General features: G+C 71.9%; 46 protein-coding genes (1 of these 46 running past the window's edge). 24 read left to right on the top strand and 22 right to left on the bottom strand.

Features of this window, described 5'->3' with window-relative positions; all coding sequences use genetic code 11:
* A protein-coding gene (locus ACFFR3_RS10180; RefSeq protein ID WP_379483004.1) for an endo-1,4-beta-xylanase crosses the window boundary here: on the top strand, nt 1-698 show its 3' end. The gene continues 922 nt to the left of window position 1, outside the view; only the last 698 of its 1,620 coding nucleotides appear in the window; its start codon lies beyond the left edge, outside the window; its stop codon occupies nt 696-698.
* Between the two features lie 181 nt (nt 699-879).
* A complete protein-coding gene (locus ACFFR3_RS10175; RefSeq protein ID WP_364373752.1) occupies nt 880-3,873 on the top strand; it encodes an alpha-mannosidase in 2,994 nt (997 codons plus the stop codon).
* A gap of 75 nt (nt 3,874-3,948) precedes the next feature.
* On the opposite strand, the gene ACFFR3_RS10170 is transcribed toward ACFFR3_RS10175, so the two are convergent.
* On the bottom strand, nt 3,949-5,127 hold the full coding sequence (locus tag ACFFR3_RS10170) for an ROK family transcriptional regulator (protein ID WP_364373755.1): 1,179 nt from the start codon (nt 5,125-5,127) through the stop codon (nt 3,949-3,951).
* A gap of 78 nt (nt 5,128-5,205) precedes the next feature.
* On the opposite strand from ACFFR3_RS10170, the gene ACFFR3_RS10165 reads away from it, so the two are divergent.
* The 4 genes from ACFFR3_RS10165 to ACFFR3_RS10150 all read left to right on the top strand — a co-directional run bounded on the left by ACFFR3_RS10165 (nt 5,206) and on the right by ACFFR3_RS10150 (nt 12,137).
* Complete coding sequence (locus tag ACFFR3_RS10165) at nt 5,206-6,567, top strand: extracellular solute-binding protein (protein WP_345386275.1); 1,362 nt, start codon at nt 5,206-5,208, stop codon at nt 6,565-6,567.
* Nucleotides 6,564-7,478 (top strand): carbohydrate ABC transporter permease, encoded by a 915-nt coding sequence (locus ACFFR3_RS10160; RefSeq protein WP_345386273.1) that lies wholly within the window; start codon nt 6,564-6,566, stop codon nt 7,476-7,478. Before ACFFR3_RS10165 ends, ACFFR3_RS10160 begins: the two co-directional genes overlap by 4 nt.
* Nucleotides 7,475-8,296, top strand: a complete 822-nt coding sequence (locus ACFFR3_RS10155) for a carbohydrate ABC transporter permease (protein WP_345386271.1) — start codon at nt 7,475-7,477, stop codon at nt 8,294-8,296. The genes ACFFR3_RS10160 and ACFFR3_RS10155 overlap by 4 nt, the downstream gene beginning before the upstream one ends.
* Before the next feature lie 112 nt (nt 8,297-8,408).
* Nucleotides 8,409-12,137 (top strand): S8 family peptidase, encoded by a 3,729-nt coding sequence (locus ACFFR3_RS10150; protein ID WP_379483003.1) that lies wholly within the window; start codon nt 8,409-8,411, stop codon nt 12,135-12,137.
* A gap of 73 nt (nt 12,138-12,210) precedes the next feature.
* On the opposite strand, the gene ACFFR3_RS10145 is transcribed toward ACFFR3_RS10150, so the two are convergent.
* The 12 genes from ACFFR3_RS10145 to ACFFR3_RS10090 all read right to left on the bottom strand — a co-directional run bounded on the left by ACFFR3_RS10145 (nt 12,211) and on the right by ACFFR3_RS10090 (nt 26,397).
* Complete coding sequence (locus ACFFR3_RS10145) at nt 12,211-15,408, bottom strand: helicase HerA domain-containing protein (protein ID WP_345386267.1); 3,198 nt, start codon at nt 15,406-15,408, stop codon at nt 12,211-12,213.
* Nucleotides 15,405-16,034, bottom strand: coding sequence for a hypothetical protein (locus tag ACFFR3_RS10140; protein ID WP_345386264.1), 630 nt, complete (start codon nt 16,032-16,034; stop codon nt 15,405-15,407). The genes ACFFR3_RS10145 and ACFFR3_RS10140 overlap by 4 nt, the downstream gene beginning before the upstream one ends.
* 3 nt (nt 16,035-16,037) lie before the next feature.
* On the bottom strand, nt 16,038-17,030 hold the full coding sequence (locus tag ACFFR3_RS10135; protein WP_379483002.1) for an endonuclease domain-containing protein: 993 nt from the start codon (nt 17,028-17,030) through the stop codon (nt 16,038-16,040).
* 78 nt (nt 17,031-17,108) lie between these two features.
* Nucleotides 17,109-17,855 (bottom strand): carbon-nitrogen hydrolase family protein, encoded by a 747-nt coding sequence (locus tag ACFFR3_RS10130; RefSeq protein WP_364373769.1) that lies wholly within the window; start codon nt 17,853-17,855, stop codon nt 17,109-17,111.
* Nucleotides 17,856-17,859: 4 nt separating this feature from the next.
* Nucleotides 17,860-18,315, bottom strand: coding sequence for a winged helix-turn-helix transcriptional regulator (locus tag ACFFR3_RS10125; protein ID WP_364373772.1), 456 nt, complete (start codon nt 18,313-18,315; stop codon nt 17,860-17,862).
* Between the two features lie 36 nt (nt 18,316-18,351).
* A complete protein-coding gene (locus tag ACFFR3_RS10120) occupies nt 18,352-19,944 on the bottom strand; it encodes an ABC transporter ATP-binding protein (RefSeq protein WP_364373775.1) in 1,593 nt (530 codons plus the stop codon).
* Nucleotides 19,941-20,987, bottom strand: a complete 1,047-nt coding sequence (locus ACFFR3_RS10115; protein WP_364373778.1) for a serine hydrolase domain-containing protein — start codon at nt 20,985-20,987, stop codon at nt 19,941-19,943. The genes ACFFR3_RS10120 and ACFFR3_RS10115 overlap by 4 nt, the downstream gene beginning before the upstream one ends.
* On the bottom strand, nt 20,984-22,147 hold the full coding sequence (locus ACFFR3_RS10110; RefSeq protein WP_379483001.1) for an anhydro-N-acetylmuramic acid kinase: 1,164 nt from the start codon (nt 22,145-22,147) through the stop codon (nt 20,984-20,986). Before ACFFR3_RS10110 ends, ACFFR3_RS10115 begins: the two co-directional genes overlap by 4 nt.
* Nucleotides 22,144-23,043, bottom strand: a complete 900-nt coding sequence (murQ, locus tag ACFFR3_RS10105; protein ID WP_345386252.1) for an N-acetylmuramic acid 6-phosphate etherase — start codon at nt 23,041-23,043, stop codon at nt 22,144-22,146. The genes ACFFR3_RS10110 and murQ overlap by 4 nt, the downstream gene beginning before the upstream one ends.
* 8 nt (nt 23,044-23,051) lie before the next feature.
* Nucleotides 23,052-23,876 carry an ABC transporter permease gene (locus ACFFR3_RS10100; RefSeq protein WP_364373785.1) on the bottom strand — a complete coding sequence of 275 codons (825 nt, stop codon included), beginning with the start codon at nt 23,874-23,876 and terminating at the stop codon, nt 23,052-23,054.
* On the bottom strand, nt 23,873-24,838 hold the full coding sequence (locus tag ACFFR3_RS10095; protein WP_364373788.1) for an ABC transporter permease: 966 nt from the start codon (nt 24,836-24,838) through the stop codon (nt 23,873-23,875). Before ACFFR3_RS10095 ends, ACFFR3_RS10100 begins: the two co-directional genes overlap by 4 nt.
* Nucleotides 24,839-24,846: 8 nt before the next feature.
* Nucleotides 24,847-26,397: an ABC transporter substrate-binding protein gene (locus ACFFR3_RS10090; RefSeq protein ID WP_379483000.1), complete on the bottom strand. Its 1,551-nt coding sequence runs from the start codon at nt 26,395-26,397 to the stop codon at nt 24,847-24,849.
* 82 nt (nt 26,398-26,479) lie between these two features.
* Here ACFFR3_RS10090 and ACFFR3_RS10085 point away from each other — a divergent pair, with 82 nt between their 5' ends.
* The 4 genes from ACFFR3_RS10085 (at nt 26,480) to ACFFR3_RS10070 (ending at nt 30,704) form a co-directional block, all read left to right on the top strand.
* On the top strand, nt 26,480-27,364 hold the full coding sequence (locus ACFFR3_RS10085) for a MurR/RpiR family transcriptional regulator (protein ID WP_345386244.1): 885 nt from the start codon (nt 26,480-26,482) through the stop codon (nt 27,362-27,364).
* A 127-nt stretch (nt 27,365-27,491) separates the two neighbouring features.
* Entirely contained in the window at nt 27,492-28,382 is an 891-nt protein-coding gene (locus ACFFR3_RS10080) for a sulfotransferase family protein (protein WP_345386241.1), read from the top strand.
* 65 nt (nt 28,383-28,447) lie between these two features.
* On the top strand, nt 28,448-30,079 hold the full coding sequence (locus ACFFR3_RS10075) for an arylsulfatase (protein WP_379482999.1): 1,632 nt from the start codon (nt 28,448-28,450) through the stop codon (nt 30,077-30,079).
* 106 nt (nt 30,080-30,185) lie between these two features.
* Nucleotides 30,186-30,704 carry a peptidoglycan recognition protein family protein gene (locus ACFFR3_RS10070; RefSeq protein WP_364555805.1) on the top strand — a complete coding sequence of 173 codons (519 nt, stop codon included), beginning with the start codon at nt 30,186-30,188 and terminating at the stop codon, nt 30,702-30,704.
* A 2-nt stretch (nt 30,705-30,706) separates the two neighbouring features.
* Here ACFFR3_RS10070 and ACFFR3_RS10065 read toward each other — a convergent pair whose 3' ends face one another.
* From ACFFR3_RS10065 to ACFFR3_RS10035, 7 genes are all read right to left on the bottom strand, one after another.
* A complete protein-coding gene (locus ACFFR3_RS10065; RefSeq protein ID WP_345386232.1) occupies nt 30,707-31,243 on the bottom strand; it encodes an NUDIX hydrolase family protein in 537 nt (178 codons plus the stop codon).
* Between the two features lie 24 nt (nt 31,244-31,267).
* On the bottom strand, nt 31,268-31,408 hold the full coding sequence (locus ACFFR3_RS10060; protein ID WP_345386230.1) for a hypothetical protein: 141 nt from the start codon (nt 31,406-31,408) through the stop codon (nt 31,268-31,270).
* Nucleotides 31,405-32,406, bottom strand: coding sequence for an NrfD/PsrC family molybdoenzyme membrane anchor subunit (nrfD, locus tag ACFFR3_RS10055; protein ID WP_379483007.1), 1,002 nt, complete (start codon nt 32,404-32,406; stop codon nt 31,405-31,407). Before nrfD ends, ACFFR3_RS10060 begins: the two co-directional genes overlap by 4 nt.
* On the bottom strand, nt 32,403-33,272 hold the full coding sequence (locus ACFFR3_RS10050) for a 4Fe-4S dicluster domain-containing protein (RefSeq protein ID WP_345386228.1): 870 nt from the start codon (nt 33,270-33,272) through the stop codon (nt 32,403-32,405). The genes nrfD and ACFFR3_RS10050 overlap by 4 nt, the downstream gene beginning before the upstream one ends.
* 3 nt (nt 33,273-33,275) lie before the next feature.
* Nucleotides 33,276-36,503 (bottom strand): formate dehydrogenase, encoded by a 3,228-nt coding sequence (gene fdh, locus ACFFR3_RS10045; RefSeq protein ID WP_345386226.1) that lies wholly within the window; start codon nt 36,501-36,503, stop codon nt 33,276-33,278.
* A 63-nt stretch (nt 36,504-36,566) separates the two neighbouring features.
* Nucleotides 36,567-37,988 (bottom strand): rhamnulokinase, encoded by a 1,422-nt coding sequence (locus ACFFR3_RS10040; protein ID WP_379482998.1) that lies wholly within the window; start codon nt 37,986-37,988, stop codon nt 36,567-36,569.
* Nucleotides 37,985-38,986 carry a LacI family DNA-binding transcriptional regulator gene (locus ACFFR3_RS10035; RefSeq protein ID WP_364373819.1) on the bottom strand — a complete coding sequence of 334 codons (1,002 nt, stop codon included), beginning with the start codon at nt 38,984-38,986 and terminating at the stop codon, nt 37,985-37,987. Before ACFFR3_RS10035 ends, ACFFR3_RS10040 begins: the two co-directional genes overlap by 4 nt.
* A 290-nt stretch (nt 38,987-39,276) precedes the next feature.
* Here ACFFR3_RS10035 and ACFFR3_RS10030 point away from each other — a divergent pair, with 290 nt between their 5' ends.
* From ACFFR3_RS10030 to ACFFR3_RS09975, 12 genes are all read left to right on the top strand, one after another.
* Nucleotides 39,277-41,208: a beta-galactosidase gene (locus tag ACFFR3_RS10030; RefSeq protein ID WP_379482997.1), complete on the top strand. Its 1,932-nt coding sequence runs from the start codon at nt 39,277-39,279 to the stop codon at nt 41,206-41,208.
* A gap of 145 nt (nt 41,209-41,353) precedes the next feature.
* Nucleotides 41,354-41,671, top strand: coding sequence for an L-rhamnose mutarotase (locus ACFFR3_RS10025; RefSeq protein WP_345386222.1), 318 nt, complete (start codon nt 41,354-41,356; stop codon nt 41,669-41,671).
* 10 nt (nt 41,672-41,681) lie between these two features.
* Entirely contained in the window at nt 41,682-42,839 is a 1,158-nt protein-coding gene (rhaI, locus tag ACFFR3_RS10020; RefSeq protein WP_379482996.1) for an L-rhamnose isomerase, read from the top strand.
* A 6-nt stretch (nt 42,840-42,845) separates the two neighbouring features.
* Nucleotides 42,846-44,888: a bifunctional aldolase/short-chain dehydrogenase gene (locus ACFFR3_RS10015; protein WP_379482995.1), complete on the top strand. Its 2,043-nt coding sequence runs from the start codon at nt 42,846-42,848 to the stop codon at nt 44,886-44,888.
* Between the two features lie 264 nt (nt 44,889-45,152).
* Nucleotides 45,153-46,175, top strand: a complete 1,023-nt coding sequence (argC, locus tag ACFFR3_RS10010; protein ID WP_364373832.1) for an N-acetyl-gamma-glutamyl-phosphate reductase — start codon at nt 45,153-45,155, stop codon at nt 46,173-46,175.
* Nucleotides 46,176-46,242: 67 nt separating this feature from the next.
* The gene (gene argJ, locus ACFFR3_RS10005) at nt 46,243-47,394 is read left to right on the top strand and encodes a bifunctional glutamate N-acetyltransferase/amino-acid acetyltransferase ArgJ (RefSeq protein ID WP_345386220.1); all 1,152 of its coding nucleotides are present in this window, start codon (nt 46,243-46,245) and stop codon (nt 47,392-47,394) included.
* Nucleotides 47,391-48,266, top strand: a complete 876-nt coding sequence (gene argB / locus ACFFR3_RS10000) for an acetylglutamate kinase (RefSeq protein ID WP_345386217.1) — start codon at nt 47,391-47,393, stop codon at nt 48,264-48,266. Before argJ ends, argB begins: the two co-directional genes overlap by 4 nt.
* The gene (locus ACFFR3_RS09995) at nt 48,263-49,429 is read left to right on the top strand and encodes an acetylornithine transaminase (RefSeq protein WP_345386214.1); all 1,167 of its coding nucleotides are present in this window, start codon (nt 48,263-48,265) and stop codon (nt 49,427-49,429) included. Before argB ends, ACFFR3_RS09995 begins: the two co-directional genes overlap by 4 nt.
* Nucleotides 49,426-50,349, top strand: coding sequence for an ornithine carbamoyltransferase (gene argF / locus ACFFR3_RS09990; protein WP_345386211.1), 924 nt, complete (start codon nt 49,426-49,428; stop codon nt 50,347-50,349). The genes ACFFR3_RS09995 and argF overlap by 4 nt, the downstream gene beginning before the upstream one ends.
* Nucleotides 50,346-50,849, top strand: a complete 504-nt coding sequence (locus ACFFR3_RS09985) for an arginine repressor (protein WP_345386209.1) — start codon at nt 50,346-50,348, stop codon at nt 50,847-50,849. Before argF ends, ACFFR3_RS09985 begins: the two co-directional genes overlap by 4 nt.
* 160 nt (nt 50,850-51,009) lie before the next feature.
* Nucleotides 51,010-52,440, top strand: a complete 1,431-nt coding sequence (gene argH / locus ACFFR3_RS09980) for an argininosuccinate lyase (protein ID WP_379482994.1) — start codon at nt 51,010-51,012, stop codon at nt 52,438-52,440.
* Nucleotides 52,422-53,111 (top strand): DNA-3-methyladenine glycosylase, encoded by a 690-nt coding sequence (locus tag ACFFR3_RS09975; protein ID WP_379482993.1) that lies wholly within the window; start codon nt 52,422-52,424, stop codon nt 53,109-53,111. Before argH ends, ACFFR3_RS09975 begins: the two co-directional genes overlap by 19 nt.
* Here ACFFR3_RS09975 and ACFFR3_RS09970 read toward each other — a convergent pair.
* Nucleotides 53,051-53,452, bottom strand: a complete 402-nt coding sequence (locus ACFFR3_RS09970; protein WP_364373848.1) for a PH domain-containing protein — start codon at nt 53,450-53,452, stop codon at nt 53,051-53,053. The two genes, ACFFR3_RS09975 and ACFFR3_RS09970, sit on opposite strands and share 61 nt — an antisense overlap.
* Before the next feature lie 86 nt (nt 53,453-53,538).
* Here ACFFR3_RS09970 and tyrS point away from each other — a divergent pair, with 86 nt between their 5' ends.
* On the top strand, nt 53,539-54,804 hold the full coding sequence (gene tyrS / locus ACFFR3_RS09965; RefSeq protein ID WP_345386205.1) for a tyrosine--tRNA ligase: 1,266 nt from the start codon (nt 53,539-53,541) through the stop codon (nt 54,802-54,804).
* Between the two features lie 91 nt (nt 54,805-54,895).
* Here the strand turns inward: tyrS and ACFFR3_RS09960 are convergent, their stop codons facing one another.
* The gene (locus ACFFR3_RS09960; RefSeq protein ID WP_379482992.1) at nt 54,896-56,368 is read right to left on the bottom strand and encodes a glycosyltransferase family 39 protein; all 1,473 of its coding nucleotides are present in this window, start codon (nt 56,366-56,368) and stop codon (nt 54,896-54,898) included.
* Between the two features lie 106 nt (nt 56,369-56,474).
* On the opposite strand from ACFFR3_RS09960, the gene ACFFR3_RS09955 reads away from it, so the two are divergent.
* The gene (locus tag ACFFR3_RS09955) at nt 56,475-57,074 is read left to right on the top strand and encodes an HAD family hydrolase (protein WP_379482991.1); all 600 of its coding nucleotides are present in this window, start codon (nt 56,475-56,477) and stop codon (nt 57,072-57,074) included.
* Nucleotides 57,075-57,671: the final 597 nt, after the last annotated feature.

Here is a 57,671-nt window from a genome sequence, read left to right as displayed (position 1 = left end):
CCGCGCTCATCTACGACGAGAACTACCAGCAGAAGGCCTCCTACACCGCCGTGCACGACGCGCTGGCGGGCGGCACGGGCGGCGACGACACCACGCCGCCGACCACGCCGGGCACGCCGACGTCGAGCAACGTCACCTCCAACTCGGCGACGCTGTCCTGGAGCGCCTCGACCGACAGCGGCGGCAGCGGCCTGGCCGGTTACAACGTCTACCGCGAGCAGGGCGCCACGGACACGCTGCTCGGGCAGAGCACGACCGCCTCGATCAACCTGACGGGGCTGACGCCGGAGACGCAGTACCAGGTCTACGTGCGCGCCCGTGACGGCGCGGGCAACCTGTCCGGCAACTCGCCGGCCGCCACGTTCACGACCTCCGAGGGTCCCGTCGGCGGTGGTGGCTGCACCGCCACCGGCACCGTGCAGACCCAGTGGCAGAACGGCTACGTCGTCCAGCCGGTGACCGTCACCAACACCGGCACCTCGGCCATCAACGGCTGGACCGTCACCTTCACGCTGCCCTCCGGGCACACGCTGGCCGGCTCGTGGAACGCGTCCCTGACCGTCAGCGGGCAGACCGTCACGGCCAGGAACGCCAACTACAACGGCAACCTGGCGCCGAACGCCAGTACCACGTTCGGTTTCCAGGTGAACCGTCCGAACGGGAACACGCAGACGCCTTCCGGCTACACCTGCGCCTGATCGGGGATCCCCTGGGGCCTGCCCGACTGCCCGCCCGGCACCGGTAACCGCCCCAGGGGATTCTCTCCCCTTTTGAGAAGAGGGGGTGGCTTTGCCGGAAATGATGGGGATGCATAACGTGCTGTTGGTGCCCGCCCTTGCCAGCGGCCCGCCGTTCTCCATCTGCTGAGGAGCCTGCCTGATGCATGACGACCGCACTCTGGTCGAAGCCCGTCTGAAGCGCGTACTGACCGAGCGGATCCGCCCCGCGGTCTATCCCGAGTCGGTGCCGCTGGAGGTGGGCGTGTGGCACGCGCCGGGCGAGCCGGTACCGGTGGCCGAGGGCCTGGCCGCGCCGCGCGAGCCGATCGCGGTCGGCACGCCGTGGGGGCCGCCGTGGGGCACGAGCTGGTTCACCGTGAGCGGCACCGTCCCCATGGAGTGGACGGGCAAGATCGTCGAAGCGGTGCTCGACCTCGGGTTCAACCCGGACAAGACGGGCTTCCAGTGCGAAGGGCTGGTCTACCGGCCCGACGGCACCCCCGTGAAGAGCCTCAACCCCCGCCAGCAGTGGGTCCGCGTCGCCGGGCCCGCCGAGGGCGGCGAGGAGGTGCGCCTGCACATCGAGGCCGCCTCCAACCCGGTCATCCTCGACTACCACCCCTTCCTGCCCACTCAGCTGGGCGACAAGGAGACGGCCGGCACCGAGCCGCTCTACCGGCTGGCCCGCATGGACCTCGCCGTCTTCGACAAGACGGTGTGGGACCTGGTGATGGACCTGGAGGTGCTCGGCGAGCTGATGCAGGAGCTGCCCGTCGAGGGCGCCCGCCGCTGGGAGATCCTCCGGGCGATCGAGCGCGCGCTGGACGCCGTCGATCTGCAGGACGTGAACGGCACCGCCGCCGCGGCCAGGGCCGAGCTGACCGGTGTCCTGGCCGCGCCGGCCGTGCCGTCGGCGCACCGGATCAGCGCCGTCGGGCACGCCCACATCGACTCGGCCTGGCTGTGGCCGCTGCGCGAGACCGTGCGCAAGGTGGCCCGCACCGCCTCCAACATGACCACGCTGCTGGAGGAGGACCCCGACTTCGTCTTCGCGATGTCGCAGGCCCAGCAGTGGGCCTGGCTGAAGGAGCACAGGCCCGAGGTGTGGGCCAAGGTCGTCAAGGCGGTGGCGACCGGCCGGTTCGTGCCCGCGGGCGGCATGTGGGTCGAGTCCGACACGAACATGCCGGGCTCCGAGGCGATGGCCCGGCAGTTCGTGCACGGCAAGCGCTTCTTCATCGACGAGTTCGGGGTGGACAACGAGGAGGTGTGGCTGCCCGACACGTTCGGGTTCGCGGCCGGGCTGCCGCAGATAATCAAGGCGGCCGGGTCGAAGCGGCTGCTCACCCAGAAGATCTCGTGGAGCCAGACCAACACGTTCCCGCACCACACGTTCCTGTGGGAGGGCATCGACGGGACCAGGATCTTCACCCACTTCCCGCCCATCGACACCTACAACGCCTCCCTGCGCGGCGGCGAGCTGGCGCACGCGGCCCGCAACTTCAAGGACAAGGGCGTGGCCAGGCACTCGCTGGCCCCGACCGGGCACGGCGACGGCGGCGGCGGCACCACCCGCGAGATGGTGGCCAGGGCGGCCCGCGTCCGCGACCTGGAGGGCTCGCCCACCGTGACGTGGGAGACGCCCGCCGAGTTCTTCGACAAGGCCGAGGCCGAGTACCCCAACCCGCCGGTCTGGGTGGGCGAGCTCTACCTGGAGCTGCACCGGGCCACGCTGACCAGCCAGGCCAAGACCAAGCAGGGCAACCGGCGCAGCGAGGCGCTGCTGCGGGAGGCCGAGCTGTGGGCGGCGACGGCGGCCGTACGGGCGGGGGCCGACTATCCGTACGAGGCGCTCGACCGGCTGTGGAAGACGGTGCTGCTGCACCAGTTCCACGACATCCTGCCCGGCTCGTCGATCGCGTGGGTGCACCGGGAGGCGCGCAGGACGTACGAGCTGGTGACCGAGGAGCTGAACGGCATCATCGACGCCGCGCAGCGCGCGCTGGCGGGCGAGCCGGCCGGCGGCACGCTGGTCTTCAACGGCGCACCGCACGCCCGCAACGGCGTGCCCGCGGGCGGCGCCGCCCCCGAGACCCCGGCCGCCGCCGTGCAGGCGGCGCCGCGGCCCGCGGGCGGGTTCGTGCTCGACGACGGGCTGCTCAGGGTCGAGATCGACGGGCGCGGGCTGGTCGTGTCGGCGTACGACCTGCGGGCCGGGCGCGAGACCGTCGCGCCGGGGCGGGCGGCCTGCCTGCCACAGCTGCACCCGGACTTCCCGAACAAGTGGGACGCCTGGGACGTGGACGAGTTCTACCGCAACACGGTGACCGACCTGACGGAGGCGGACGACGTGCGCCTCGACGGGGTCACGGTCGTGGTCGAGCGCTCGTTCGGGGCCTCGTCGATGGTGCAGCGGCTCACGCTCGCCGAGGGGCGGCTGGAGATCGACACCGAGGTCGACTGGCACGAGACGGAGAAGTTCCTCAAGCTGGCCTTCCCCCTCGACGTACGCGCCGACCGGTACGCCTCCGAGAGCCAGTACGGTCACACCTTCCGCCCCACCCACACCAACACGAGCTGGGAGGCCGCCAAGTTCGAGGCCTGCAACCACCGCTTCGTGCACCTGGAGGAGCCCGGCTGGGGCGTGGCCATGGTGACCGACTCGACCTACGGCCACGACGTCACCCGCGACGTGGACGAGCACGGCACCACGACCACGCTGCGCGTCTCGCTGCTGCGCGCGCCGCGCTTCCCCGACCCCGAGACCGACCAGGGCGCGCACCGCTTCCGCCACGCGCTCGTGCCGGGCGCGGAGATCGGCGACGCCGTGCGCGAGGGCCACTTCATCAACCAGCCCGAGCGCCGCGTGCCCGGCTCCGCGCCGGTCGAGCCGCTGGTCACGGTGGACGACGACGCCGTGGTGGTGACGGCGGTGAAGCTGGCCGACGACGGCAGCGGCGACGTGGTGGTCCGCTTCCACGAGTCGCGCGGCGGCCGGGCCCGCGCCAGGCTGCGTCCCGGCTTCCCCGTCGCGGAGGTCGTCACGACCGACCTGCTGGAGCGGCCGACGGGCGAGCCCGAGCGGCCCGGCGACGGGATCGCCGTGGCGCTGCGCCCGTTCGAGCTGGTCACGCTGCGCATGAAGCGGGCCTGAGCCCGCACCGGCCGGGCCCTGACGCCAGAACCCGCGCGCCAGGGCCCGGCCGCGCGCCTGATCATCGAGCCGGGCTCAGCCGCTGAGCAGCGTGCCGAGGCGGGGCGCGTAGGTGGCGTGGAAGACGAGGGAGGCCGCACCGATCGCGGCGGCGTCGGCCGCGATCGGTGAGGTCTCCACGCGTACGGCGTGCAGCCGCCTGGCCATCGTCCGCCCCGCCACGGCCGCCGCGATCGCCTCCCGATAGATGCCGCCGACCTCGCGCAGCGCGGGCCCGCCCAGCACGAGCAGGTCGATGTCCAGCATGTTCACCACGCTGACGGCGGCCACGGCGAGGCGGTCGGCCACCCGCTCGATCACCGCGCGCGCCGCCGGCTCGCCGCGCGCCGCGGCCGCGCAGACGTCGGCGTGGTCGGCGCCGCCCGCGGCCGCCTCGATCGCGCTCGGGCAGCACACCGCCTCCACGCAGCCCCGGTTGCCGCAGTAGCACGCGGGCCCGTCGGGCTCGACGGTGATGTGCCCGAACTCGCCGGCGTTGAGTGAGCGCCCGCGATAGATCTGGTTGTCGAGGAACAGCCCGCCGCCGATGCCGGTGCCGAGGTAGAGGTAGGCGAAACTGGGCGCGGAGCGCGCGATGCCGGCCCACCGCTCGCCGATCGCCGCCGCCGTGGCGTCGTTGTCGACGGTCACCGGGAAGCGGGTGTACTCCTGGAGCAACTCCTTGATCGGCGTGCCGGCCCACGCGGGCAGCCGGGGCGGGCTCACCATCACGCCGTCGCCGTCGAGCGGTCCCGGGCAGGCCAGCCCCACCCCGAGCACCTTGCCGTCCGGCACCCCCGCCTCGCGCAGGATCCGCCTGGCCGCCCGCGCCATCTGCCTGACCACCGCGTCGGGCCTGGCCCGCGGGCGTACGGGCAGATGCAGCCGGGCGACCGGGCGGCCCGCCAGGTCCGCCAGCACGCACGACAGCGCCTTGGGATCGAAGTGCACGCCGACCGCGTAGCCGGCGCCGGCGTCCACCCGCAGGATGGTGGCCGGTTTGCCGCCGCGTGACGGCGCCGAGCCGTCCTCGACGACCAGGCCCTCCTCCAGCAGCCTGCGTACGATCACCGACACCGTCTGCGCCGTCAGCCCCGTCACGGACGCGACCTGGACGCGGCTGATCCCGTCGGAGGCCTGGATGGCCTCCAGCACCACGGCCCGGTTGTAGCTGCCGACCTTGGGCAGGTTGGTGCCCTGCTGCATGTGAGTCATATCACCACAAAGTGTTGACTTAGTAAATCAAAAAGACTTACGTTCTCCGCAACCCAAAGGAAACAAGGGGAGGCCGTGATGACACGTAGGCTGGCCGGTTCCCTCCTGCTGTTGACAGCGCTGACAGCAGCCGGTTGCGGCGGTGGCGCCGCCGAAGAAGCCTCAGGAACCAAGGAGCTCGAGGTTCTCTACAAGGTCGAGCCCACGTGGCCGCACCTGGAGAAGATGCTCACGGATGCGAAGAAGCAGTACGAATCCAGCCATCCCGGCGTCACGATCAAGCTGACCGGGGTGCAGGGCAACAACGAGGCCTACTACACGAAGCTGGCGCTGCTGAACCGCTCCGCGGACTCGGCGCCCGACATCTACTACCACGACACCTTCCAGGTGAACGCCGACGTCGCCGCGGGCAAGCTGGCCCCGCTCGACGAATACCTGACCAAGTGGCCCGACTGGAGCTCCCAGTTCCCCGACTCGGTCAAGGAGGCCGCGAAGGGCGCCGACGGCAAGATCTACGGCGTGCCGATCAGCACCGACACGCGCGGCCTCTGGTACCACAAGGACGTCTTCGCCAAGGCGGGACTGCCCGTCCCGTGGGAGCCGAAGACCTGGAACGACGTGCTGACCGCAGCCCGGACGATCAAGCAGAAGGTGCCGGACGCCGTCCCCTTCAGCATGTACTCCACGAAGATCCACGGCGAGGCGTCCACCATGCAGGGCTTCGAGATGCTCCTGTACGGCACCCCCGGCGGCACCCTGTACGACAGCGCCCAGCAGAAGTGGGTGAGCGGCGGCAAGAACTTCACCGACGCGCTGACCTTCATCCACACGATCTACCGCGAGGAGCTCGGCCCCAGGCAGGCCGACGCCCACAACGCCAAGCTCGCCGACAAGGTCAACCACGAGTGGTTCCCGGCCGGCAAGGTCGGCATCTCCCTCGACGGCGCCTGGACGCCGTCGGCCTGGAAGGACACCAGCACCAAGCCGTGGCCCGCCTGGCAGGAGAAGATCGGCTGGACGGCCATGCCGACGCAGAACGGCGAGGAGCCGGGCGCGGTCAGCATGTCGGGCGGCTGGGTCATGGCGATGAGCTCCTACACCAAGCTCAAGCAGGAGGCGTTCGACTTCATCACCGTGGCGATGAACAAGGAGAACGCGATGACGTACTCCGTGAGCACCGGTGACCTGGCCGTGCGCAAGGACGTCGCGGCCGACCCGAAGTACACCGCCGACAACCCGTCGGTGAAGTTCTTCACCGAACTCGCCGAGGTGACGCACTACCGGCCCGCCTACGAGGCGTACCCGAAGGTGTCGGCGCAGATCCAGGAGGCCATGGAGGCCGTCACCACCGGCTCGCAGACGCCTGAGGAGGCCACCGCGGCCTACGCCAAGGCGCTGCCCGGCGCGGTCGGAGGCCCCGACAAGGTCGTCGCCAAATGACGGTCGCCACGGCGCCGTCCCCGCCCGTGACGGGCACGCCTGCGGGCGGCCCGTCACGGCGGCGGGTCATGCGCTGGCTGCTGCCCCTGGGCCCGGCGCTGGTGCTGCTGGCGCTGTTCCTCGCGGGGCCCATCCTGTGGAGCGTCTACATCGCGTTCACCAACGAGACCCTGACCGGCTCGGCCTCGGTGAACTCGCAGTTCGTCGGGCTGGACAACTTCGTCAAGCTCTTCGACGACCCGAACTTCATCAACTCGTTCCTGCTCACGTTCGTCTTCGTGATCGGCTCGGCCGTCATCGGCCAGAACACGCTGGGCCTGATCATCGCGCTGCTGATGCGCGGGCGCGGCAGGGTGACGCGCAGCACGGTCAACGGCGTGGTCATCGCGGCCTGGGTGATGCCCGAGATCGTGGCGGCGGCCTGCTGGTTCTCCTTCCTCGCCGAGGAGGGCACGCTCAACACCGCGCTCGGCATCTCGCAGGAGTGGCTCTACACCGCGCCGATGCTGGCGGTGATCCTGGCCAATGTCTGGCGCGGCACCGCGTTCTCGATGCTGGTCTACTCGGCGGCGCTGTCGGAGGTGCCGAAGGACCTGGTGGAGGCGGCGGCGGTGGACGGCGCGGGCCCAGGAAAGCGGCTGCTGCACATCACGCTGCCGCTGATCCGGCGCTCGATCATGTCGAACCTGATGCTGATCACCCTGCAGACGCTGGCCAGCTTCGGGCTCATCTACGCCCTGACGGGCGGCGGTCCTGGCACGGCCAGCCAGACGACCCCGCTCTACATGTACGAGCAGGCGTTCCGCTACTTCGAGATCGGCTACGGCTCGGCCATCGCGCTGGTCATGCTGGTCATCGGGGCCCTGTTCTCGCTGATCTACCTGCGTCTGATCAAGGTGGAGGACGCATGACCAGACTCGCCGCGAGGGGCGCGGCCACGCTGTCGCTGCTGGTGATCGCGCTGGCGTTCCTGGGGCCCTTCATCTGGGTGCTCATCGCCTCGGTGCAGCCGGAGGCGACGCTGGCCGCCGCGCCGACCCTGACCTTCTCCCTCGACAACTTCAAGGCCGTGCTGACCTGGGAGACGATCGTGCTCCCGCTGATCAACTCGGTCGTCATCTCGGGCTCGACGGCGCTGCTGACGGTGGTGGTGGCCGGGCTCGCGGCCTATCCGCTCTCGCGCTACCAGCTGCGCTACCGCCGCCACTTCATGCTGACGCTGCTGTTCACCACGGGCCTGCCGATGACGGCGATCCTGGTGCCGGTCTACGCGATGTTCTTCCGGTTCAACCTGTACGGCTCGGTGCCGGCGATGGTGCTGTTCCTGACCGCCAGCTCGCTGCCGTTCTCCATCTGGATGATGAAGAACTTCATGGACGGCGTGCCGGTCAGCCTGGAGGAGGCCGCCTGGGTGGACGGCGCCGGATGGGTGCAGTCGCTGCGCGCCGTGGTGGGGCCGCTGATGGCGCCGGGCATCGCGGTGGTGGCGATCTTCGTGTTCGTCGGGCAGTGGGGCAACTTCTTCGCCCCGTTCGTGCTGCTGGACGCGCCGGAGAAGCAGCCGGCCGCGGTGACCATCTACACGTTCTTCTCGCAGTACGGGCAGGTCGCCTACGGGCAGCTGGCCGCGTTCTCGATCCTCTACACGGCACCCGCGGTGATCCTCTACGTGGCGGTCAACAAGTACCTCGCGGGGTCGTTCAACCTCGGCGGCGCGACGAAGGGGTAGCTGGCGGATTCACGACAAGTCAGGATGTGGCCACCTCCATGTCATAGACACCGCAGTTCGGGACCACTAGAAATCCGGTATTCGTGCTTACCGATTCTCTGGAGGTCGTCCCATGCTGCGTGGCTTAAGCCGGTTGAAGTGGGGGTCGGCGCTCGCGCTCCCCACGGTCATGGCGGCCGCGCTGCTCGCGGCGCCCGCCGCGTACGCCGAAAGCGCCGGGCCCTTCACGGCCGCGGCGACGAGCGACGAGATCACCCTGATCACCGGCGACCGGGTGCAGGTGCGCGACGTGGACGGCGGTCACCACGCGGTCACCGTCACGCCCGTCCCGCGCGCCGACGGTTCCGTGCCCACCTTCCAGGTGATGGAGACCCAGCGCGGCGTCACCGTCATCCCCGACGACGTCGCGAGTCTGGTGCCGGGCCGGCTCGACCCCGCGCTGTTCGACGTGACGGCGCTGGCCGAGCAGGACTTCGGCGCCGCCATCCCGCTCATCCTCACCTACGGCGCCAACGCTGCCAAGGCCGCTGTGCCCGCCGCCCGGCAGGAGCGCACGCTGGAGAGCATCGGCGGCGCCGGCGTGTCGGTCGCCGCGTCCGACGCCCCCGCGTTCGGCGCCCAGCTCGCCGCGCTGGCCGCCCCGTCCTCGCAGGCCCGCGCGGCGGGCGCGCTGGCCGGCGTCGAGAAGATCTGGCTCGACCGTAAGGTCAGGCCCACGCTGACGGAGAGCGTGCCGCAGATCGGCGCCCCCGCCGCGTGGGCCGCCGGGCACGACGGCGCCGGCACCACCGTGGCCGTGCTCGACACCGGCGTCGACGCCACCCACCCCGACCTCACCGGCAAGGTGGCCGGGCAGCGCGACTTCACCGGCGAGAACGCCACCGGCGACCCCCACGGCCACGGCACCCACGTCGCGGACACGATCGCGGGCGCGGGCGTGGACGGCGGCAAGGGCGTCGCGCCGGGCGCGCGGCTGCTCAACGGCCGCGTCCTGGCCGCCGACGGCTACGGCCAGCTGTCCTGGATCATCGACGGCATGGAGTGGGCGGCCGGCGAGCAGCACGCCCAGATCGTCAACATGAGCCTCGGCAGCCCCGAGGCGGGCGGCCCGCTCACCGAGGCGCTGTCCACGCTGACGCGGGAGTACGGCACCCTGTTCGTGGTCGCGGCCGGCAACGACGGCTGCGAGTCCTGCGTCGGCTCGCCCGGCGACGCCCCCGAGGCGCTGACCGTCGGCGCCGTGGACAAGCAGGACAAGCTGGCCCCCTTCTCCAGCCGCGGCCCGATCACCGCCACCCAGGCGGTCAAGCCCGAGGTGACGGCGCCCGGCGTGGACATCACCGCCGCCAGGACCGGCGGCGGGCTGGTATCCATGTCCGGCACCTCGATGGCCACCCCGCACGTCGCGGGTGCGGCCGCGCTGCTGCGCCAGGCCCGTCCAGGCCTCACCGGCGGTGAGCTGAAGGCGCTGCTCACGGCCACCGCCAAACCGGGCCAGGACATCCCCGTGGACGCCCAGGGCCTGGGCCGCATCGACGTGAACGCCGCGCTGCGGAGCACGGTCGTCGCCTCGACCGGCACGCTCGACTTCGGCAGGAACGACGAGGGCGCCGCCAAGACGCTCACGATCGGCTACCGCAACCTCGGCGACCAGCCCGCCGACCTCGACCTGAGCGCCGGCGACGCGTTCACCGTCGAACCCGCCAGGCTCACCGTCCCCGCGGGCGGCACCGCGCAGGCCAAGGTCACGCTCAAAGCCGACCGGCCGGGCGTGCTGCGCCAGGAGCTCGTCGCGGGCGGCGCCCGCACGCTGCTGACCGGCAGCGTCGAGGAGGAGAAAGTCGAGCTGCGGGTACGCGGCATCGCCAGGGACGGCAGGACGGCCCGCGGCGGCTTCACCGTGCTCAACCTGGACGAGGGCACCCTCGTCGGCCGCGTACTGCCCGGCGACCCCGCCCAGCCCTGCACCGACGCCAAGTACGGCTCGGGCACCTGCCTGCTGGTCAAGCCCGGCACCTACTCCGTGCTCGGCCACATCTTCACCATGCCCGCCACGCAGGACAGCACCGCCACCGGCGACCCGCTCAACGAGAGCCTGGTCGGCGACCCCGAGATGAAGATCACCAAGGACACCGAGGTCGTCCTGGACGCCCGCAAGGCCGTCGAGGTCAAGGTCGAGACCCCCGACCACGAGACCAAGCGCAACACCGGCGCCGCCGCCGCGATCAAGTGGTACCGGGCCGGCGAGCAGGGCACCGCGCTGCGCGGCGGCACCACGATCACGCCCGGCGGGCAGATCGAGGAACGCCTGTTCATCCAGCCCACCAGGAAGGTCACCAAGGGCACGTTCGTCGTCGCCACCCGCTGGCGGCTCACCGCGCCCGAGATCACCTTCTCCACCCTCGGGCTGAAGCTCGACCCCCAGTACGTCGACCCCGTCCAGTTCAGCGACTACGCCACCGAGTACCCCCGGCTCGACGGCACCCGCCTGCTCCTCGCCGTGGACGCCGGGCGCGGCACCCCCGCCGAGATCAAGGCCCGCGACCTGCGCGGCAAGCTCGCCGTCATCCGCCGCACCGACGGCGTGCCGGTCTCCACGCAGGCCAACGCCGCCGCCGCGGCCGGCGCCGCGATGGTCGCCGTCTACAGCGACCGGCCCGGCCCCGACGCCACCACCGGCGGCAACGGCGTCAAGCTGGCCGTCCCGACCGTGCGGCTCACCCACGAGGAGGGGATGGAGCTCGTCCAGCGGGCGCGCCACCTTCCCGTCCTGATCGTCGCCAAGGGCATCGTGGCCAGCCCGTACGTGTACGACCTGTACCTGCGCGAGAAGGGGCGGGTGCCGGACAAGCTCACGTACAAGGTGAAGTCGAAGTCGCTGGCCAGGATCGAGACCGGCTACCACAGCCAGCTCTCCGACGACGTGACCGTCAACGAGGCGCGCTTCGTCTTCGAGCCCTGGGACACCTCGTCCATCTCGACGAACCACCCCATGGCGAAGACGCCGCGCACCCGCACCGAGTACGTCACCCCGGACCCCGAGGTGGTGTGGACCTCGTCGGCGATCACGCCGGAGCGGGCGTACAACAACCTGTGGCCGCACCCCGACACGCCGCGGCTCTCGCTGTCGTCGCCGGAGTTCCGGGCGTACAAGGCGGGGGAGCGGGTCAGCCGCACCGCGTTCAAGCAGCCGCTGCTGCCCGGCTTCAACCCGCGCAACCCGACGCGCAGGGAGGGCGACCAGCTGTTCCTGTCGCCGCAGGGCTTCGTGGACGCCCAGGGCAACTTCGGCGACGCGTACACCAGCGACTTCGAGCACGGGCTGAAGACCGACTTCCGGCTCTACCAGGGCGACGAGCTGCTGTGGCAGACCAACTACCTGCCTTCGGGGTCGGGGACGCTGCCCGCCGAGAAGGGGACGTACCGGATCACGTACGACGTCGCCAACGAGGCCGAGTGGGCGAAGCTGGCCGTCCGGACGCGCGGCGAGTGGACGTTCGGCTCCGCCCACGCCGCCGAGCCGACCGTGGTGCCCCTGCTGCTGGCCTCCTTCGACGCACCGGTCGACCTGAAGAACCGGGCCGGGGCCCGCAAGCTCGGGCTCACCCTGCGCCACCAGGAGGGCGCCGAGCGCAGCGCGATCAAGGACGTGTCGCTGGAGGTGTCGTACGACGACGGCGCCACCTGGAAGAGCGCCCGGCTGCGCGCCAAGGGCGAGGGCCGCTACGAGACGTCGCTCACCCAGTCGCGGTCCGGGTTCGTCTCGCTGCGGCTGCGGGCCTCCGACGTCAAGGGCAACGCGGTGGCGCATGAGGTGATCCGCGCCTACGCCCTGCGCTGATCTGCGGAAAGGGGAGCGCCTGACGGGCGCTCCCGGCTGAGGGGGAGCGCCGCACCGGCGCTCCCCCTTTTCGTCATGCCCGGCTCTTCCCGATGACCTCCTCCGTCGTCAGCGGCGACTTCGGGTGCCACGTCAGGCACATCGGGACGCGCGTCTTGGTGAACGCGCTCTCCTCGGACGCCACGTAGAACTGGCCCGCGCCGAGGCGGGAGATGTCCGGCACGTCGCCGCCCTTCTGCTTGGCCATCTCCTTGGCCGCCGTGATCTGGATCGGGGCGTTCAGCAGGCCGAAGAACTGCGTGGCCGCGTTGCCCGGGATCTGGTTGTGCAGGCCCTTCGGCGCCTGGGTGGCGAAGACCAGGCCGAGGCCGTACTTGCGGGCCTGCGAGGCCAGCAGCACCGTGCTGCGGGTGGAGGCCGCGGTGCCCGTCGCCGGGGCGAACGTCTGCGCCTCGTCCGTCACCAGCAGCGCGCCCAGCGGGCGGTCCTGCGCCGGGTGCCGCTTGAACCAGACGAACAGCTCCATCTGCAGCTGGCTCACGAAGCTCTGCCGCTGCTCCAGCGACGGCAGGCCGACCAGGCTGATCACCGACACCCTGGCCCGCTTCCCCTCGGGCGGCGTGATCAGCAGGCCCGGGTCCACCGGCGTGCCCGTCCCGCCGAACAGCGGGTCGTTGTCCATCGCGGCGGTCAGCGACTGGGCCAGCTCGGCGGCGATGCGCTGGGCACTGGCCAGCTCGCTCACGCCGTCGGGCAGGTCGGACAGCAGCGCGGCCAGGCCCTTGAGGCTGGTCGCGCCACGGCGGCCGTAGTACGCGAGCGCCTTGCGCAGCACCGCCTGGCCGCGCTGCGCCTTCTCCGTGCGGGCGTCCAGCCTGATGCGCGGCACGATGAACGACACCGCGGCCTCCACCGCCTCCGCGAACTCGTCGGGGTCGTTCGCGAGGCTCGTGAAGTCGGGCAGCGGCTGGAAGGCCAGCGGGCGGCCGCCCGCGCGGCCCGGCGTCCACACCACCACGTCGGTGTTCTCCAGGTACTCCCGCGCCCGCTCCCGGTCACCCGCCTCCCACCCCGGCGGCTCCTCCGGCCAGGGGTCGCCCAGCCTGGCCAGGTCGTTGTTCGGGTCGATCACGATGGCGGACACGCCGCGCAGCGCGCACTCCTCGACCAGCCGCCGGATGAGCACGGTCTTGCCGGATCCGGACCCGGCGAAGATCGTCACATGCTTCCTGAGCGCCTCCAGCCCCACACTCACGGCCACCCCATCGGAGATCCGCCGCCCGACGCACAAGGACGGCGCGCCGCCCCCGCCCCCTGGCCGCGCGCGGACCGGGCCCGGCTCCGATGCCACTGCCGGCCCCGCCTCCGGGTCCTGCGATGCGGTCTGTGAGGGGGTGGTCTGTGAGGGGGTGGTCTGTGAGGGGGTGGTCTGTGAGGGGGTGGTCTGTGAGGGTGCGGGGGGAACGGTCCAGGGGCCGGTCAGGGCCTCGGTGAGGAAGGGGATCGTTTTCGTCGGGTGGCGGGAGGTGAGCCAAGCTCGTAGGTCCGGGGGATTCTCCGACAGCAGAGCCTTCAGGGCCGCGAGGACGCGGAGGTCGTCGCCGGTCCAGCTCAGGGTGCGGCCGCCGGCCCGTTCGAAGGCGGCGATCGCGGCCTGGGTGGCCGCGCCCTTCGACCAGGGTGTGTTGCGGAGCAGGAACAGGTGGCGTTTCGGGACGTCGGCGTCCAGGCCGGCGGCCACGCACGCCTTGCGCACCCGGTTGAGCGCCGCGTTGCCGTGCGCGGCGGTGACGGCGCGGAAGGCCCAGTGGACCTCGTCCTCCCTGGCCTCGTCCAGCGTGCGGCGCAGCCGGGCGTGCAGGGGCGGCTTCTGGCTGGGCGGCGGGTCCACGCTGAACGCCGTCCCGGCCTCGCCCCGCTCGGCGATCCAGGCCGCCAGCCCGGCGGCGAGCAGGGAGGGCATGGCGGTGTCCTCGCTCGCGTGGTCGATCTCCGGGGCGGGCCCGGCGTCGCGCAGCTCGGCGAAGCGGGCGTCGATCGCGGCCAGAGCGCCGGAGGAGGGCGGCGCGGGCACGGGCGCCGGCTCAGGCCGGTCGGTGGTGAAGCCGGTGAGCTCTCTGACCTCGCCGTCCTGGACGCAGGCCCGTACGTGCTGGTCGATGCGGATGAGGAGCTGGCGCGGCGTGAAGCCGGGAGCCTGCTCGAACGCCTCGGGACGCACCGGCCACGTCGGGTAGGGCGGCTTGACGCCGGCCTCGCCGTACTGCACCTCGAACCGCCGCGCGACGAGGGCCCGCGCGGTGCCGGCGTCGGGGATGGTCATGAGCTGGACGGCCTGACGGAACCGGTCGCGTACGGTGTCCACCGCCACGTTCTCGATGAGCGCCCACGTGGCGGGGATGCAGGTGACCACGGTGAGCGTACGCCGGGTGACCTCGCGCAACGCCATGAGCCCGCCCGCGATGCGCTCGATCAGCAGCGCCTCGCCCGGGTCGAGCCCGCCGCTCTGGGTCGCCGTCGAGGACTGCGCGACCAGCGGGTCGATCTGGTCCACCGCGATGACCGTCGGGCCGGTGAGGGCGAGCAGGCGGGAGACGTCTCGGACGATCTCCTGCGGCGTCCTGCCGACCTGGCGGATGCCCCACCGCGCCCGCTCGCCCGGTTCGCCCTCGGGAGCCGACGACAGGAACGCCTCGCCCAGGTCCTGCAGCGCGAGGTCCTCGCCGGCCAGCAGCACCAGGGCACGCGCCGCGTCCTGGCAGTCCTTGCCGACCTGCGGGTGCGACTGGCGCAGCCGGGTGATGAACGTGTCGAGCTCCTCCCTGGTGATGTGCCGCTTGCCGGTGACGGCGCGACGCGTCATGCGGGAGACGCCCACCTGGACGGCCAGCCGGTCGAGGAGCACTGCGAGCTGCACCTGCCCGTCCTCGCGCGGCCGGAACAGGCTGTCCAGGATCGACACCACGGTGCTCTCCCAGAAGCCCTTGGCGTCGAGCAGGCTGACCAGCACGAAGTAGCCGCCCTGGCGCTGGGCCTGCTCGCGTACCCAGCCGAGCAGGTGCGTCTTGCCGGTGCCGCGCTGCCCCTGCACGACGACGCCGATGGGGCTGCCGTCCGCGCGTCCGGCCGCCTCGGCGAGGCCGTCCAGGACGATCTGGGCGGACGCGCCGTGCAGCCCCTCCACGTGGTACTCGGAGCGGCGCCACACGTCGTCGGCGCTCTCGGTGTAGTTGAAGCTGAGCGCGGCGAGGTCCTGTGCGCCGCCCGTCACCGCGGGCCGATCCAGAGCAGGTGCTTGGCCTGGTCGCCGATGACCACGGCGGCGTCGCGGTCGCGCGGGCCGAGCGTCTTCTGGTTCGACTCGGGGACGAGGTTGACGTCGGGGAGCCGCTCCATGCGGACGAGTGTCGCGTCCACGTCGGAGCGCGGCACATCGGGCAGGCGGTCGCGGACGTCCGTCAGGCTGACCCACGCGCCGGGCCGGGCGGCGAGCGCGGTGTACGCGGCCCGGATGCGCTCCTCGACGTCAGCGGCCTCGGCCGGATCGTCGGGCTGGAGCACGTCGGCCAGGCTCTGATCGGTACGCCGCATGTAGCGCGGCAGCCACCCCAGTAACGCGATCGCCATCGCGCCGGCCGAGCCGCTCATCACCGGGAACGTTCCCGTGCCGAGGTCGTCGGCGAGGCGCGCCCACCCGGAGTCGGTCAGCGTGTGCGAGAACCCTCGTCCCACCCGTCGGCTCTCGACCAGCTTCATGTCGTTGAGCCGCACCCGATGCTTACCGTCGAGTGACAGCTTGTACCGCTGTTTCAGCTCGGTGTTCGGCACCTCGCGGGCCTCGACGGCCAGCACGACCAAAGCGGCGAATTCGGGAAGCGACAGCCCGTTGTCCGGCATATTTCATCCTTCCGTCCCGCGGCGGTTCCGCAGGAACCGCGCGATCGAGTTGATCACGGTAGTGGTGTCGGTCAACACCTGAACATCGAGGAAGCGCAGCACGGCGTAACCGTCGAGTTGCAGCCGCACGTCGCGGGCCCGGTCGGCGGCGAACTTGGCGGCCTGCCGGTGGTCGTCGCCGTCGATCTCCACGACGCACCGCTCCCGCTCCCACACCAGGTCGAGCCGGATCGGCACGGCCAGCGGATGCGGCTGGTACGTCTGGTTCCACGCCCGCCCGTACGCCCACGCCTGCCGGGAAAGCGCCGCCTCCAGCGCCTGCTCACCGGGACTGCCGGGATGCGGCCGTCCGACCGGCGCCGGGTACGACACCCGCGGCGGCTCGGGGACGACGGGGACGGTGAGAGCGGGAAGGCGCGGCTTGACCGTCTCCAGCCGATCGACGGCGTCCAGCGGCGCGCCCGCCAGCCACACCCCCAGCGACCCCCGGTGCGCCAGCCACTCGCACGCGGCGACCAGCACCTCCTGCCCGGCGGCGGTCAGCCCGTCGGGGACGCGGACCAGCAAGGCGGTGCGGCTCCTGCCGAAGCTGTCGGCCAGCGCCCTGGCCAGCCCGGCGGCCCGCACCTCGGGCCGTAACCCGCTGGGCCCGCCCGCCAGCGCCCGCTCGGCCAGCTCCGCCAGGAACGGTCCATAATGCTCGCTCGCGGCGGCCCTGCGCAGCGCCAGGGCGCGGACGGCGGGCAGGTGCGCGCCGCCCGGCCCCTCGATGCCCTCGGCCCCGGGTAACCAGGCGGGGAACAGCGCGACGGCCGCCGCGTCGAGCTCGTCGATGACGGCGGCGACCAGCCCGGAGACGGAGGTCACCGGGCCCGGCCGGTAGGTGAGGACGGCGGGGGCGTCCGGCGGCAGCGGGTCGATGCTCACGGCGATCGCCTCGGCGTCGGCGTCGAGCCGGACCACCCGGCCGACCGGCAGCTCTGACCACGACCGCACAGGACACCATTCCATCGAGCATTCAGGGGGCAGCAGCGACCGTATCGGGCCGCCGGCCCGGCTGTCAGCCCCTGAGCGTCAGCGGAAGCCGCGGGCCGTGCGGTCGGAGCGGAAGGCGTCCAGGCGGGCGAAGTCCAGCTCGTGGACCGAGACGGGCGCGTCGGGCGGGCCGGTGAAGAAGCCGGTGTGCGTCTCCGGGCAGGGGTTGGCCAGGCCGGTGACGCCCGCGCAGGGATGCCCGTGGTACGTGGTCTCATGGTGCCAGTCGCTGACCGCCACGTACGTCATGAACTCGTACGCCCGCGCCACGCTCATGTGTTGCCACAGCTCCCTGGCGGGGGCGGGGCCGTCCCAGCGGGTGACGGAGAAGGCGGGCACCAGCACGGCGTCGAGGCCGTCGCGCCCGGCCAGGCTGGCGGAGTACCACAGGTCGGCGCAGAGCAGCACGTGCAGGCGGTGGCCGGCCAGCTCGAAGCCGGCGCTCGGGCGGCCGGGCCGGATGCCGGAGCGCAGCTCCAGCCCGTACGGGTGCACCTTGTCGTACTCCAGCAGCAGCGTGCCGCCCGCGTCGAAGACCGCGCCCCGGTTGACCGGGCCGTCGTAGTGCGAGCCGCCGACGACCGCCATGCCGGAGCCGGTGGCGAGGTCGCGCACCCTGGCCAGGTAGTCGGACCGGGGCAGGCTGGACCCGGCCAGCTCGGGCAGCAGCAGCACGTCGGCGGGGGGACCGGCGGAGCTCGAGGAGCCGATCAGGGTCTCGGCGGCGTCGAAGTTGGCGTGACCGTCGGGGGACCAGTGCGGAGGCTGGACTAAAAGGATCTTCACGTGACTACTGTGGCTCGTGCACGCGCAGCGCGGCCATGTCCTCGGCCACGCGCAGCGCGGCCATGTCCTCGGCCAGCACCGGCTTGTTGCAGCTCGCGCAGACCGTGACGGGCTCCAGCACCTTGCCGCAGCTGTGGGCCCAGACGTTGGGCGGCGGGCCGTCGGTGACGTAGCGGTCGCCCCACGACATCAGCGTCAGCAGCACCTCGTGCAGCGCCCGGCCCGACTCGGTGAGCACGTACTCGTGGCGCGGCGGGCGCGACGCGTACGGCCGGCGTTCGAGCAGGCCGGCCTCCTCCAGCTTGCGCAGCCTGGCGGTCAGGATGTCGCGGCTGGCGCCGGTGTTGCGGGCGATCTGGTCGAAGCGGCGCACGCCCATGAAGATCTCCCGCAGCGCCAGCAGGCTCCACCGCTCGCCGACGACTTCGAGCGCGTTGGCGATCGAGCATTGTCTGGGCATGACCACCCCTCCCACCTGTAAGTCTGAAATTCCAACTTACCTGCTGCCGGGGATCGCGGCGAGCAGCTCCTGGGTGTAGCCGTCGGACGGGCGGTCGAAGATCTCGCCGGCCGTGCCGCTCTCCACGACGCGCCCGCCGCGCATGACGTGCACCCGGTGCGAGATCATCCGCACCACGGCCAGGTCGTGGCTGATGAACAGGTAGCTGAGCCCCAGCTCCCGCTGCAGCTCGGCGAGCAGCTCCAGGATCTGCGCCTGCACCAGCACGTCCAGCGCCGAGACGGCCTCGTCCAGCACGACCAGCTCGGGCGACAGGGCCAGGGCGCGGGCGATGGCCACCCGCTGGCGCTGGCCGCCGGACAGCTCGTGCGGCAGCCGCCCGGCCATGGAGGCCGGCAGCGACACCTTCTCCAGCAGCTCGGCGGCCGTCTTCCTCCGCTCGGCCGGGGTGCCGACGCGGTGCACCCGCAGCGGCTCGATGATCGACTTCTCGACCGTGTAGCGGGGGTCGAGCGAGGCGTACGGGTTCTGGAAGACCGGCTGCACCCGCCTGCGGAAGGCGAACAGCTCGCGCCGCCCGAGCCCGGCGAGGTCCGTGCCGTCGAAGCGGATGCTCCCCGCGGTGGGCTCGTCCAAGCCGAGCAGCAGGTTCGCGGTCGTGGACTTGCCGGAGCCCGACTCGCCCACGATCGAGACCGTCTGCCCGCGCGGGATCGTGAACGACACCTCGTCCACGGCGGTGAAGCCGGGGTCGCCGTCCCTGCCGGGGAACACCTTGCGCAGCCCGTCCACCACGACCAGGTCGGGCGCGTCGCGGGGCGGCTCCTGCACCCGTACGGACGACAGGCTCGGCACGGCGCCGAGCAGCCGCCGCGTGTACTCGTGCCCGGGATCGCCCAGGATGCCCGCGGCGGGCCCGGTCTCCACGATCTCGCCGTGATACATCACGGCCACCACGTCGGCCCGCTCCGCGGCGAGCGCTAGGTCGTGCGTGATGAGGAAGACGGCGGTGCCCATCTCGGCGGTGAGCTGTTCGAGCTGGTCGAGGATGCGCCGCTGCACGGTCACGTCGAGCGCGGAGGTCGGCTCGTCGGCGATGAGCAGCTTGGGCCGGCAGGCCAGCCCCATGGCGATGAGCGCCCGCTGCCGCATGCCGCCGGAGAACTCGTGCGGGTACTGCCTGGCCCGCCGCCGCGCGTCCTGGATGCCCACCATGTCCAGCAGCTCGACCACCCGCTCGCGGGCCGCCTTGCCGCTGGCCACGCCGTGCACCTCCAGGGCCTCGGCGATCTGGTCGCCGATGCGCATGAGCGGGTTCAGGTTCGACATCGGGTCCTGCGGCACCAGGCCGATCCCGGCGCCGCGGATCGCGGTCATCTGCCGCGCCGACGCCTTGACCAGGTCCCGGCCGTCGAACACGACCCGCCCGCTCGTGATGCGGCCGTTGTCGGGCAGCAGCCGGTTGACCGCCGCCGCCGTGGTGGACTTGCCCGAGCCCGACTCGCCCACGACGGCGACGGTCTGGCCGGGCAGGATGCTCATGGAGACGTTCTTGACGACGGTGACGTCCTGCTTGCGGGTGCGGAAGGCGACGGAGAGGTCGTCGATCTCCAGAAGCGGGGTCGTCATGCGGTCCTCGATCGCTGTTCGACGGCCTGCAGCAGGCCGGCCCAGAGGGCGTCCGTGGGAGTGGGGGTGCCCTCGACGAGCAGGCGGTTGCTCGCCAGGGCCAGCACGATGTCGCGGCCGGGCACGAAGCCGACCGCGCAGCCGACGTAGCCGGGGTGCCCGAGCACGGTGACGGTCTCGCCGGGCAGGTCGAGCGCGTACCGGCGGAAGCCCAGCGCCTGCTCGGGGTCGGGGCCGGGGGAGAGGAACTCGCGGACGACCTCGGGCCGCCACAGGTGGTCGTGCTCCTCGTACCTGGCCAGGGCGGCGCCGTACTTCAGCAGGTCGGGCACCGTCGAGAACAGGCCCGCGTGGCCCGCCACGCCGCCGAAGGCGTGGTGGGCGTTGCCGTCGGCCACCTCGCCCAGCACCGGCCCGGTACGCCAGCCGGCGAAGTCGCCGCTGCGATACGGCACCGGGTACGGCCGGCCGGTGTCCAGCATGGTCATCTCGACCCGGTCGTCCAGCGCGCTCATGGCGACCTCGGAGCCGGCCGGGCGGGCGTACGTGGTGGAGGTCAGGCCGAGCGGCCTGGTGACCAGCTCGGCCAGCGCCCGGTCCAGGCGCAGCCCCGTGACGGCGGCGACGATCCGGCCGAGCAGGATGAAGCCCAGGTCGGAGTAGTGGCGGGCGCGGCCGGGGCGGTAGCGCGGCGGCGGCAGCCGGTGCTGGACGTAGAGCGGCCACCACTCCCAGAGGCCGCCCCGGTGCAGCAGCAGATCGCGCACCGTGATGGCCTCGTACGAGTGCGGCAGGTACGCGCTGAGCGGCGCGTCCAGGTCCACCAGCCGGTCGGAGACCAGCCGGATGAGCATCGTGGTCGTCGCCATGACCTTGGTCACCGAGGCCAGGTCGTGGTAGGTCTCCAGGGTCATCCTGGCCACCCCCTCGAGCCCGGCGCCGGTCGCGCGCACCGTGCGGTGACCGGTGACCTCGGTGAGCTCGAACCACGGCGTACGAGCCGCCATGATCAGGCCAGGCGGCGGCTCCGCGGTGACGGTCATCGGGTGAGCACCAGCGAGCGCGGCGCCGCCGCGAGCGGCGCGGGCAGCACCAGCGGGCCCGCGCCCGGGGTGAGCGTGCCGAGGACGCGGGCGGCGCTCGCGCCCGTGCCACCGGGGACGGTGCCCGGCAGGCCGTGCGCGGTCAGCCAGCCGATCAGCGCGAACGCGATGGCCTCCTTGTCGTCCGTGGGCGCTCCGTACTCGTCGGACGGCGCCACCCGCACGCCGGGCAGCGCGGCGCGCAGCCCGTCCATGATCACCGGGTTGCGGGCGCCGCCGCCGGAGACGACCAGCGCGCCCACGCCCGCCCCGCGCACGTCCTGGGCGACGGTCCGCACGGTCAGCTCGGTCAGCGTGGCCACCAGGTCGGCGTCGCCGACGGGCGCGGCGGTCCGCGCCAGCGCCTGCTCGACGTAGCCGGGGTGGAACAGCTCCTTGCCGGTGCTCTTGGGCGGGGTGAGCCGGTAGTAGGGCTCGTCCAGCAGCACCGCCAGCAGGCCCTCGTGCACCTGGCCCGAGGCGGCGATGCGGCCGTCCTCGTCGAAGCCGCGGGGGTGCAGGCCCCTGCCGGTCACCACGGCGTCGATCAGGGCGTTGGCGGGGCCGATGTCGTAGGCGTACAGGGCGTCGCCGCGTACCACGGTCATGTTGGAGATGCCGCCGAGGTTGAGCGCCGCCGCGCCGCCCTCGTGCGCGCCGAGCAGCAGGCCGTCCAGCACCGACACCAGCGGAGCGCCGTGGCCGCCGGCGGTGATGTCCCTGATGCGCACGTCCGACAGCACGGGCGCGCCGGTGCGCTCGGCGATCCAGGCGGGCTGGCCGATCTGCAGGGTGCCGCGCGCGTGCGCGCCCTCCACCCAGTGGTAGACGGTCTGCCCGTGCGAGACGATCAGGTCCACGGGCCCGCCCGCGGCGACGGCCGCCGCGGCGGCGTCGGCGAAGCGCTGCCCGATGAGCGTGTCCAGCTCGCACACCTCGGCCAGCGTGGTCGGCGCCGGCGGCAGCGCCGCGATCAGCCGGGCCCGCAGCTCCTCCGGGTACGGCGTGCTCGCGGTGTACCCGACCCTGCCTTCGAGCACGCCCCCGGTGAGCTCGAACTCCACGATGGCGGCGTCGATGCCGTCGTGCGAGGTGCCGGAGATCATCCCGAGAATCCTCATGCCGTCTCCCCCAGAGCGACCCGCAGCCGCCCGCCGGCCGCGGCCAGCCGGGCCGCGGCGTCCTGCGGTGACAGGTCGAAGCGCGAGGCCACGACCGCCTGTTTGACGTTGAACCCGTTGGTCTGCAGCGCGGCCAGCGCCTCGTCGCGGCCGGCCCCGGTGATCGTCGCGACCATGCGCACGGCCCGCTCGCGCAGCTTGCCGTTGCTGGCCTTCACGTCGACCATGAGGTTGCCGTACGTCTTGCCGAGCCGCACCATCACGATCGTCGAGAACATGTTGAGCACGAGCTTCTGCGCGGTGCCCGCCTTGAGCCGGGTGGAGCCGCTGATCACCTCGGGCCCGACGAGCACCTCGATGCCGTGCTCGGCCGCCGCGCTCAGCGGGGTGCCCGCGTTGCACGACAGCCCCACGGTCAGCGCGCCCAGCTCCCGGGCCCGCCGCACGGCGGCCAGCACGTACGGCGTCCGCCCGCTGGAGGCGATGCCCACCACGGTGTCCAGCGGCCCGATGCCCGCGGACTCGACGGCGGCGGCGCCGGCCGCCTCGTCGTCCTCGGCGCCCTCGCACGGCGAGACGATCGCGCTCTCACCGCCCGCGATGATCGCGAACACCTGCCCGGGCGGCGTGGAGAAGGTCGGCGGGCACTCGGAGGCGTCCAGCACGCCCAGCCTGCCGGGGGTGCCCGCGCCCACGTAGACCAGCCGCCCGCCGGTCTCCATGCGGGCCGCGGCGGCCTCGATGGCCGGGGTGATGCTGGGCAGCGCCGTCTGCACCGCGGCGGGCACGCTCGCGTCGGCCGCGTTCATGGTCGCCGCCAGCTCGCCCACGCTCATGGTGTCGATGCCGGCGAAGCGCGGGTCGGCCGACTCGGTCGTCAGTTCGGAGAGATTCACCGCTTTCCTCAGGTTCCTCGGTGTCCGCGGTTTCTGGGGTCGAGAGTGTCGCGCAGGCCGTCGCCGAGCAGGTTCAGCCCGACGACGAGCAGCACGACGACCGCGCCTGGCGCGATCAGCGTCCACGGGGCGATGAACACCAGGCTGCGCGCCTCGAAGATCATCGAACCGAGTGACGGTGCGGGGGGAGGGGTGCCGAGGCCCAGGAAGCTCAGCGACGCCTCGGTCAGCACCGCCCACGACAGCGACAGCGCGACCTGGACGACGATGATCGAGGTGATGTTCGGCAGCACGTGACGCAGCATGATCTGCCAGCGGCTCTGGCCGGTCGAGACGGCCGCCCTGACGTACTCGATCTCCCTGAGCGAGAGCACGGGCCCCCTGGTGACCCTGATGAAGATCGGCACGTAGACGATGGCGATGGCCACGGCGATGGTGAACCAGTTGCGGTTCAGCACCGAGGCCAGCGACAGCGCGAGCAGCAGCGGCGGGAACGCGAACAGCACGTTCGTCACCCCGCCGATCGCGCCGTCGGCGAAACCCCGGTAGAAGCCCGACACCAGCCCGCCCAGCGTGCCCACCACGGTCGCGAACGCCACCGCGACCACCGCGATCAGCGCCGAGTTGCCCACGCCCGCGGCCACCCGGGAGAACACGTCGCGCCCGAACTGGTCGGTGCCGAAGAGATGCGCGCCCGATGGGCCCAGGAAGCGCGACGGCGGATGCTGCGCGATCGGGTCGTAGGGCAGCATTCCCAGGTACGACAGCACCGCGACGACCGCGAGCACCGCCAGGATCACGATGCCCGCGAGGGCGGCGGGACTGCGCCTCATGACGCCCTCACCCGCGGGTCGATCACCCGGTAGAGCAGGTCGGTCAGCAGGTTGACCAGCACGAACGCCAGCGCGATCACCAGCACGGTGCTCTGCACGACCGCGTACTCCTTCTGCTGGATGCCGAGCAGCACCTGCCGCCCGATGCCCGGCACGGAGAAGATCTGCTCCACCACGACCGCGCCGCCCAGCAGGTAGCCGAACTGCAGGCCCGTCATGGTCACGATCGGCACGAGCGCGTTGCCCAGCACGTGCCTGACCTGCAGCCGCCGCTCGGGCACGCCCTTGGCGCGGGCGGTGCGCACGAAGTCGTCCGAGCGCACCTCCAGCACCGCCGTACGCGTGGTGCGCAGGATCGGCGCCGCGATGCCGAAGCCGAGCACGAGCGCCGGCAGGAACATCTGCTGCAGGTTGAGCAGCGGGTTCTCGAAGAGGGGGGCGAAGCCCTGCCCGTTGGGGTTGAACCCGAACGACGCGGCGAAGACCGACAGCAGCGTGGTGGCCAGCAGGAACGCCGGGATCGACAGGCCCGCCAGGCTCACCACCTGGCCGGCGGCGTCGCGCACCGAGTTCGTCCGCGAGGCCGCCAGCATGCCCAGCGGCACCCCGATCAGCAGCGCCAGCACGATCGAGAACACGGCCAGCTCGAACGTGACCGGCAGCGCGTTCATCGTCAGCTCCAGCACGCTCTGCTGGGAGCGGGCCGAGTAGCCGAAGTTGCCGGTGAACATGTTGCCCAGCCACGAGAAGAACTGCGTGACCAGCGGCTGGTCCAGGCCGTAGTACTGCTCGAGGGCCTGCCGCTGGGCCGGGGTGAGCGCGGCGGCCTCCGTGCCCAGCCCGGCCGTGATCTGGTCGCCGGGCAGCGCCCGCAGCATCACGAAGACGACCACGGCGACCCCGAACAGGATCCCGATCGTCTCCGCGACGCGGCGCAGCGCCCGGTTGCGTACGAACTTCATCCGGTGCCTCAGCCGACGGACGTCGTCCGCAGGTACTGCAGGGAGCCGCTGGCCATCGGCACGAAGCCCTGCACGTTCTGGGTGGTCGCGGTGTAGGTGTAGCCGGCGAACAGCCAGATCCAGGCGGCGTTGTCCTCCAGCTCGGCGGCCACCTTGTCGTAGATCGCCTTGCGGGCGGCCTGGTCGTCGGTGGCCTTGCCCTCCGCGAACAGCTTGTCCAGCGCGGGCGAGCTGTAGCCGGCGACCTTGTTGAGGTTGCCGTCGCTGGTGAAGTAGCGGCCGTAGGAGCCGTCGGGGTCGGGCCTGCCGCCGTTCAGCGCCACGGCCGCGTCGAAGTCGGCGGCGACCCAGCGGTCCACGAACGCGCCGGACTCCAGCACCTCCAGGTCCAGGTTGATCTTGGCCTCGGCGAGCTGGGCCTTGAGGTTCTGGGCCTCGTTGACGGAGGTGGCGTACTCGCCCTGGGAGACGATCGTCTTGACCGTCACGCCGCCCGACTTGCCGGCCTTGGCGAGGTAGTCGGCGGCCTTGGCCAGGTCGCGGGTGGGGCAGGGGCGCTTGTTCGGGTCGGACTTGAACGCGGGCGCGGTCATCGGCCCGGTCACCTCGCCCTCGCCGAGCGCGGCGGTGTCGAGCACCTGCTTGCGGTCGATCGCGCACTGCATGGCCAGGCGCACGTTGACGTCCTTGAGCTCGCCGCGCTGCGCGTTGAGCTGCAGGACGTGGTAGTTGAGCTGCGGCGTCTTGGCCACGCTGATCGTGCCGCCGCCCTCGGCGGTCTGCGCGACGAGCGGGTCGTTGAAGACCGCGAGCTGGACGTTGCCCGACTGCATGGCCGAGACGATGGACGACTCGTCGGGGATGACCCGGAACTCGACCGAGCCCGCCTTCGCCTTCTCCGCGCCCCAGTACTTGTCGTTCCTGGTCAGCGTGAGCGACTGGCTGGGCACCCGCTTGCCGAGGGTGAACGGGCCGGTGCCGTTGGGCGTGGTGGTCAGCTTCTCCTCGGTGTCGTCGGAGGAGAGCATGGCCATGTTGACGGTGGCCAGGTTGGCCGGCAGCGCGGCGTCGGGGCCGCTCAGCTCCAGCACCACGGTGTTCTTGTCGGGCGCCTTCACCGACTTCACCGACGACAGGGAGGCGCGGGCGACCGCGGCCGTCTTCTCGTCCATGATCTTGTCGAGGGACGCCTTGACGTCCTCGGAGTCGAACGCGCTGCCGTCGGCGAACGTCACGCCCTGGCGCAGCTTGAGCGTCAGCTTCTTGCCGTCCTTGCCGGTCTCCCAGGATTCGGCCAGGCCGGGGACCACGTTGAGGTCCTTGTCGAACTCGGTCAGCGTGCCGTAGAGGTTCTGCAGCACGTTGACGGCGGTGAACTGGGTGGCCTTCCAGGGGAAGAGCGTGTCAGGGTCGGAGGTGACGCCGACGACGAGGGAGCCGCCGCCCTGGGCGGTGGCGCCCGGGTCGGAGGCGGGGGCTCCGCCGGAGGACGAGCAGGCGGTCAATGCGACGGACAGCGCAGCGGCGACGCCGACCGCGGAGAAGGCGCCACGGGGCATGTGCTCTCCTTGGGGCAGTAGGTCATAAAATTACACAGACCCTACCACCTGGGTATTTATTTTCCTTCGACGGGGATGAGTGATGACGGGCGAGGACGCGGAGACACTGCTGATCCGGATCCGCGCGGCCATGCCCGCGCTGCGTCCCTCCGAGCGGCGCATCGCCGAGGAGTTCACCGGAGAGCCCGCCGCCGCGGCCAACCTGTCGATCGCCGAGCTCGCCGCCCGCTGCCAGACCTCCACGACCTCCGTCGTCCGCTTCTACCGCCGCATGGGCTACAGCCACTACCGCGACTTCAGGATCGACCTCACCCGGGCCGTCGCCAGGGAGGAGCTGGCCACGGCCAGCCTGCCCGAGGTCTCCGGCGACATCGACAGGAACGACAGCCTGGCCGGCATCGTCTCCAAGGTCGCCATGAACGAGACGCTCTCCATCGCCGACACCGCACGCTACCTCGACATGGACGCCCTCGGCCGGGCGGTCGAGCTGCTGCTCGGGGCCCGCAGGATCGACACCTTCGGCGTCGGCGCGAGCGCGCTCGTGGGGCTCGACCTGCAGCAGAAGCTGTCGCGCATCGGGCGTACCGCGATCAACTGGCACGACTCCCACTCCGCGTGGACCTCCGCCGCCACGCTCGGCCCCGGCTGCGTGGCGGTGGCCGTCTCCCACACCGGCGCCACCGTGGACACCGTCGAGTTCCTCGCCATCGCCCGCAAGCCGGGCGCCGCCACGATCGCGATCACCAACTTCGGCGACTCGCCGCTGGCCCGCGCGGCCGACGTGACGCTCACGACGGCCGCACGCGAGACCAGGTTCCGCTCCGGCGCGCTGGGCAGCCGCATCGCCCAGCTCATGGTGGTGGACTGCCTGTTCACCGGGGTCGCGCAGGCCTCCTACGACACGTCGATGGAGGCGCTGCGCAACACGTACGCGGTGGTGCACGACCGGCGCGTCACCCGCGAGTGAGCCACTGCTGCTGGACGGAGTCATGTTCCGCTCCGCGCACAGGCGCACGAATGAGCTGTCATCTCGGCGACACCTTCACAGCCCCGATTCACCTGCGGTTCACGGGCGGCCCCTACCTTGTGGGGCCATGAACTGGAGGTATCGGGCCAACGCCACGCTCGAAGGGCTGACGGGATACACGCTGACGCGCCGGCCGCGCAGGCAGCCGCAGAAGCCGCCGCCACCGAAGCCGCCGCTGGAGCTGCAGCGCCTGCCGAGCGACCAGGTGCGGGCCCCGGCGGACCCGGCGCATGACCGGTTGCTGCGCGGGCCGGTCTTCCTGCTGTCGTCCGTACGCTCGGGGTCCACGCTGCTGCGCGTCATGCTGAACAGCCACTCACAGGTGCACGCGCCCATCGAGACCCACTTCAGGAGGGTGAGCGTGGGCCTCGGCACCGACCCCGTACGCCAGGCCATGGAGCTGTTCGGCCACACCCACAGCGACATCGAGCACCTCGTCTGGGATCGGCTGCTCCACCGCGAGCTGGCCCGCAGCGGCAAGCCGGTGCTGGCCGAGAAGACGCCGAGCAACGTCTTCGCCTGGCGGCGCATCGCCACCTGCTGGCCGGACGCCCGCTTCGTCTTCCTGCTGCGCCACCCCATGTCGATCGTGCAGTCCTGGCACGAGGCCGACCCCGGAAAGCGGCCCATGGAGGAGGCCGTGCCGCGCACGCTCAGCTACATGACCTACCTCCAGGAGGCCCGCACCCACCTGGAGGGCCTCACCCTGCGCTACGAGGACCTGGTCGCAGGGCCTGAGGCCGAGCTGCGCCGCCTGTGCGCGTTCCTCGGCCTGGAGTACGAGCCCGCCATGCTCGACTACGGCCGCCAGGACCACGGCGGCTTCGTCAAGGGCATCGGCGACTGGCGCGACAAGATCCGCGCGGGCACCGTCGTCGAGGGCCGCCCGCTGCCCGAGCCGGAGGAGATCCCCGAGGAGTTGCACGGCATCTGCCGGACATGGGGATACCTTTCGTGATGGTGTGACAGAGTTCGCTGGTCATTCGCCCACCATTCGCCATGACCTCCGATATGTTGCCCTTCGTGATCAACGGGCCTTCGCGCCGTGCCTTATTCGCCGGTACCTTCGCCGGCCTCGCCCTGCCCGCGGCCACCTCCGCGGGCGCACCGGCGAGCGCCGAATCGTCCATCAGCCGCGGCACCCTGCCCGAGCGGCCGAACATCCTGCTCATCCTGGCCGACGACCTGGGATGGGGAGAGATCGGCAGCAACGGGCAGCGCTCCATCCGCACCCCCAACCTCGACCGGCTCGCCGCCGAGGGGGTGAAGTTCGCGACCGCGTACGCGGGGGCGCCGCTGTGTGCGCCGTCCCGCTGCGCCCTGCTCACCGGCCTGCACGCCGGGCACGGCACCGTACGCGAGAACCCGGAGGGCGGGCCGCAGCACGCGCTGACCGACGCCGACCTCACCTTCGCCGAGCTGCTGCGGCTGGCGGGCTACCGGACGGCGTGCATCGGCAAGTGGGGGTTCGGCCCCGAGGAGCCCGACCACGTCTCGCACCCGAACGCCCGCGGCTTCGACGAGTTCTACGGCTACATCGGCCACAAGCACGCCCACCAGTACTTCCCCAAGTACCTGTGGCACAACGGCGAGAAGGTGCAGCTCAGCGGCAAGTCGTACGCGCCGCACCTGTTCCGCGAGCGCGCCGTCGAGTTCATCAACGACGACAGCGACAAGCCGTTCCTGCTGTACTTCGCCACCAACCTCCCGCACGCCCCCAGTGCCGTCCCCGGCGACGCCGGCCCCTACGAGAGCCGCCCGTGGAGCGGTCCGAACCGGCGGCACGCCGCCCAGGTGGCCCGCCTCGACACCGACGTGGCCGCGCTCATCAGGGCGCTGCGCGACGCGGGCGTGGCCGAGCGCACGCTGGTGCTGTTCACCAGCGACAACGGCCCGCACCACGAGAAGGGCGTGACGCCCGAGCTGTTCAACTCCAACGGCCCCTTCCGCGGCGACAAGCGCGACGTGTACGAGGGCGGCATCCGCGTCCCCATGATCGCCTGGTCGCCCGGCCTGCGGCACCGCGTGGTCAGGCAGCCGGTCGCGTTCTGGGACGTGCTGCCCACCCTCGCGGACCTGGCCGAGGTGCCGGTGCCCGCCCGCATCGACGGCCTGTCCTTCCGCGGCCTGCTCACCGGCGGCAGCGCGCCCAAGCACGACCACCTGGTGTGGAACCGCCCGCGCAAGGCCCAGGCCATCCGCAGGGGCCGGTGGAAGGCGGTCAGGTTCAACCCGCACATCGCGGGGGCGGGCCCGCACGGCAGGATCGAGCTGTACGACCTCGGCACCGACCCGTACGAGCGCCGCGACCTGGCCGGGGCCCGCCCCGAGCTGGCCGGGCAACTGCTGGCCAGGCTCGACCGGTCGATCGGCCCCGACCCGCGCCTGCCGTACGGGCTGCGCACGGAGGTGACCGGGGACCAGGTCGTGGTGACCCTGCACAACGGCTCCGCCGAGCCCTGGAGGGACGTGCGGCTCAGCCTCGACGGCGAGCGGGGCGCGCGGGCGCGCAAGGTGGCCTCGGTGGCCCCCGGCATGGCGATCTCGGTGGGCTTCCCCGTGCCGTCCGGCCGGATCGCCGCGCGCGCCGACTTCAGGGCCGCCGGCAGGAAGCAGGTCTTCCGGCACGCCCACAGGGCGCTCACGCCCGGCTGACCTCTCTCACCTGGACGGCAGCTCACTCTAGTGTCAAAGAGTGATGACACAACTACAGAAAGTTGACATTCTGGTGACCAGGACATTCCTGCGAAGAGAGGTACGCATGAACCTGGTCACCAGAGCCGAATGGAACGCCAAGAAGCCGAGCAGCCCCTACACCCGCCTGCGCTCCACCAAAGGCGTGAAGATCCACTACACCGGCGGCAAGGTGCCCGCCGACCTCGCCGACGCCGGCAACCACGACCGCTGCGCCGACCTCGTCCGCGACATCCAGCGCATGCACATGGCGGGCGGGCGCGGCGAGCGCTACATCGACCTCGGCTACAACATGGTCTGCTGCCCCCACCGGCAGGTCTTCGTCGGGCGCGGCCCGCACCACCTGCCGGCCGCCAACGGCGCCGGCCTCAACTCGGGCCACTACGCGGTGCTCGCGCTGCTCGGCAGCTCCGGCCTGACCGAGCCCAACGACGACCTGCTGCACGCCCTGGTCGACGCCATCGAATACCTGCGCGAGCACGGCGACGCCGGCCGCGAGGTCAAGGGACACCGCGACGGCTACGACACCTCCTGCCCCGGCGACCCGCTCTACCGCTGGGTCGAAGCCGGGGCGGAGCGTCCCTGACCTCAGACCAGCCGGCCCACGTGGGCCAGCGCCTGCTTGAGCAGCACGCCCTGACCGTTGGCCATCTCCTGCTGCACCACCGGCGAGGCCGCCTCCTCCGGCGTGAACCACACCAGGTCGAGCGCGTCCTGACGGGGCCGGCAGTCACCGGCCACCGGCACGATGTAGGCCAGCGAGACGGCGTGCTGGCGCGGGTCGTGGTACGGGGTGACGCCGGGCGTCGGGAAGTACTCGGCCACCGTGAACGGCTGCGGCGAGGCCGGGATGCGGGGAAGGGCCACGGCGCCGAGGTCCTTCTCCAGGTGACGCATGAGGGCGTCGCGGATCCGCTCGTGGTGCAGCACCCGGCCGGAGACCAGTGCCCGGCTGACCGTGCCGTCCGACGAGATGCGCAGCAGCAGCCCGACGTGGGTCACCACGCCGGTGTCATCGACGCGCACCGGCACGGCGTCGATGTAGAGGATCGGCATCCGGCCCCGCACCGACTCCAGGTCCTCGGGTGCGAGCCAGGCGGGCGTCGTTTCGGTCTTTTCGGTCATCTGCTGATCGTAAGGCCAGCGGGCTCAGCGCCGTACCCTGGCCTTGCCCCATGGGACGCCCCATGGGACGCCCTCCGGTGGTGTACGCCCCGCCAGCCACGACGCCGTGCAGACGACGAACACGATGCCGAAGAACGGCAGATATTCCGCGACTTTCCGCTTCATGTGAGATCACGCTCCGCTCTCGTCTTGGCCAGCCGCCTGCGCTGCGGCTGGACGGTGTAACGGGGGTCGCGAGCCGACTCCATCCCCGCCTGGAAGATCCCGAACCGGGTGCACGCCGACCCGGCCAGCAGCGCCGCGCCCGCCGCCATCGCGGCGACCCTGCTGCGCCGGCCCACGGTGGCCCCCGCGACCGCCCCGGCCACCGACAGCGCCTCGCCCAGCCGCAGCAGCCTGCTGCGCTTGAGCGGCTCGGCCAGCGGCCCCAGCCTGCGCTCCATGCGCAGCGCGGCCACGCACTCCACCGCCGCGCCCAGCACCGCCGCCCGCCGCGCCGGCCCCGCCTCGTCCAGCGGCGCGGCGAACATGCCGAGCCCGCCCGCCGAGGCCGTCGCCGACCCGGCGAACAGGAACGGCATCTCCCGGTAGCCCTCGTGCCAGGCCGGCACCGCCGTGTCGCAGATCAGCGCCGCCGTGTACGTCGCCACCGCCGGCCCCACCAGCCCCGCCCCCACGGTCGCCGCCCGGCCCACGCCCGGTGCCACCCCCGTGAGGCTCGCCGCCGCCGCGAGCCCGGCCTGCGGCCCGTACGCGCTCAGGAGCCACGTGCCGACGCTCATCGGCGAGGTCACCTTGAACACCCGCAGCATGTTGACGAACCGCTCGGGCCTGCCCAGGTCGTGGATGAGCGCGTACAGCGAGCCGCCCAGCGCGCACACCGCCCCCACCTTGCCCACCCTGGCCAGGCGCGGCCTGCCGGTCAGCTCCGCGGCGGCGGCCAGCGTGGACGACGCCCCCGCCAGGCCGCCGAGGAACAGGTAACCGGCGATGTCGGGCGCCTGCCAGGTCGGCTCGTGCAGCACCGGCCGCCCGTAGTAGGAGTCGAACTCCGCCTTCGGCACCAGCAGCCGCTCACGCCGGCGGCCCGCCGAGCCAGGCGTCGCCTCGCGCTCGCCGCGCAGCTCCGCCGAGCCGTCCATCCGCACGTCGGTCTGGCTCATCCGCGCCGCCCTCTCCAGGTCCCCGTCGATGTCCCCGTCGATGTGCCCGTCGATGTCCCCGTCCACGTCACCGCCGCGATGCCCGCGACCAGGCCGAGCGCCGCCACGGCCGCGTGCCGCCACATCGACGGCAGGTCCCTGGTCGTCACCACCGGGTCCGGCGGCAGGCCGTACACCTCGGGCTCGTCCAGCAGCAGGAAGAACGCGCCCGTGCCGCCCACGCCGTCGTCCGGGTCGTGGCCGTACAGGCGGGCCGACGTCGTGCCCGCCTCCCGCAGCTGCGCGAGCCGCCGATCGGCGCGCTCGCGCAGCTCGTCGAGGTCGCCGAACTGGATCGAGTCGGTCGGGCACGTCTTCGCGCAGGCCGGCTCCTCACCGGCGCCCAGCCGGTCGTAGCACATCGTGCACTTGGCGGCCGTGCCGCTCGTCTCGCGCTTGCCGATCACCCCGAACGGGCACGCCGGCACGCAGTAGCCGCAGCCGTTGCAGATGTCCTCCTGCACCACCACCGTGCCGAACTCGGTGCGGAACAACGACCCCGTCGGGCACACGTCGAGGCAGGCCGCGTGCGTGCAGTGCTTGCACACGTCGGAGGCCATCAGCCAGCGGAAGTCCATGTCGCCGACGCCGGGCTCCTGGTGGCCGAGCGGCCTGCGCTGCTCCACGAACGCCACGTGCCGCCAGGTGTCGGCGCTCAGCCCCACCGTGTTGTCGTAGGACATGCCGGTGAACTCCATGCCGTCGTCCGGCACGGCGTTCCACTCCTTGCAGGCCACCTCGCACGCCTTGCAGCCGATGCAGATGCTGGTGTCGGTGAAGAAGCCGACCCTGCGCCCGTCGAGCTGCTCCCTCAGGTCGAAGGCCACGGCTCACACCTCCGTTCCTGTGCGCTCGTCGATGCCGGCCCGCCGCTGGTACGCCTTCACCAGCTCGGGCAGCGCCGGACCCCGGGGACGGCGGCCCGGCCTGATGTCCGCCGACAGCGCCTTGACCTCCTGGATGTGCGAGTTGGGGTCGAGCGAGATCGACGACAGCTCGTTGGCCGCGTCGCCCGTGACCACCCCGTTGCGCCCGAAGTGGAACGGCAGCCCGATCTGGTGCAGCACCCGCCCGTTCAGGTGCAGCGACGGGATGCGGTCGGTGACCAGCACCCGCGCCTCGATGGCGTTGCGCGCCGTGATGATCGTCGCCCAGTCGCCGTGCACCAGCCCCCGCTCGGCCGCCAGCGCCGGCGACACCTCGCAGAACATCGCCGGCTGCAGCTCCGACAGGTACGGCGTGAACCGGCTCATGCCGCCCGCCGTGAAGTGCTCGGTCAGCCGGTACGTCGTCACCACGTACGGGTAGACCGAAGCCCCCGGCTCGTCCCCGCTCGGCTGGTAGCGGTTGTGCTCGTGCGGATAGACCTTGCGCACCGGGCTGCGCTGCCGGCCGTACAGCGGGTTGACCACCGGCGAGTCCTGCGGCTCGTAGTGGGTGGGCAGCGGCCCGTCCACCACCCCGGTCGGCGCGAACAGCCAGCCCTTGCCGTCGGCCTGCATGATGAACGGGTCGATGCCCGACAGCGCCTCCACGCCCTGCGCGCCCGGCGGCGGCCGGTAGCCGGGGCTCTTGCCGGCCTCGAAGTCCGGCACGTCGTGGCCGGTCCAGCGCTGCGCCTCGTCGTCCCACCACACCAGCCGCTTGCGCTCGCTCCACGGGCTGCCGTCGGGCCTGGCCGAGGCCCGGTTGTAGAGGATGCGGCGGTTGGCCGGCCAGGCCCACGCCCACTCGGCGGAGATCCAGTCCTGCTCCGACGCCGGCTTGCGCCGGGCCGCCTGGTTGACGCCGTCGGCGTAGACGCCGCAGTAGATCCAGCAGCCGCACGCGGTGGAGCCGTCGTCCTTGAGCGCGTGATAGCCGGGCAGCGGGTCGCCCTGGGCGTCCCAGCCGTTGATCTCGGCCAGCACCGCCTCGGCCGACGGCTCGGCCGTCTCGCCCTCCACCGGGTAGTCCCAGGTGAGGTCGAGCACGGGCTGGTCCATCGGGTCCTGCGAGCCGGCCAGCTTGCGGCGGATGATGCGGCCGAGGTGGTACATGAACCACAGGTCGCTGCGGGCGTCGCCGTGCGGCTCGACCGCCTGGTGGTGCCACTGCAGCAGCCGGTTGGTGTTGGTGAAGCTGCCGTTCTTCTCCGTGTGGCTGGCCGCCGGCAGGAAGAACACCTCCGTCCGGATGTCCTCCGTCCTCAGCTCGCCCGTCTCGATCTCCGGGCCGTCCTTCCACCAGGTGGCGCTCTCGATCAGGCTGAAGTCGCGCACCACCAGCCAGTCGAGGTTGGCCATGCCGAGCCGCTGCATCTTGGAGTTGGCCGACCCCACCGCCGGGTTCTCGCCCAGCAGGATGTAGCCCTTGCAGGTGCCCTCGAGCTGCGCCAGCACCGTGTCGTACGTGCTGTGCGAGCCGGTCAGCCTGGGCAGCCAGCCGAAGCGGTAGTCGTTGTCCGGCTGCGCCGACTCGCCCCACCACGCCTTGAGCAGGCTGACGAGGTAGGAGGGCATGTTGGCCCAGAAACCCTTGTGCGGCGCGTCGGCCAGCAGGAAGTCGTGCAGCCGCTCGTTCTCGTGGGCGTGCGGCATCGGGATGTAGCCGGGCAGCAGGTTGAACAGCGTCGGCACGTCGCTGGAGCCCTGGATGCTGGCGTGCCCGCGCAGCGCCTGGATGCCGCCGCCCGGCCGGCCGATGTTGCCGAGCAGCAGCTGCAGGATGCTCGCCGCCCTGATGAACTGCGAGCCGTCGCTGTGCTGCGTCCAGCCCACCGCGTAGACGAACTCCGCCGTCTTGTCGGGCCCCGAGTTCTCCGTCAGGTGCCGGCAGACCTCCTCGAACAGGTGGCGCGGCACCCCGCACACCCGCTCCACCATCTCCGGCGTGTAGCGGGCGAAGTGGCGGCGCAGCACCTGCAGCACGCAGCGCGGGTGCCGCAGCGTCTCGTCGCGCTGTGGCGAGCCGTCCAGCGGCATCCCGGTGGAGCCCTGCACCTCGGGCCGGCCCGGCGGGGTGCGGCCCTCGCGCCGCTCGAAGTCGGTGTCCCGATCGCCCGACGCGGCCACCGTGGACATGCCCTCGTACTGCCAGGAGTCGGTGTCGTAGGTGCGGCTCTCCTCGCCGAAGCCGGAGAACAGGCCGTCGAGGTCCTCGGCGTCGCGGAAGTCCTCGCGCAGGATGGTCGCGGCGTTGGTGTAGTTGACCACGTACTCGTGGAAGTACAGCTCGTTCTCCAGGACGTGGTTGATGATCGCGCCGAGGAAGGCCACGTCGGAGCCGGCCCTGATGGGCACGTGCACGTCGGCGACGGCGCTCGTCCTGGTGAAGCGGGGATCGACGTGGATGACGACCGCGCCGCGCGCCTTGGCCTCCATCACCCACTGGAAGCCCACGGGATGGCACTCGGCGAAGTTCGAGCCCTGGATGACCACGCAGTCGGAGTGCTGCAGGTCCTGCATGAACGTGGTGGCGCCGCCGCGTCCGAACGACGTGCCGAGCCCCACCACGGTCGAGCTGTGGCAGACGCGGGCCTGGTTCTCGATCTGCACCACGCCGAGCGCCGTCAGCAGCTTCTTGATGAGGTAGTTCTCCTCGTTGTCCAGCGTCGCGCCGCCCAGGCTGGCGATGCCCATGGTCCGCGCGGTGCGCCGTCCGCCGTGCTCCCACTCCCAGGTCTCGCGGCGGGTCGCGATGATCCGGTCGGCGATCATCTCCATCGCCGTGCCCAGGTCGATCTCCTGCCAGCCGGCCCCGCCCGGCGGCCGGTAGAGCGCCTTGTGCATGCGGCCTTCGCCGGTGGTGAGCTGGAGGCTGGCCGCGCCCTTCGGGCACAGCCGGCCCAGGCTGATGGGGGAGTCGGGGTCACCCTCGATCTGGATGACCTTCTCGTCCCGTACGTACACGTTCTGGCCGCAGCCCACCGCGCAGTACGGGCAGACCGACTTCACCACCCGGTCGGCCGTCGTCGTACGGGCCCTCAGCGCCTCCGTCTTGGCCGACTTGGCCGCCGGACCCCGTGCCGTGCGGTCCGCCCCCGTGAGCTGCCGCAGCAGCGGCCACGTGAGATCCATGGCATCCCCCCGATGTCCCCGGCCCGAGTCCTGCCCTGGACAGGCCGGGGGAAAACCGGCAGGTCAGAACAGCCGGGCGGCCGCCTCGTCCCAGGCGCGCAGGTCGCCGGACGGCTCGTAGCGGCGCAACGGCTGCGTCCCGGCGACCAGCGCGCGCATCTCGCCGAGGTCGGAGACGAGCCCGGCCGCGCGCGCCTGCACCAGCACGTTGCCGAACGTGGTCGCCTCGGCGGGCCCCGCCACCACGGGCAGCCCGCAGGCGTCGGCGGTGAACCGGCACAGCAGCTCGTTCCGCGACCCGCCGCCCACGAGGTGCACCACCTCGACGTCGCGGCCGGACAACTCCATGGCCTGCCGCACCGCCGTCCTGTGCCCGATCGCCAGGCTCTCCAGCACGCACCGCACGTAGCCGGCGGGGGAGGAGGGCGGCCGCTGGCCGGTGCGGCGGCACTCGGCGGCGATCCTGGCCGGCATGTCGCCCGGCGGCAGGAAGACCGGCTCGTCGGGATTGACCACGGCCGCGAACGCCGGCTCCTGAGCCGCCGCGGCCAGCAGCTCGCCCAGATCGGCGCCGGGCCAGGCGCGCAGGCACTCCTGCAGCAGCCACAGGCCCATGACGTTGCGCAGGTAGCGGACGGTGCCGTCGATGCCGGCCTCGTTGGTGAAGTTCGCCGCCCGGCTCTCGGGGGTGAGCACCGGGCCGGGCAGCTCGACGCCGGCCAGCGACCAGGTGCCGCAGGAGACGTACGCGAAGGCCGGGCCCGCGGCGGGCACCGCGGCGACGGCGGATGCGGTGTCGTGCGAGCCGACCGCCCTGACCGGCGCCGACCAGCCGATCTCGGCGGCCACGTCACGCCGCAGCCCGCCCACCGCGTCGCCGGGGTCGCGCAGCGGCGGCAGGATGCCCGGGGGCAGGCCGAGCTGCTTGACCAGCGGTAACGCCCACGACCTCGTGCGGACGTCGAGCAGCCCCGTGGTGGAGGCGTTGGTCACCTCGGCGCCGGTCTCGCCGGTCAGCCAGTAGCCGATCAGGTCGGGGATCAGCAGCATCGTGGCCGCGTCGTCGAGCCGGTCGGCCAGCAACTGGTAGAGGGTGTTGAACGGCAGCACCTGCAGGCCGTTCGCGTCGTACAGGGCCTCGGCGCCGACCGCCCGCGCCACCTGCTCGGGCACGCCGCGCGTGCGGTCGTCGCGGTAGTGCACCGGGTTGCCCAGCATGTTTCCCGACGCGTCGAGCAGCGCGTAGTCGACGGCCCACGAGTCGACCCCGATGGAGGAGACGGGCCCCGCCGCGCGCAGCCCGGCCAGGATCTCCCGGTAGAGGCCGAGCACGTCCCAGTAGAGGCGGTCCGCCACGCGTACGGGGCCGTTGGGGAAGCGATGGGCCTCCGTGAGCGCCAGCCCGTCCGACAGATCGGCGAGCATCACCCGCCCGCTGGAGGCCCCCAGGTCGACGGCGGCGAAACGGCGGCTCGTCCTGCTCATTGCGTGGACTCCCTGGCGATGAGCTCAGGCTGGAACATGATGTGCTGGTGCGCGTGCGTGTCAGGGTTGTCGCACTCGTCCAGCAGCAGCTCGGTGGCGATGCGCCCGAGCTGGTACGTCGGCTGCCGCATCGAGGTGAGCGACACCGTCGAGGCGGCGGCGAAGTCGATGTCGTCGTAGCCCATGAGGACGACGTCCTCGGGCACCCGCACCCCCGAGCGCAGCAGCGCGCGCAGCACGCCGAGCGCGAGCAGGTCGTTGGCGCAGAAGATGGCCTCCGGCAGCCCGGCGGCGACCAGCTCGCCGGCCGCCTTCTCGCCCGCCTTGGCGGTCATCGTGGCCGCCTCGACCACCCGCAGCGCGGCGGGGTCGAGCCCGGCGCCGGTCATGGCCGTCTTGGCGCCCTCGCGGCGCTCCACGCACTGCCGGATGGTCAGCGGCCCGGTCACGTACGCGAGGCTGCGCGCGCCCTTGCCGAGCAGGTGGGCCACGGCCGCGCGGCCGCCCGCGACGTCGTCCACGGCCACCGCGCACTGGTCGGGCCGGTGGGCGGGATGGTCGACCAGCACCACGCTGATGCCGTGCTCGCGCAGCCGGTCGAGCCTGGCGGGGTCCTCGCCCGAGGGGGTGATGAGCACGCCGCGCACCCGGTGCTCGGCCAGCACGCGCAGGTTGCGGTCCTCCTTGTCGGTGGAGCCCGCCGAGTTGCCGAGGATCACCGCGTAGCCGAGCTCGCTGGCGACGTCCTCGACACCGGCGGCGACCTCGGTGAAGAACGGGTTGCCGATGTCGATCACGCTCAGGCCGATCGTCCTGCTGTGCCCCGCGCGCAGCGTGGAGGCCGAGCCGTGCCGGACGAACCCCAGCTCGCTGATGGCGGCCTCCACCCGCTCCCGGGTGGCGGGCGCGACTTTGCCCGGCCGGTTCAGTACGTTGGAGACCGTGCCCGGGGAGACGCCGGCGAGCGCGGCGACGTCCTTGATGCTGACCATGGCCATGAAGAGCAATTAAAACGTACAAACAGGCGCTTGGCCAGTCGCGCCGCCGCTAGGAGCCCGGATCTCCGCCGCGAATCGCCGGCGATTGAGCGGTGAGACGAAAAACGTTCAATCGAAATCACCCCGCGAGGCCACGCCTCGCGCCCGCGCGCGTGGACACCACTGCCCGGCGAGCCCAGCCACCCCGCTTGAGCAGCGACGACCATCGCAAGGCGCTTGACGGGGCTTGTGCCTCACGCTGTGGAAACGTTTTAATCCCCAGGTACACCACCCATCGAAAGGCAGGCTTCATGCCGGATGTCATCGCGTACGGCGGCGACTGGAACCCCGAGCAGTGGCCCGAGGAGATCTGGGAACAGGACGTCGCGCTGATGCGCGAGGCCGGCGTCAACAGGGTCAGCCTCGGCATCTTCTCCTGGTCGCTGCTCGAACCCGTCGAAGGCGTCTTCGACTTCGACCGGCTCGACCGGGCGATGGACCTGCTGGCCGCGAACGGCATCCGGGCCAACCTGGCCACCCCCACCGCCTCGCCGCCGCCCTGGTTCGGCGACGCCTACCCCGAGGCGCTGCCGGTGGACGCCGACGGCCGGCGGCTGCACCACGGCAGCAGGCAGGGCTTCTGCCCCAGCTCGCCGATCTACCGGGAGAAGGCGCTGCGCATCGCCGAGCAGGTGGCCGTGCGCTACCGCGAGCACCCCGCGCTGGCCCTGTGGCACGTGCACAACGAGTACGGCTGCCACAACGCCCGCTGCTACTGCGACACCTCCGCCGCCGCCTTCCGCGCCTGGCTGCGCTCCCGCTACGCCACGCTCGACGAGCTGAACGACGCCTGGGGCACCGCGTTCTGGTCGCAGCACTACAGCGGCTGGGCGCAGATCCTGCCGCCGCGCGCCACCCCCAGCTTCCCCAACCCCGGCCAGCTCCTCGACTTCCGCAGGTTCAGCTCCGACGCCCTGGTCGAGCTCTACCTGGCCGAGCGCGACCTGCTCAGGCAGCTCACCCCCGGCGTGCCCGCCACCACCAACCTCATGGCCGGCGCCCACTGGGACATGGACTGCTGGGCCTTCGCCGCCGAGCTGGACGTCGTCTCCACCGACCACTACCTCATCGGCGCCCGCGCCGAGCCGCACATCGACCTGGCCTTCGCCGCCGACTACGCCCGCTCGCTCAACGGCGGCCGGCCCTGGCTGCTCATGGAGCACTCCACCAGCGCGGTCAACTGGCAGCAGCCGCGCAACCTCGCCAAGAAGCCCGGCGAGCTGCGCCGCAACTCCCTCGCCCACCTCGCGCGGGGCGCCGACGGCATCATGTTCTTCCAGTGGCGCCAGTCCAGGGCCGGGGCCGAGAAGTGGCACTCGGCGATGCTGCCGCACGCCGGTCCCGACGCCAAGGTCTTCCGCGAGGTGAAGGCGCTCGGCGCCGAACTGGCCGGGCTCGCCGGGGTGGCGGGCAGCCGGGTCGAGGCCGAGGCGGCGCTGCTCGTCGACCACTCCAGCGTCTGGGCCCAGGATCACCCCGCCCAGCCCAGCTCGGAGCTCGACCCGGTGGAGGAGGCCAAGCGCTGGCACGCGGCGCTCTGGCGGGCCGGCGTCACCTGCGACATCGCGCACCCCGAGGGCGATCTCAGCGCCTACCGGCTGGTGCTGGTGCCGCAGCTCTACCTGGTGAGCGACGCGGGGGCGGCCAATCTGGAGGCGTTCGCCCGGCGGGGCGGGGTCGTGCTGGTGGGGCCGTACAGCGGGGTCGTGGACGAGCACGACCGGGTGCGGCTCGGCGGCTACCCCGGCGCCTGGCGGGAACTGCTGGGCGTGAGCGTCGAGGAGTTCTTCCCGCTGGCCGCGCCGATCCGGCTGGCCTCGGGCGCGACGGGCCGGGCCTGGAGCGAGGCGGCGCGGGTCACGACGGCGAAGGTGCTGGACACGTACGCGAGCGGGGAGCCCGCCTGGACCCGCAACGAGTTCGGCGACGGCGCCGCCCACTACCTGACGACCCTGCTCGACGACGCCGCGCTGGCCGAGGTCGTCGTCACCGTGTGCGGCGAGTCGGGGGTCGTGCCCGCCGCCGCGGCGGAGCCGGGCGTCGAGGTGGTCCGCCGCGCGCACGAGGACGGCCGCTCGTTCCTGTTCGCGATCAACCACACCGCCGCCGACGCCACGGTGACCACCCGCGACGGCCGCACCGTGACGGTCGCGGCCGGCGACGTCGCCGTGCTGCGGGGTTGACGCTGGGTTGACGCGGGGTTGAAACGTGTCAGAGCCCTGGTCAGGCCCCGCCTTCCGAGGCCGGGGCCGGGCCGCGCATTGACAGCGGGCAACGGGAATCATAGTTTCCTGCACAGAGGATTAAAACGTTTTGAAAGGAGTGTCAGTGCAACGCGTCTGCTTCCTGCTGAAAGTCCGCCCGGAGCGGCTGGCGGAATACCGCGAGCGGCACCGCGACGTCTGGCCGGAGATGCGCGCCGCGCTGTCACGCACCGGCTGGCACAACTACTCGCTCTTCCTCAGGGACGACGGCCTGCTCGTCGGCTACCTGGAGACCGACGACTTCGAGGCCGCCAAGAAGGCGATGGCCGAGACCGAGGTCAACGCCCGCTGGCAGGCGGAGATGGCGCCGTTCTTCGAGGACCTCGACGGCCGGCCCGACGAGGGCATGACACCGCTGACCGAAGTGTTCCACCTGGACTGATCGGGGAGTAATGACTGACATCAAGGCCGTGCTGCGGGCGCAGCACATCGAGACGCCGTCCTGGGCCTACGGCAACAGCGGCACCCGGTTCAAGGTCTTCGCGCAGCAGGGCGTGCCGCGCGACCCGTACGAGAAGCTCGCCGACGCCGCCCAGGTGCACGCCCACACCGGCATCGCCCCCACGGTCGCCCTGCACATCCCGTGGGACAAGGTGGACGACTACGCCGACCTGGCCAGACACGCCCGCGAGCTGGGCGTCGGCATCGGCGCCATCAACTCCAACGTCTTCCAGGACGACGACTACATGCTGGGCAGCGTCACCCACCCCGACGCCCGCGTCCGCCGCAAGGCCACCGACCACCTGCTCGAATGCGTCGACATCATGGACGCCACCGGCTCCGGCACGCTCAAGCTGTGGTTCTCCGACGGCATCAACTACCCGGGCCAGGACGACATCAGGGCCCGCCAGGACCGCCTGACCGACGCGCTCGCCGAGGTCTACGACCGGCTCGGCGACGGCCAGCGCTTCCTGCTGGAGTACAAGCTGTTCGAGCCCGCCTTCTACGCCACCGACGTGCCCGACTGGGGCACCGCCTACGCCCACTGCGTCAAGCTCGGCCCGAAGGCCCAGGTCGTCGTGGACACCGGCCACCACGCGCCGGGCACCAACATCGAGTTCATCGTGGCGTTCCTGCTGCGCGAGGGCAGGCTCGGCGGCTTCGACTTCAACTCCCGCTTCTACGCCGACGACGACCTGATGGTCGGCGCCGCCGACCCGTTCCAGCTCTTCCGCATCATGTACGAGGTCGTGCGCGGCGGCGGGCTCGACCCCGAGGCGGGCGTGGCGTTCATGCTCGACCAGTGCCACAACATCGAGCCCAAGATCCCGGGCCAGATCCGCTCGGTCATGAACGTGCAGGAGGCCACCGCCAAGGCGCTGCTGGTCGACCGCGACGCGCTGGCCGCCGCCCAGGCCGCGGGCGACGTGCTCGGCGCCAACGCCGTCTTCATGGACGCCTTCAACACCGACGTACGGCCGCTGCTCGCCGAGCTGCGCGAGGAGATGGGGCTCGCGCCCGACCCGATGGCCGCCTACGCCGAGTCCGGATACTTCGAGAAGATCGCCGCCGGGCGCGTCGGCGGCGAGCAGGCCGGCTGGGGGGCCTGAACCGTCATGTCCAACGTCATCAACGAGCTGCTCGACCGCTCGCACCGCCTGGGCGCCGACCCGCGCAACACCAACTACGCCGGCGGCAACACCTCCGCCAAGGGCGCCGCGCCCGACCCGGTCACCGGGGCCGACGTCGAGCTGCTGTGGGTCAAGGGCTCCGGCGGCGACCTCGGCACGCTCAAGGAGCCCGGCCTCGCCGTGCTCCGCCTCGACCGGCTGCGCGCGCTCAAGGACGTCTACCCGGGCGTCGAGCGCGAGGACGAGATGGTCGCCGCGTTCGACTACTGCCTGCACGGCAGGGGCGGCGCCGCCCCGTCGATCGACACCGCCATGCACGGCCTGGTCGAGGCCGCCCACGTCGACCACCTGCACCCCGACGCGGGCATCGCGCTGGCCACCGCCGCCGACGGCGAGGAGCTGACCAGGCGGGTCTTCGGCGACCGCGTGGTGTGGGTGCCGTGGCGCCGGCCCGGCTTCCAGCTCGGCCTCGACATCGCCGCCATCAAGGACGCCAACCCGCAGGCCATCGGCTGCGTCCTCGGCGGGCACGGCATCACCGCGTGGGGCTCGACCTCGCAGGAGTGCGAGGAGCGCTCGCTGGAGATCATCCGCACGGCGGAGGCGTACCTGGCCGAGCACGGCCGCCCCGACCCCTTCGGCGCGGTCGTGTACGACACGCTGCCCGCGGCCGAGCGGCACGCGCGGGCCGCCGCGCTGTTCCCGATCGTGCGCGGCCTGGCCTCCACCGACGTGCGCGTGGTCGGTCACTACACCGACACGCCCGAGGTGCTCGACTTCGTGGCGCGGGCCGAGCACCCGAGGCTGGCGGCGCTGGGCACGTCCTGCCCCGACCACTTCCTGCGCACGAAGGTCGCGCCGCTGGTGCTCGACCTGCCGCCGGACGCGCCGCTGGAGCAGGCCGCCGAGCGGCTGCGCGAGCTGCACGCCGCCTACCGCGCCGACTACACCGCCTACTACGAGCGGCACGCCGAGCCGAGCTCGCCGCCGATGCGCGGCGCCGACCCGGCGATCGTGCTGGTGCCCGGCGTCGGCATGTTCTCCTTCGGCAAGGACAAGCAGACCGCCAGGGTGGCCGGCGAGTTCTACGTCAACGCCATCAACGTCATGCGCGGCGCCGAGTCCGTCTCCGCCTACGCCCCCATCCCCGAGTCGGAGAAGTTCCGCATCGAGTACTGGGAGCTGGAGGAGGCCAAGCTCCGCCGCATGCCCAAGCCGAAGCCGCTGGCCACCAGGGTCGCGCTGGTCACCGGCGGCGGCTCGGGCATCGGCGCGGCCACCGCGCGCCGGCTGGCCGCCGAGGGCGCCTGCGTGATCGTGGCCGACCGCGACCTCGCCGCCGCCGAGAAGGTGGCCGCCGAGATCGGCGGGCACGCCCACCGGGCCTCCGACGTCGCCGTGGCGGTCGGCGTGGACGTCACCTCCGAGGAGCAGATCGCCGCCGCCGTACGCGCGGGCGTGCTCGCCTTCGGCGGCGTGGACCTGGTCGTCAACAACGCCGGCCTGTCGCTGTCGCGCTCGCTGCTGGAGACCACGGTCTCCGACTGGGACCTGCAGCACGACGTCATGGCGCGCGGCTCGTTCCTGGTCTCCAGGGAGACCGCCAAGGTCATGATCGGCCAGGCCATGGGCGGCGACGTCGTCTACATCTCCTCCAAGAACTCCGTCTTCGCCGGCCCGAACAACGTCGCGTACGGCGCCGCCAAGGCCGACCAGGCCCACCAGGTCCGGCTGCTCGCGGCCGAGCTGGGCGCCCACGGCATCCGGGTCAACGGCGTCAACCCCGACGGCGTCGTGCGCGGCTCCGGCATCTTCGCCTCGGGGTGGGGCGCGAACCGGGCGGCCGTGTACGGCGTGGAGGAGGAGAAGCTGGGAGAGTTCTACGCCCAGCGCACGCTGCTCAAGCGCGAGGTGCTGCCCGAGCACGTGGCGGCGGCCGTCTTCGCGCTCACGGGCGGCGAGCTGACCCACACCACCGGCCTGCACATCCCGGTGGACGCCGGCGTCGCCGCCGCGTTCCTGCGCTGATCATGCGCTGATTCTGGCGGGGTGAGCGAAGCCCCGAGCCATACGGCTCGGGGCTTTTTACGTGTGGCCGACCGGAAAACGGACAAGTACTGGTGCATGGCTTGCATCGGGCCCGCATGTTTTCGGCCCCCAACGGCGGGTGACAAGTCTCACGATACGGTCAATAGTCCCAGCCTGGCTTGCATGCTCATCCTCTAGAGTGCATCATCTTCACAAGCAAGGTCATAAGCTATGATGCATATTCATGCAGCAGGAGGAAGTTGAATGAGGGCAGCGATCGCGGGAGCCAGTGGCTACGCGGGAGGGGAGCTGCTCCGCCTCCTCCTCGCTCATCCCGAGTTCGAGATCGGCGCGCTCACCGCCGCCTCCAGCGCCGGTAGCCCGCTCGGCGCCCACCAGCCCCACCTCGCCCCGCTCGCCGACCGCGTGATCGAGGAGACCACCGCCGAGGCGCTCGCCGGCCACGACGTGGTCTTCCTGGCCCTGCCGCACGGCCACTCCGCCGCCGTCGCCGCCCAGCTCAGCGACGAGACGCTGGTGGTCGACTGCGGCGCCGACCACCGTCTCGCCGACCCCGCCGCCTGGCAGGAGTTCTACGGCGGCGAGCACGCCGGCACCTGGCCCTACGGCCTGCCCGAGCTGCCCGGCCAGCGCGAGGTGCTCATGGGCGCCACCCGCATCGCGGTCCCCGGCTGCTACCCGACCTCCGTCCTGCTCGCCCTCGCCCCCGCCTACGCCGCCGGCCTGGCCGGCCCCGACGTCGTCGTGGTCGCCGCCAGCGGCACCAGCGGAGCCGGCAAGTCGCTCAAGCCCCACCTGCTCGGCAGCGAGGTCATGGGCTCGGTCAGCGCCTACGGCGTGGGCGGCGTCCACCGCCACACCCCCGAGATGGAGCAGGGCCTGTCGGCCGTCGCCGGGCAGCAGGTCCGCGTCTCGTTCACGCCGACGCTGGCCCCCATGAGCCGCGGCATCCTCGCCACCTGCACCGCGCCGGCCGCCCCTGGGCTCACCAAGGAGGCGCTGCGCACCGCGTACGAGGTGGCGCTCAAGGACGAGCCCTTCGTCCGCCTGCTGCCCGAGGGCACCTGGCCGGCCACCTCCATGACCTACGGCGCCAACACCGCCGCACTGCAGGTGACGCTCGACGAGCGCGCGGGCCGCGTGGTCGCCGTCATCGCCATCGACAACCTCACCAAGGGCACGGCCGGAGGCGCGATCCAGAGCGTCAACCTCGCCCTCGGCCTGCCGGAAGAGCTCGGCCTCCCCACGACAGGAGTTGCTCCGTGAGAGAGCGCAGCGAAGCAAGCAGCAAGCACGGGTGCCCGGCATCCCTGCCGAAGGCGGGGGAGGAGGCATGAGCGTGACCGCCCCTCTGGGATTCAGAGCCGCCGGCGTCGCCGCGGGCATCAAGTCCGGCGGCTCCCGTGACCTGGCACTCGTCGTCAACGACGGGCCGAGCCGCGCCGCCGCGGGCGTCTTCACCGCCAACCGCGTGCAGGCCGCCCCCGTGCTGTGGTCGCGCCAGGTCCTGTCCGGCGGCCGGCTGCGCGCCGTCGTGCTCAACTCCGGCGGCGCCAACGCCTGCACCGGGCCCGAGGGCTTCCAGGACACCCACGCCACCGCCGAGAAGGTGGCCGAGGTGCTCGACGACTCCGCGGGCGAGGTCGCCGTCTGCTCCACCGGCCTCATCGGCGAGCGGCTGCCCATGGACGCGCTGCTGTCCGGCGTCGAGACCGCGGCGGGCCAGCTCTCCCGCGACGGCGGCCTGGCCGCCGCCGACGCCATCCGCACCACCGACACCGTCTCCAAGATCTCCTTCAAGCGCGGCAGCGGCTACATGGTCGGCGGCATGGCCAAGGGCGCCGGCATGCTCGCCCCCGCCCTGGCCACCATGCTCTGCGTGATCACCACCGACGCCGAGGTCAGCGCCGAAGAGCTCGACACCGTGCTGCGCGCGGCCACGTCCAGGACCTTCGACCGCCTCGACACCGACGGCTGCATGTCCACCAACGACACCGTGCTGCTGCTCGCCAGCGGCGCCGCCGAAGTGCGTCCCGACCTCGCCGAGTTCGAGGAGCGGGTCACCGAGGTCTGCGCCGACCTCGCCAGGCAGCTGCTCGTGGACGCCGAGGGCGCGTCCAAGGCGATCGCCATCGAGGTGGTCGGCGCCGCCGACGAGGACGACGCCGTCAAGGTCGGCCGCGCGGTAGCGCGTTCCAACCTGCTCAAGTGCGCCATCCACGGCGAGGACCCCAACTGGGGCCGCGTGCTCGCCGCCGTCGGCACCACCGACGCCGAGTTCGAGCCCGACCGGCTCAACGTCGCCATCAACGGCATCTGGATCTGCCGCGGCGGCGCCGTCGGCGACGACCGCTCCAAGGTGGACATGCGTCCTCGCGACGTCACCATCACCATCGACCTGTCCGCCGGGCCGCACACCGCGACCGTGCACACCACCGACCTGACCGCCGACTACGTCCACGAGAACTCGGCGTACTCCTCATGAGACTCACCACCGCGCAGAGCAAGGCCCAGGCGCTCATCGAGGCACTGCCCTGGCTCACCCGCTTCCACGGCGCCACCATCGTCGTCAAGTACGGCGGCAACGCCATGACCGACGAGTCGCTCAAGCACCGCTTCGCCGAGGACGTCGTCTTCCTGCACCACGCCGGCCTGCGCCCGGTCGTCGTGCACGGCGGCGGCCCGCAGATCAGCAGCGCCCTCGACAAGCTCGGCATCGAGTCCACCTTCACCGCCGGGCTGCGGGTCACCACCCCCGAGGCCATGCAGGTCGTCAGGATGGTGCTCACCGGCCAGGTCAACCGCGAGATCGTCGGCATGATCAACCACCACGGCCCGTTCGCCGTCGGCATGTCAGGCGAGGACGCCCACCTGTTCACGGCCGTGCGCAAGCACGCCCTCGTCGACGGCGAACCCGTCGACATCGGCCAGGTCGGCGAGATCATCAAGGTCGAGCCCGGCGCCGTGCGCGCGCTGCTCGACGACGGCCGCATCCCCGTCGTCTCCAGCGTCGCCAGAGGCGACGACGGCGAGATCTACAACGTCAACGCCGACACCGCCGCAGCCGCGCTCGCCGTGGCGCTCGAAGCGCACAAGCTGATCGTGCTGACCGACGTCGAGGGCCTGTACGCCAACTGGCCCGACGACACCGACGTCATCGACCAGCTCACCGCCGACCAGCTCGCGGCCCTGATGCCCACCCTGTCCAGCGGTATGGTCCCGAAGATGGAGGCGTGCCTGACGGCCGTGCAGGGCGGGGTGCCGCAGGCCCACGTCCTCGACGGCCGGGTGCCCCACTCGCTGCTGCTGGAGCTTTTCACCAATGAAGGAATCGGAACGATGGTGATCCCGTCATGAACCTGCACGAGCGCTTCGGCAACGCCTTCATGCCCAACTACGGCGTCCCGCCGATCGCGCTGGCCCGCGGCGAGGGCACCCGCGTCTGGGACGTCGACGGCAGGCCCTATCTCGACTTCATCGCCGGCATCGCCACCAGCTCGCTCGGCCACGCCCACCCGGCGCTGGTCGAGGCGGTCTCCCGGCAGGTCGCCACCATCGCCCACACCAGCAACCTCTTCCTGCACGAGCCCGAGGTGCGCCTGGCCGAGAAGCTGCTCGACCTGCTCAACGCGCCCGCCCGCGTCTTCTTCGCCAACTCCGGCACCGAGGCCAACGAGGCCGCCTACAAGCTGGCGCTCAAGTACGGCCGCCGCGAGGGCCGCTCCTACTTCGTGGCCGCCGAGAACGGCTTCCACGGCCGCACCATCGGCGCCCTGTCGCTGACCGGCAAGCCCTCCATCCGCGACCAGTTCGGACCGTTCCCGGTGGACGTGCGCTTCGTCCCGTACGGCGACGCCGCCGCGCTCAAGGAGGCCGTCACCGGCGACTGCATCGCGGTCTTCCTCGAACCCACCCAGGGCGAGGCCGGCGTCGTGCCGCCGCCAGGCGGCTACTTCGAGGCCGCCCGCGAGATCTGCGACTCCACCGGCGCGCTGCTCGTCGCCGACGAGATCCAGTCGGCCATCGGCCGCACCGGCCACTGGTTCGCCCACCAGGCCGAAGGCGTCACCCCCGACATCGTCACCCTCGCCAAGGGGCTCGGCGGCGGGCTGCCCATCGGCGCCTGCATCGGCTTCGGCGAGGTCGGCAAGCTCTTCGAGAAGGGCGACCACGGCTCCACGTTCGGCGGCAACCCGGTCTCGTGCGCCGCCGCGCTGGCCGTGCTCGACACCCTCGACCTCGACCACGTCAAGTCCGTCGCCGCCCGGCTGCGCACCGGCCTCGAGTCCGCGAGCCACCCGCTGCTCAAGGGTGTCCGCGGCCGCGGCCTGTGGCTGGCCGCCGTGCTCGCCGAGCCGCGCTCGGCGCAGGTGCAGCAGGCCGCCGCCGAGGCCGGCTTCCTGGTCAACGCGCTCCAGCCGGACGCCGTACGCATCGCGCCGCCCCTCGTGGTGAGCGCGGACGAGGTCGATGCGTTCGTCACCGCGTTCCCGTCGATCCTCGCGGAGGCCGCGAAGTGAGCACCAGGCACTTCCTGCGCGACGACGACCTGAGCCCCGCCGAGCAGGCCGAGGTCCTCGACCTGGCCGCCGCGATGAAGAAGGACCGCTTCGGCTACCGCCCCTTCGAGGGGCCGCAGACCGTCGCCGTGCTGTTCGACAAGCCGTCGGCCAGGACCCGCGTCTCCTTCCACACCGGCATCGGCGAGCTGGGCGGCCTGCCGCTGGTCGTCGACAACGTCTCGGTCCTCATGGGCCGCGGCGAGCCGGCCGCCGACCTCGCCCGCGTGCTCGACCGCCAGGTGGCCGCCATCGTCTGGCGCACCACCGGCCAGGAGCTCATCGAGGAGATGGCCGCCCACTCCAGGGTGCCCGTCGTCAACGCGCTCACCGACGACTTCCACCCCTGCCAGATCCTCGCCGACCTGCAGACCGTGCGGGAGCGGCTCGGCCGCACCGCCGGCCTCACCTTCACCTACCTCGGCGACGGCGCCAACAACATGGCGCACTCCTACCTGCTCGGCGGCGCCACGGCCGGCCTGCACGTCCGCATCGCCGCGCCCGCCGGCTACCAGCCCGACGCCGTCATCCTCGACCAGGCGGCGGCCATCGCCGCCAAGACCGGCGGCTCGGTCATCGCGCTGTCCGACCCCGAGGCCGCGGTCCAGGGCGCCCACGTCGTCGCCACCGACACCTGGGTCTCGATGGGCCAGGACGGCAAGGAGCAGCGCGTGGCCGCGCTCAAGGCGTACCAGGTGAACGACGAGCTGCTCGAACACGCCGCGTCCGACGCGATCGTGCTGCACTGCCTGCCCGCCTACCGCGGGCTGGAGATCACCGACGAGGTGCTCGAAGGGCCCCGCAGCGTCGTGTGGGACCAGGCCGAGAACCGCCTGCACGCCCAGAAGGCGCTGCTGCACTGGCTGGTGTCCCGGCGATGATCCCGATGACCAAGGCGGCCCGGCAGGCGAAGATCACCGAGCTGCTGCAGCGCAAGGCCGTACGCTCCCAGCCCGAGCTGGCCAAGCTGCTGTCCGAGAGCGGGGTCGAGGTCACCCAGGCCACGCTCTCCCGCGACCTCGACGAGCTCGGCGCGCTCAAGCTGCGCGCCGACGACGGCTCGCTCGTCTACGCGCTGCCCGGCGAGGGCGGCGGCCGCATCCCGCTCGCCCGCCTCGGCACCGGCGAGACGCCCGCCGCCCGGCTGCACCGCATCGCCGAAGAGCTGCTGGTCGGCGCCGAGGCGTCGGCCAACCTGGTCATCGTGCGCACGCCGCCGGGCGCCGCGCAGTTCCTCGCCTCCGCCATCGACCACGCCGACTGGGAGTCCATCCTCGGCACGGTGGCGGGCGACGACACCATCCTGGTCATCAGCCGCGACCCCAGCGGCGGGCAGGCCGTCGCCGACGCACTGCTCAAGGTCGCCGACCGGCGCGCCTAACCCCCGGACGCCCGCCCGCGGCTAGGATCGCGGCGGCCCACGACGCCAAGCTGGACCGACTTGCACTAAGGTCGCGCAGGAGCTCGGGGGGAGCGCGCGAGGGCACGCCCGGCCACCGATGCCGGGACCACCGGCGCGGGCGCGTCCAGCGAAAACGTATATGGAGGACACAACGGTGAGTGATGGCAAGCCGATGCGGCTGTGGGGCGGACGCTTCGAGAGCGGCCCGTCCGACGCGCTGGCCCGGCTGTCGGTGAGCGTGCACTTCGACTGGCGGCTGGTGCCGTACGACCTGGCGGCGTCCAGGGCGCACGCCCGCGTGCTGCACCGGGCGCAGCTGCTGACCGCCGAGGAGCTCGAGCGCATGATCGGCGCGCTCGACGACCTCGAGCAGGCCTGCAAGGCCGGCGAGTTCCGCCCGACGGTCGCCGACGAGGACGTGCACACCGCGCTCGAACGCGGCCTGCTCGAACGGCTCGGCTCGCTCGGCGGCAAGCTGCGCGCCGGCCGCTCGCGCAACGACCAGATCGCCACCGACCTGCGGCTCTACCTCCGCGACCACGCCCGCTCGATCGTCTCCCGCCTGGTCGAGCTGGAGACCGCGCTCATGGCGCAGGCCGAGCAGCACGCCGAGACCGCCGCGCCCGGCATGACCCACCTGCAGCACGCGCAGCCCGTCTCGTTCGGCCACCAGCTGCTGGCCCACGTGCACGCCTTCGCCCGCGACGTCGACCGGCTCACCGACTGGGACAAGCGCGCCGCGATCTCCCCGCTCGGCTCCGGCGCGCTGGCCGGCTCGTCGCTGCCGCTCGACCCGCAGGCCGTGGCCGAGGAGCTGGGCTTCTCCGCCGCCGCGCCCAACTCGATGGACGCCGTCGCCGACCGCGACTTCGCCGCCGAGTTCCTCTTCGACGCCGCCATGATCGGCGTGCACCTGTCGCGGCTGGGCGAGGAGATCGTCCTGTGGGCCTCGCAGGAGTTCCGCTGGATCGAGATGGACGACGCCTACTCCACCGGCTCGTCGATCATGCCGCAGAAGAAGAACCCCGACGTGGCCGAGCTGGCCCGCGGCAAGTCGGGCCGCCTCATCGGCAACCTGATGTCGCTGCTCACCACGCTCAAGGGCCTGCCGCTGACCTACAACCGCGACCTGCAGGAGGACAAGGAGCCGGTCTTCGACGCCGTCGACACCCTGCTGCTGGTGCTGCCCGCCATGGCCGGCCTGGTCGCCACCATGCGCGTCAACACCGCCCGCATGGAGGCCTCCGCCCCCGACGGCTACGCCCTCGCCACCGACCTGGCCGAGCTGCTGGTGCGGCGCGGGGTGCCGTTCCGCGAGGCGCACGAGGCCGTCGGCCACCTCGTCGTCTGGTGCCAGGTCAACGACCAGGACCTCGGCGAGCTGACCGACGACGAGCTCGGCAAGGTCTCGCCCCACCTGACCCCCGACGTGCGCGACGTGCTCAGCGTGCCCGGCGCCCTCGCCGCCCGCAAGGCCCACGGCGGCACCGCGCCCGACCGCGTACGCGACCAGCTCATCGCCCTCCGCGAGGCGGTCGACGCGCAGGCGGCATGGGCAGCGGGCAGCTGAGCTCCGCACCGCTGCCGCGGAGCTTCTTCGACCGGCCGTCCCACGAGGTCGCGCCCGACCTGCTCGGGCGCGTGCTCGTGCACGGATCCGTCGCCGTACGCCTGACCGAGGTCGAGGCGTACGGCGGCCCCGGCGAGGACCCGGCCGCCCACACCTACCGCGGCAAGACCCCGCGCAACGCCGTCATGTTCGGCCCGCCCGGCCACATCTACGTCTACTTCACCTACGGCATGCACTTCTGCGCCAACCTGGTGTGCCTGCCAGAAGGCTCCGGCTCGGCGGTGCTGCTGCGCGCGGGCGAAGTGGTCGAAGGGGTGGCCGAGGCCCGCGCCCGCCGCTCGTCCGGCCGGCCGGTGCCCGATCGCGACCTCGCCCGCGGCCCCGCCAGGCTGGCCGTCGCCCTCGGCCTGCTGCGCGAGCACAACGGCCTCGACGCCGTGCTCGACGGCTCACCCGCCGGGCGCCCCCACCAGTCGGCCACCGTGCTCGCCGGCCGGCCCGCCGACCCCGCGACGATCAGGTCAGGCCCCCGCACCGGCGTCTCGACCGCCAAGGAGACCCCATGGCGGTTCTGGATCGACGGCGACCCGACCGTCTCCCCCTACCGCGCTCACGTGCCACGGCGCCGCAACGCCGCGGCCACCTCCGTCGGCGAGGCACCCAAGTCGTGAGGGCTGAAGATGTGCAGGTAGTCGCCGGTGTCGATCTCCAGCATCTCGCTGCGCAGCCCCCACCGCCTGCGCACGTCCACCTTGATGTCCCAGATCGACTCCCACGGCACGTGCCGCCGCCCCGCGAACCCGTGCACCACCGTGATGCCGCTCTCGTCGGCCGCCAGCCGCACCGGCGCCAGCACGTCGCGCAGCCCCATCGCGGCCAGCAGAACCATCGCGGGAACCGCCAGGATCACGCCGCGGAAATCATCCCCCGCCCACCAGTGAACGCCGAGCCCGGCACACACCAGAGCCCCTAAGATCTTGAAAACGGCCAGCTCGCGACGGACCCTCCACATGGGCACCCAGCGTATCCAAGTGGCGCGCATCCGCACCGATCGGGCAGGCTAAAGGCACCGACATCCGACAGGAAAGCCAGATCACCGTGACCGACTTCCTTGACGACCTCGCGTGGCGAGGCCTGATCGCCCAGTCCACCGACCTCGACGCGCTGCGCGCGTCCATGGCCAAGGGACCGATCACGCTCTATTGCGGTTTCGACCCGACCGCACCGTCCCTGCATGTCGGTCACTTCGTGCCGCTGCTGACGCTGCGCCGCTTCCAGCAGGCGGGCCACCGCCCGATCGGCCTGGTCGGCGGCGCCACCGGGCTCATCGGCGACCCCAGCGGCCGCAACACCGAGCGCTCGCTCAACGCCGCCGAGGTCGTCGAAGGCTGGGTCGAGCGGCTGCGCGGCCAGGTCGGGCGCTTCCTCGACTTCGACGACCCGTCCAACCCCGCCCTCATGGTCAGCAACCTCGACTGGACCGGCGAGCTGAGCGCCATCGACTTCCTGCGCGACATCGGCAAGCACTTCCCGGTCAACCGCATGCTCGCCAGGGAGTCCGTCTCGGCGCGGCTGGCCGGCGAGGGCCTCAGCTACACCGAGTTCAGCTACCAGATCCTGCAGTCCAACGACTTCCTCGAGCTCTACCGCCGCTACAACTGCACGCTGCAGATCGGCGGCAGCGACCAGTGGGGCAACATCACCGCGGGCGCCGACCTGATCCGCCGCGTCGAGGGCGGCCACGTGCACGTGCTGACGCTGCCGCTCATCACCAAGGCCGACGGCACCAAGTTCGGCAAGACCGCCGGCGGCGCGCTCTGGCTCGACCCCGAGATGACCTCGCCGTACGCCTTCTACCAGTACTTCCTCAACTCCGACGACCGCGACGTGATCCACTACCTCAAGGTGTTCACCTTCCGCGGCCGGGAGGAGATCGAGGCGCTGGAGAAGGCCGTCGCCGAGCGGCCCTTCGCCCGCGAGGCCCAGCGCGCGCTCGCCGAGGACCTCACCGAGCTGCTGCACGGCAAGGAAGAGCTCGACGCCGTCGTCGCCGCCTCCAAGGCGCTGTTCGGTCAGGGCTCGCTGGAGGAGCTGCCGGCCGCCACGCTCGGCGCGGCGCTGGCCGAGGTGCCCAAGGCCGACATCCCGGCGCTCGGGGCGCCCTTCATCGACCTGCTCGCCGACAGCGGCCTCGTCGAGTCCAAGTCGGCGGCCCGCCGGGCGGTCAAGGAAGGCGGCGCCTACCTCAACAACCGCAAGATCACCGACGAGGCGTACGTGCCGGGCGCCGAGGACCTGCTGGCCGGGCGGTACATGGTGCTGCGCCGCGGCAAGAAGTCGATCGGCGGCGTCGAGGTCAGCTGACCTCTCCGTTCCATGGGAGCGCCCGCCCTGCCGGAGTCTCCGGGGAGGGCGCTTCCTTGCGCGCCTCCGCTGACGTCTCCGGCAGGTGCTTCTATCGAGAGCGCCCGCCTGGCTCCTGAGCCTGCCTGCGCCGCCGCTCCGTGCCCTGCGTGGGGGTCTTCGTGGCGCTTCTGCGGGAAGCCCGGGTGGGCCGGTCGGCGCGGGTGAACAGGGCGACCGTCAAGCCGGGCAGGTCGGCCGAGTGCTTGGCCGTCTCCAGCTCGTACCCGGCCCGCCGGACCTCCTCGACCCGCGGGAGGCCGTCCTCCTTGAGCCCGGAGTCCTTCGTCCCGCGCCACACCACCCAGACCCGCTCGTGCCCCGCCAGTGCCGCCGCGACGTCGGATTGCTCCGGGTAGCCGAACCCCTCGGGGTCCGGCGCGTCCCCCGAGCGCAGGACGTCCACCGGCATGAGCGAGCCGGCGTAGTAGTCGAAGCCGGCACGCAGCTGGCTCTGCCCGTAGACGATGGCGTCGTCCGGCTCGGCCTTGATCACCCGCAGCGCCCAGGGGATGTTCTCCATCCGCCCGTTCTCCTCGCGTACGTCCACATGCTCGGGCAGCGCGACCAGGCAGCCCAGCACCACGACCGCCACCCCGGCCACCACCTGCAATCGCGGCAGGCTCGCCACCGCCAGCCCGGCGAGCAGCGCCAGCGCGGGGGCGGTGACGAAGAGGTAGCGGTCCACGTACACGGGAGTGACGAGCCAGGAGACCGCCAGCAGCAGCATCGGCGGCAGCACCAGCCACCCCGCGACCGCCGCGGCCCAGGCGCGCACGCCGTTCGCCCGCCACAGCAGCACGGCGCCCGCCAGCGCGATCGCGAACAGCGCGACGCCCAGCACCTCCGCCTCCGCCGCCATCTTCGGGAACGTCAGCAACACCTCGGGCCCGCGCTGCGGGATCCAGCTGATGGCGTGCCGCTCCCCGTACCCGATCAGCCCCAGCACCGCCGCGGGCACGCACCCCACGGCGAGCGCGGCCGCCATCCTGCCCAGCACCTCCCGCCGCACCAGCAGCGCGTGGGCGGGCAGGACGAGCACCGCGAACAGGTGCGTGCAGCACACGAGCGTCACCGCCACCCCGTACGCCGCCCACCTGCGCCCGCTCGGCCGCTCCAACGCCCGGTGCAACGCCCAGAACGCGAAAACCACCGCGGCCGCCGCGAACGCGTACGACCTGGCGAAGGCCCCGTAGTAGGACACCGACGGCAAGATCGCGAACAACCCCGCCGCCACCACGCCCGCGCGCGTGCTGTGCAGCCGCCGCCCCAGATCCGCCAGCAGCCACGCCGCCACGCCGATCGCCACCGCCGACGGCAACCGCAGCCACAGCTCCGCCGAGCCTGCCTTCATCCAGAAGTGCATGAAGAGGTAGTAGGGCAGGAAATGCCCGTCAATGTGGCGGGCCAGCTCGACCATGCCGGCGAGCGAGCGTGAGGCGGCGCTGATGGTGGCCAGCTCGTCGCCGTTCAGGGTGCTGGCGCCGGTGCCGGAGAAGGCGGCGAGTCCGCCGAACAACCCCATCCACCAGGCGGTGAACGTGCGCCTGTGTGTGGCTGGACGTGCTGGAGGTGTGAGAGTGGCGACGGAGTTCACCCGAGCCAGGATACGTCCGGTTATGGTCGGAGACATGGCGAACGTGATCGTTTTCGACCTGTACGGCGTGATCGCCCGTACACAGGGGGACGCGGCCAGGCGACGGATCGAGGAGCTCGCCGGGGTGGCGGGGGAGTCGTTCTGGGAGGCGTACTGGGCCTGCCGGCCTCCGTACGACGCCGGCCAGGACGGCACCGCCTACTGGACCGCCGTCGCCGACCGGCTGGGCGTGCGCTTCGCGGACATCCCCGCGCTCATCGCCGCCGACCTCGACAGCTGGTGCCACGTCGATCCCGCGATGGTCGAGCTGATCCACGAACTCGCCGACCGGGGGCACCGCCTGGGGCTGCTGTCCAACATCATCGCGGAGCTGGTGCCCGTCTGGGAGTCCCGGCACAGCGGGTGGCTCGATCGATTCGAGTCGCTGACGTTCTCGTGCCGGGTGGGGGTGGCGAAGCCGGATCCGCGGGCGTACGAGATCTGCGCGGAGCGGATGGGGGTGGCGCCGGGGGAGGTGCTGTTCATCGACGACCGCGAGGAGAACGTGGTGGCGGCGCGGGCCGCGGGCATGAAGGCCGAGGTGTTCGTATCGGCTGAACAGGTACGCAAGCTGGCCGGCGCCCCCGCCCGGTGACGCCGCCCTTACCCCGCCGGCGGCCTCTTTTCACCTCCCCGGGCGGGGCGATTTGACGAGTCGCGGATCGCCGCCTAATCTTTCACTTCGCCCCGGGGAGTGAGCCGGACGCCGGTCAGGCGGACGGGCCTCCAGGGCAAACCCCTTGAAGTAACGAGCCAACTCGGCGCAGCCGCTTCGGTGTGCTGTCGCATGGGTTCGTCTTAGGGCGCGCCGAATCACCGAAAAACCGGTTGATTCGACACGGGCCCGATGACACGGTAAGTTACGAGGGTTGCCCCAGATCGGGGCAGGCAATCTTGGAAGTTCGTACCATTTCCCGTCAAGTCGCAAGATTTGACAAGGATCCGGGCGAACTGATAAGATTGAGACGAACGAGATAGCGCCTTCTGGCCGAGATTCATCGCAAGTGAGTCTTCAGTCAGATGCACGCGTCCGTTTCTTGAGAACTCAACAGTGTGTTAAAAGCCAGTGCATGATGCACAACCCCGTCATATTTTTGACGGATTCCTTTGGTTGACATCCATCGGTTGGTGGGTGTTGGCCAGGACTTCTTTTCAAGCATTGTTTGGAGAGTTTGATCCTGGCTCAGGACGA

Origin of the sequence: Nonomuraea salmonea (assembly GCF_042428605.1) — a bacterium.
Lineage (GTDB): Bacteria > Actinomycetota > Actinomycetes > Streptosporangiales > Streptosporangiaceae > Nonomuraea > Nonomuraea salmonea.
The sequence above is the reverse complement of the archived record's forward strand: the minus strand, read 5'-3'. Positions and strand labels throughout refer to the sequence as shown.

Excerpts from the sequence above, each read along its gene's own strand:
- ACFFR3_RS10175 (WP_364373752.1), top strand. The coding sequence starts at position 880 with ATGCATGACGACCGCACTCTGGTCGAAGCCCGTCTGAAGCGCGTACTG.
- ACFFR3_RS10170 (WP_364373755.1), bottom strand. The coding sequence starts at position 5,127 with ATGACTCACATGCAGCAGGGCACCAACCTGCCCAAGGTCGGCAGCTAC.
- ACFFR3_RS10165 (WP_345386275.1), top strand. The coding sequence starts at position 5,206 with ATGACACGTAGGCTGGCCGGTTCCCTCCTGCTGTTGACAGCGCTGACA.
- ACFFR3_RS10160 (WP_345386273.1), top strand. The coding sequence starts at position 6,564 with ATGACGGTCGCCACGGCGCCGTCCCCGCCCGTGACGGGCACGCCTGCG.
- ACFFR3_RS10155 (WP_345386271.1), top strand. The coding sequence starts at position 7,475 with ATGACCAGACTCGCCGCGAGGGGCGCGGCCACGCTGTCGCTGCTGGTG.
- ACFFR3_RS10150 (WP_379483003.1), top strand. The coding sequence starts at position 8,409 with ATGCTGCGTGGCTTAAGCCGGTTGAAGTGGGGGTCGGCGCTCGCGCTC.
- ACFFR3_RS10140 (WP_345386264.1), bottom strand. The coding sequence starts at position 16,034 with ATGCCGGACAACGGGCTGTCGCTTCCCGAATTCGCCGCTTTGGTCGTG.
- ACFFR3_RS10125 (WP_364373772.1), bottom strand. The coding sequence starts at position 18,315 with ATGCCCAGACAATGCTCGATCGCCAACGCGCTCGAAGTCGTCGGCGAG.
- ACFFR3_RS10120 (WP_364373775.1), bottom strand. The coding sequence starts at position 19,944 with ATGACGACCCCGCTTCTGGAGATCGACGACCTCTCCGTCGCCTTCCGC.
- ACFFR3_RS10115 (WP_364373778.1), bottom strand. The coding sequence starts at position 20,987 with ATGACCGTCACCGCGGAGCCGCCGCCTGGCCTGATCATGGCGGCTCGT.
- ACFFR3_RS10110 (WP_379483001.1), bottom strand. The coding sequence starts at position 22,147 with ATGAGGATTCTCGGGATGATCTCCGGCACCTCGCACGACGGCATCGAC.
- ACFFR3_RS10100 (WP_364373785.1), bottom strand. The coding sequence starts at position 23,876 with ATGAGGCGCAGTCCCGCCGCCCTCGCGGGCATCGTGATCCTGGCGGTG.
- ACFFR3_RS10095 (WP_364373788.1), bottom strand. The coding sequence starts at position 24,838 with ATGAAGTTCGTACGCAACCGGGCGCTGCGCCGCGTCGCGGAGACGATC.
- ACFFR3_RS10090 (WP_379483000.1), bottom strand. The coding sequence starts at position 26,397 with ATGCCCCGTGGCGCCTTCTCCGCGGTCGGCGTCGCCGCTGCGCTGTCC.
- ACFFR3_RS10085 (WP_345386244.1), top strand. The coding sequence starts at position 26,480 with ATGACGGGCGAGGACGCGGAGACACTGCTGATCCGGATCCGCGCGGCC.
- ACFFR3_RS10080 (WP_345386241.1), top strand. The coding sequence starts at position 27,492 with ATGAACTGGAGGTATCGGGCCAACGCCACGCTCGAAGGGCTGACGGGA.
- ACFFR3_RS10070 (WP_364555805.1), top strand. The coding sequence starts at position 30,186 with ATGAACCTGGTCACCAGAGCCGAATGGAACGCCAAGAAGCCGAGCAGC.
- ACFFR3_RS10065 (WP_345386232.1), bottom strand. The coding sequence starts at position 31,243 with ATGACCGAAAAGACCGAAACGACGCCCGCCTGGCTCGCACCCGAGGAC.
- ACFFR3_RS10060 (WP_345386230.1), bottom strand. The coding sequence starts at position 31,408 with ATGAAGCGGAAAGTCGCGGAATATCTGCCGTTCTTCGGCATCGTGTTC.
- nrfD (WP_379483007.1), bottom strand. The coding sequence starts at position 32,406 with ATGAGCCAGACCGACGTGCGGATGGACGGCTCGGCGGAGCTGCGCGGC.
- fdh (WP_345386226.1), bottom strand. The coding sequence starts at position 36,503 with ATGGATCTCACGTGGCCGCTGCTGCGGCAGCTCACGGGGGCGGACCGC.
- ACFFR3_RS10040 (WP_379482998.1), bottom strand. The coding sequence starts at position 37,988 with ATGAGCAGGACGAGCCGCCGTTTCGCCGCCGTCGACCTGGGGGCCTCC.
- ACFFR3_RS10035 (WP_364373819.1), bottom strand. The coding sequence starts at position 38,986 with ATGGCCATGGTCAGCATCAAGGACGTCGCCGCGCTCGCCGGCGTCTCC.
- ACFFR3_RS10030 (WP_379482997.1), top strand. The coding sequence starts at position 39,277 with ATGCCGGATGTCATCGCGTACGGCGGCGACTGGAACCCCGAGCAGTGG.
- rhaI (WP_379482996.1), top strand. The coding sequence starts at position 41,682 with ATGACTGACATCAAGGCCGTGCTGCGGGCGCAGCACATCGAGACGCCG.
- ACFFR3_RS10015 (WP_379482995.1), top strand. The coding sequence starts at position 42,846 with ATGTCCAACGTCATCAACGAGCTGCTCGACCGCTCGCACCGCCTGGGC.
- argC (WP_364373832.1), top strand. The coding sequence starts at position 45,153 with ATGAGGGCAGCGATCGCGGGAGCCAGTGGCTACGCGGGAGGGGAGCTG.
- argJ (WP_345386220.1), top strand. The coding sequence starts at position 46,243 with ATGAGCGTGACCGCCCCTCTGGGATTCAGAGCCGCCGGCGTCGCCGCG.
- argB (WP_345386217.1), top strand. The coding sequence starts at position 47,391 with ATGAGACTCACCACCGCGCAGAGCAAGGCCCAGGCGCTCATCGAGGCA.
- ACFFR3_RS09995 (WP_345386214.1), top strand. The coding sequence starts at position 48,263 with ATGAACCTGCACGAGCGCTTCGGCAACGCCTTCATGCCCAACTACGGC.
- ACFFR3_RS09985 (WP_345386209.1), top strand. The coding sequence starts at position 50,346 with ATGATCCCGATGACCAAGGCGGCCCGGCAGGCGAAGATCACCGAGCTG.
- argH (WP_379482994.1), top strand. The coding sequence starts at position 51,010 with ATGGAGGACACAACGGTGAGTGATGGCAAGCCGATGCGGCTGTGGGGC.
- ACFFR3_RS09975 (WP_379482993.1), top strand. The coding sequence starts at position 52,422 with ATGGGCAGCGGGCAGCTGAGCTCCGCACCGCTGCCGCGGAGCTTCTTC.
- ACFFR3_RS09970 (WP_364373848.1), bottom strand. The coding sequence starts at position 53,452 with ATGTGGAGGGTCCGTCGCGAGCTGGCCGTTTTCAAGATCTTAGGGGCT.
- ACFFR3_RS09960 (WP_379482992.1), bottom strand. The coding sequence starts at position 56,368 with ATGGGGTTGTTCGGCGGACTCGCCGCCTTCTCCGGCACCGGCGCCAGC.
- ACFFR3_RS09955 (WP_379482991.1), top strand. The coding sequence starts at position 56,475 with ATGGCGAACGTGATCGTTTTCGACCTGTACGGCGTGATCGCCCGTACA.